The 56,005-nt window shown below is 63.4% G+C and carries 57 protein-coding genes, 1 tRNA gene and 1 riboswitch (1 of these 59 cut by a window edge); of the genes, 29 read left to right on the top strand and 29 right to left on the bottom strand.

Annotation, left to right across the window (positions count from 1 at the left end):
* From ACTIMF_RS06525 to mnhG, 6 genes are all read left to right on the top strand, one after another.
* A partial coding sequence (locus tag ACTIMF_RS06525; protein WP_442349475.1) for an MnhB domain-containing protein occupies positions 1 to 606 on the top strand: 606 nt, incomplete at its 5' end.
* Entirely contained in the window at positions 603 to 1,301 is a 699-nt protein-coding gene (locus ACTIMF_RS06530) for a Na(+)/H(+) antiporter subunit C (RefSeq protein WP_442349476.1), read from the top strand. The genes ACTIMF_RS06525 and ACTIMF_RS06530, both read left to right, overlap by 4 nt.
* The gene (locus ACTIMF_RS06535) at positions 1,298 to 2,911 is read left to right on the top strand and encodes a Na+/H+ antiporter subunit D (RefSeq protein ID WP_442349477.1); all 1,614 of its coding nucleotides are present in this window, start codon (positions 1,298 to 1,300) and stop codon (positions 2,909 to 2,911) included. Before ACTIMF_RS06530 ends, ACTIMF_RS06535 begins: the two co-directional genes overlap by 4 nt.
* Positions 2,908 to 3,735: a Na+/H+ antiporter subunit E gene (locus ACTIMF_RS06540; protein WP_442349478.1), complete on the top strand. Its 828-nt coding sequence runs from the start codon at positions 2,908 to 2,910 to the stop codon at positions 3,733 to 3,735. The genes ACTIMF_RS06535 and ACTIMF_RS06540 overlap by 4 nt, the downstream gene beginning before the upstream one ends.
* Complete coding sequence (locus tag ACTIMF_RS06545; protein WP_442349479.1) at positions 3,732 to 4,028, top strand: monovalent cation/H+ antiporter complex subunit F; 297 nt, start codon at positions 3,732 to 3,734, stop codon at positions 4,026 to 4,028. Before ACTIMF_RS06540 ends, ACTIMF_RS06545 begins: the two co-directional genes overlap by 4 nt.
* A 13-nt stretch (positions 4,029 to 4,041) precedes the next feature.
* Complete coding sequence (gene mnhG / locus ACTIMF_RS06550; RefSeq protein ID WP_442349480.1) at positions 4,042 to 4,377, top strand: monovalent cation/H(+) antiporter subunit G; 336 nt, start codon at positions 4,042 to 4,044, stop codon at positions 4,375 to 4,377.
* Positions 4,378 to 4,380: 3 nt separating this feature from the next.
* On the opposite strand, the gene ACTIMF_RS06555 is transcribed toward mnhG, so the two are convergent.
* The 4 genes from ACTIMF_RS06555 to ACTIMF_RS06570 form a co-directional block, all read right to left on the bottom strand.
* On the bottom strand, positions 4,381 to 5,514 hold the full coding sequence (locus ACTIMF_RS06555; RefSeq protein ID WP_442349481.1) for a glutamate--cysteine ligase: 1,134 nt from the start codon (positions 5,512 to 5,514) through the stop codon (positions 4,381 to 4,383).
* Between the two features lie 12 nt (positions 5,515 to 5,526).
* Positions 5,527 to 6,138 carry a superoxide dismutase family protein gene (locus ACTIMF_RS06560; protein ID WP_442349482.1) on the bottom strand — a complete coding sequence of 204 codons (612 nt, stop codon included), beginning with the start codon at positions 6,136 to 6,138 and terminating at the stop codon, positions 5,527 to 5,529.
* Between the two features lie 113 nt (positions 6,139 to 6,251).
* Positions 6,252 to 6,767 carry a LytR C-terminal domain-containing protein gene (locus tag ACTIMF_RS06565; protein WP_442349483.1) on the bottom strand — a complete coding sequence of 172 codons (516 nt, stop codon included), beginning with the start codon at positions 6,765 to 6,767 and terminating at the stop codon, positions 6,252 to 6,254.
* A 69-nt stretch (positions 6,768 to 6,836) separates the two neighbouring features.
* Entirely contained in the window at positions 6,837 to 7,181 is a 345-nt protein-coding gene (locus ACTIMF_RS06570) for a DUF3263 domain-containing protein (protein ID WP_442349484.1), read from the bottom strand.
* 183 nt (positions 7,182 to 7,364) lie between these two features.
* On the opposite strand from ACTIMF_RS06570, the gene ACTIMF_RS06575 reads away from it, so the two are divergent.
* From ACTIMF_RS06575 to ACTIMF_RS06595, 5 genes are read left to right on the top strand one after another with little or no spacing between them, the layout of a single operon-like run.
* On the top strand, positions 7,365 to 7,958 hold the full coding sequence (locus ACTIMF_RS06575; RefSeq protein ID WP_442349485.1) for a peptide deformylase: 594 nt from the start codon (positions 7,365 to 7,367) through the stop codon (positions 7,956 to 7,958).
* A gap of 7 nt (positions 7,959 to 7,965) precedes the next feature.
* A complete protein-coding gene (locus tag ACTIMF_RS06580; RefSeq protein ID WP_442349486.1) occupies positions 7,966 to 8,655 on the top strand; it encodes a GNAT family N-acetyltransferase, cg3035/Rv0428c family in 690 nt (229 codons plus the stop codon).
* 42 nt (positions 8,656 to 8,697) lie between these two features.
* Positions 8,698 to 9,213: a ribonuclease domain-containing protein gene (locus ACTIMF_RS06585; RefSeq protein ID WP_442349487.1), complete on the top strand. Its 516-nt coding sequence runs from the start codon at positions 8,698 to 8,700 to the stop codon at positions 9,211 to 9,213.
* A complete protein-coding gene (locus tag ACTIMF_RS06590) occupies positions 9,210 to 9,650 on the top strand; it encodes a barstar family protein (RefSeq protein ID WP_442349488.1) in 441 nt (146 codons plus the stop codon). The genes ACTIMF_RS06585 and ACTIMF_RS06590 overlap by 4 nt, the downstream gene beginning before the upstream one ends.
* Before the next feature lie 5 nt (positions 9,651 to 9,655).
* Positions 9,656 to 10,444: an exodeoxyribonuclease III gene (locus tag ACTIMF_RS06595; RefSeq protein WP_442349489.1), complete on the top strand. Its 789-nt coding sequence runs from the start codon at positions 9,656 to 9,658 to the stop codon at positions 10,442 to 10,444.
* A gap of 19 nt (positions 10,445 to 10,463) precedes the next feature.
* On the opposite strand, the gene ACTIMF_RS06600 is transcribed toward ACTIMF_RS06595, so the two are convergent.
* A complete protein-coding gene (locus ACTIMF_RS06600; RefSeq protein ID WP_442349490.1) occupies positions 10,464 to 10,817 on the bottom strand; it encodes a GNAT family N-acetyltransferase in 354 nt (117 codons plus the stop codon).
* A gap of 182 nt (positions 10,818 to 10,999) precedes the next feature.
* Positions 11,000 to 11,113: riboswitch (TPP riboswitch) on the top strand.
* Here ACTIMF_RS06600 and thiC point away from each other — a divergent pair.
* On the top strand, positions 11,106 to 12,785 hold the full coding sequence (thiC, locus tag ACTIMF_RS06605; protein WP_442349491.1) for a phosphomethylpyrimidine synthase ThiC: 1,680 nt from the start codon (positions 11,106 to 11,108) through the stop codon (positions 12,783 to 12,785). (Overlaps the previous riboswitch by 8 nt.)
* Positions 12,782 to 13,639: a bifunctional hydroxymethylpyrimidine kinase/phosphomethylpyrimidine kinase gene (gene thiD, locus ACTIMF_RS06610; RefSeq protein WP_442349492.1), complete on the top strand. Its 858-nt coding sequence runs from the start codon at positions 12,782 to 12,784 to the stop codon at positions 13,637 to 13,639. The genes thiC and thiD overlap by 4 nt, the downstream gene beginning before the upstream one ends.
* Here thiD and ACTIMF_RS06615 read toward each other — a convergent pair.
* From ACTIMF_RS06615 to ACTIMF_RS06655, 9 genes are all read right to left on the bottom strand, one after another.
* The gene (locus ACTIMF_RS06615) at positions 13,628 to 14,320 is read right to left on the bottom strand and encodes a hypothetical protein (protein WP_442349493.1); all 693 of its coding nucleotides are present in this window, start codon (positions 14,318 to 14,320) and stop codon (positions 13,628 to 13,630) included. The genes thiD and ACTIMF_RS06615 overlap by 12 nt on opposite strands.
* A 63-nt stretch (positions 14,321 to 14,383) precedes the next feature.
* Complete coding sequence (locus tag ACTIMF_RS06620; protein ID WP_442349494.1) at positions 14,384 to 15,763, bottom strand: glutamate decarboxylase; 1,380 nt, start codon at positions 15,761 to 15,763, stop codon at positions 14,384 to 14,386.
* A gap of 109 nt (positions 15,764 to 15,872) precedes the next feature.
* Positions 15,873 to 17,747: a YhgE/Pip family protein gene (locus ACTIMF_RS06625; protein WP_442349559.1), complete on the bottom strand. Its 1,875-nt coding sequence runs from the start codon at positions 17,745 to 17,747 to the stop codon at positions 15,873 to 15,875.
* A 2-nt stretch (positions 17,748 to 17,749) separates the two neighbouring features.
* Complete coding sequence (locus tag ACTIMF_RS06630; RefSeq protein WP_442349495.1) at positions 17,750 to 18,529, bottom strand: ATP-binding cassette domain-containing protein; 780 nt, start codon at positions 18,527 to 18,529, stop codon at positions 17,750 to 17,752.
* 280 nt (positions 18,530 to 18,809) lie between these two features.
* Entirely contained in the window at positions 18,810 to 20,033 is a 1,224-nt protein-coding gene (locus ACTIMF_RS06635; RefSeq protein ID WP_442349496.1) for an acyl-CoA dehydrogenase family protein, read from the bottom strand.
* A gap of 1 nt (position 20,034) precedes the next feature.
* Positions 20,035 to 21,051, bottom strand: a complete 1,017-nt coding sequence (locus ACTIMF_RS06640) for a phosphotransferase family protein (RefSeq protein ID WP_442349497.1) — start codon at positions 21,049 to 21,051, stop codon at positions 20,035 to 20,037.
* Positions 21,051 to 21,503: a MaoC family dehydratase gene (locus ACTIMF_RS06645; protein WP_442349498.1), complete on the bottom strand. Its 453-nt coding sequence runs from the start codon at positions 21,501 to 21,503 to the stop codon at positions 21,051 to 21,053. Before ACTIMF_RS06645 ends, ACTIMF_RS06640 begins: the two co-directional genes overlap by 1 nt.
* A 37-nt stretch (positions 21,504 to 21,540) precedes the next feature.
* On the bottom strand, positions 21,541 to 22,296 hold the full coding sequence (locus ACTIMF_RS06650) for an SDR family oxidoreductase (RefSeq protein ID WP_442349499.1): 756 nt from the start codon (positions 22,294 to 22,296) through the stop codon (positions 21,541 to 21,543).
* A gap of 106 nt (positions 22,297 to 22,402) precedes the next feature.
* Positions 22,403 to 23,479: a helix-turn-helix domain-containing protein gene (locus tag ACTIMF_RS06655; protein WP_442349500.1), complete on the bottom strand. Its 1,077-nt coding sequence runs from the start codon at positions 23,477 to 23,479 to the stop codon at positions 22,403 to 22,405.
* 289 nt (positions 23,480 to 23,768) lie between these two features.
* Here ACTIMF_RS06655 and ACTIMF_RS06660 point away from each other — a divergent pair, with 289 nt between their 5' ends.
* On the top strand, positions 23,769 to 24,218 hold the full coding sequence (locus tag ACTIMF_RS06660; RefSeq protein ID WP_442349501.1) for a hypothetical protein: 450 nt from the start codon (positions 23,769 to 23,771) through the stop codon (positions 24,216 to 24,218).
* 3 nt (positions 24,219 to 24,221) lie between these two features.
* Here the strand turns inward: ACTIMF_RS06660 and fgd are convergent, their stop codons facing one another.
* Together fgd and ACTIMF_RS06670 are read right to left on the bottom strand one after the other, a co-directional pair.
* Complete coding sequence (fgd, locus tag ACTIMF_RS06665; RefSeq protein WP_442349560.1) at positions 24,222 to 25,235, bottom strand: glucose-6-phosphate dehydrogenase (coenzyme-F420); 1,014 nt, start codon at positions 25,233 to 25,235, stop codon at positions 24,222 to 24,224.
* 30 nt (positions 25,236 to 25,265) lie between these two features.
* The gene (locus ACTIMF_RS06670) at positions 25,266 to 26,450 is read right to left on the bottom strand and encodes an acyl-CoA dehydrogenase family protein (protein WP_442349502.1); all 1,185 of its coding nucleotides are present in this window, start codon (positions 26,448 to 26,450) and stop codon (positions 25,266 to 25,268) included.
* A gap of 176 nt (positions 26,451 to 26,626) precedes the next feature.
* Here ACTIMF_RS06670 and ACTIMF_RS06675 point away from each other — a divergent pair, with 176 nt between their 5' ends.
* Together ACTIMF_RS06675 and ACTIMF_RS06680 are read left to right on the top strand one after the other, a co-directional pair.
* Positions 26,627 to 30,535 (top strand): Pls/PosA family non-ribosomal peptide synthetase, encoded by a 3,909-nt coding sequence (locus tag ACTIMF_RS06675; protein ID WP_442349503.1) that lies wholly within the window; start codon positions 26,627 to 26,629, stop codon positions 30,533 to 30,535.
* A gap of 170 nt (positions 30,536 to 30,705) precedes the next feature.
* Positions 30,706 to 31,986, top strand: a complete 1,281-nt coding sequence (locus ACTIMF_RS06680; RefSeq protein WP_442349561.1) for a M1 family metallopeptidase — start codon at positions 30,706 to 30,708, stop codon at positions 31,984 to 31,986.
* On the opposite strand, the gene ACTIMF_RS06685 is transcribed toward ACTIMF_RS06680, so the two are convergent.
* Entirely contained in the window at positions 31,952 to 32,563 is a 612-nt protein-coding gene (locus ACTIMF_RS06685) for a dTDP-4-dehydrorhamnose 3,5-epimerase family protein (protein ID WP_442349504.1), read from the bottom strand. The two genes, ACTIMF_RS06680 and ACTIMF_RS06685, sit on opposite strands and share 35 nt — an antisense overlap.
* Positions 32,564 to 32,568: 5 nt before the next feature.
* Positions 32,569 to 33,444, bottom strand: a complete 876-nt coding sequence (rfbA, locus tag ACTIMF_RS06690; RefSeq protein ID WP_442349505.1) for a glucose-1-phosphate thymidylyltransferase RfbA — start codon at positions 33,442 to 33,444, stop codon at positions 32,569 to 32,571.
* Positions 33,445 to 33,579: 135 nt separating this feature from the next.
* Here rfbA and rfbB point away from each other — a divergent pair, with 135 nt between their 5' ends.
* Positions 33,580 to 34,602, top strand: a complete 1,023-nt coding sequence (rfbB, locus tag ACTIMF_RS06695; RefSeq protein WP_442349506.1) for a dTDP-glucose 4,6-dehydratase — start codon at positions 33,580 to 33,582, stop codon at positions 34,600 to 34,602.
* A complete protein-coding gene (gene galE / locus ACTIMF_RS06700) occupies positions 34,602 to 35,627 on the top strand; it encodes a UDP-glucose 4-epimerase GalE (protein WP_442349507.1) in 1,026 nt (341 codons plus the stop codon). The genes rfbB and galE overlap by 1 nt, the downstream gene beginning before the upstream one ends.
* Positions 35,628 to 35,647: 20 nt before the next feature.
* Here the strand turns inward: galE and ACTIMF_RS06705 are convergent, their stop codons facing one another.
* Positions 35,648 to 36,913, bottom strand: coding sequence for an MFS transporter (locus ACTIMF_RS06705; protein ID WP_442349508.1), 1,266 nt, complete (start codon positions 36,911 to 36,913; stop codon positions 35,648 to 35,650).
* A complete protein-coding gene (locus tag ACTIMF_RS06710) occupies positions 36,910 to 37,599 on the bottom strand; it encodes a GntR family transcriptional regulator (RefSeq protein ID WP_442349509.1) in 690 nt (229 codons plus the stop codon). The genes ACTIMF_RS06705 and ACTIMF_RS06710 overlap by 4 nt, the downstream gene beginning before the upstream one ends.
* A 144-nt stretch (positions 37,600 to 37,743) precedes the next feature.
* On the opposite strand from ACTIMF_RS06710, the gene ACTIMF_RS06715 reads away from it, so the two are divergent.
* The 4 genes from ACTIMF_RS06715 (at position 37,744) to ACTIMF_RS06730 (ending at position 40,883) form a co-directional block, all read left to right on the top strand.
* Entirely contained in the window at positions 37,744 to 38,952 is a 1,209-nt protein-coding gene (locus ACTIMF_RS06715; protein WP_442349510.1) for an NAD(P)-dependent malic enzyme, read from the top strand.
* A gap of 242 nt (positions 38,953 to 39,194) precedes the next feature.
* Entirely contained in the window at positions 39,195 to 40,046 is an 852-nt protein-coding gene (locus ACTIMF_RS06720; protein WP_442349511.1) for an arylamine N-acetyltransferase family protein, read from the top strand.
* Positions 40,047 to 40,139: 93 nt separating this feature from the next.
* Positions 40,140 to 40,215: transfer RNA gene (locus ACTIMF_RS06725), tRNA-Thr, on the top strand.
* 119 nt (positions 40,216 to 40,334) lie between these two features.
* Positions 40,335 to 40,883 (top strand): helix-turn-helix domain-containing protein, encoded by a 549-nt coding sequence (locus tag ACTIMF_RS06730; protein ID WP_442349512.1) that lies wholly within the window; start codon positions 40,335 to 40,337, stop codon positions 40,881 to 40,883.
* Positions 40,884 to 41,851: 968 nt separating this feature from the next.
* On the opposite strand, the gene ACTIMF_RS06735 is transcribed toward ACTIMF_RS06730, so the two are convergent.
* The 7 genes from ACTIMF_RS06735 to ACTIMF_RS06765 all read right to left on the bottom strand — a co-directional run bounded on the left by ACTIMF_RS06735 (position 41,852) and on the right by ACTIMF_RS06765 (position 46,506).
* Complete coding sequence (locus tag ACTIMF_RS06735) at positions 41,852 to 42,529, bottom strand: hypothetical protein (RefSeq protein ID WP_442349513.1); 678 nt, start codon at positions 42,527 to 42,529, stop codon at positions 41,852 to 41,854.
* Between the two features lie 82 nt (positions 42,530 to 42,611).
* The gene (locus tag ACTIMF_RS06740) at positions 42,612 to 42,740 is read right to left on the bottom strand and encodes a hypothetical protein (protein ID WP_442349514.1); all 129 of its coding nucleotides are present in this window, start codon (positions 42,738 to 42,740) and stop codon (positions 42,612 to 42,614) included.
* Between the two features lie 77 nt (positions 42,741 to 42,817).
* Positions 42,818 to 43,024 (bottom strand): hypothetical protein, encoded by a 207-nt coding sequence (locus ACTIMF_RS06745; RefSeq protein WP_442349515.1) that lies wholly within the window; start codon positions 43,022 to 43,024, stop codon positions 42,818 to 42,820.
* Positions 43,021 to 43,404 carry a hypothetical protein gene (locus ACTIMF_RS06750; RefSeq protein ID WP_442349516.1) on the bottom strand — a complete coding sequence of 128 codons (384 nt, stop codon included), beginning with the start codon at positions 43,402 to 43,404 and terminating at the stop codon, positions 43,021 to 43,023. The genes ACTIMF_RS06745 and ACTIMF_RS06750 overlap by 4 nt, the downstream gene beginning before the upstream one ends.
* A 139-nt stretch (positions 43,405 to 43,543) precedes the next feature.
* A complete protein-coding gene (locus tag ACTIMF_RS06755; protein WP_442349517.1) occupies positions 43,544 to 43,921 on the bottom strand; it encodes a hypothetical protein in 378 nt (125 codons plus the stop codon).
* On the bottom strand, positions 43,918 to 44,340 hold the full coding sequence (locus ACTIMF_RS06760) for a hypothetical protein (RefSeq protein ID WP_442349518.1): 423 nt from the start codon (positions 44,338 to 44,340) through the stop codon (positions 43,918 to 43,920). The genes ACTIMF_RS06755 and ACTIMF_RS06760 overlap by 4 nt, the downstream gene beginning before the upstream one ends.
* Before the next feature lie 345 nt (positions 44,341 to 44,685).
* Complete coding sequence (locus tag ACTIMF_RS06765) at positions 44,686 to 46,506, bottom strand: type IV secretory system conjugative DNA transfer family protein (protein WP_442349519.1); 1,821 nt, start codon at positions 46,504 to 46,506, stop codon at positions 44,686 to 44,688.
* A gap of 1,263 nt (positions 46,507 to 47,769) precedes the next feature.
* Between ACTIMF_RS06765 and mobF the strand changes: the two genes are divergently transcribed.
* From mobF to ACTIMF_RS06790, 5 genes are all read left to right on the top strand, one after another.
* Positions 47,770 to 51,270, top strand: a complete 3,501-nt coding sequence (gene mobF, locus ACTIMF_RS06770) for a MobF family relaxase (protein ID WP_442349520.1) — start codon at positions 47,770 to 47,772, stop codon at positions 51,268 to 51,270.
* A 63-nt stretch (positions 51,271 to 51,333) separates the two neighbouring features.
* Positions 51,334 to 51,576 (top strand): hypothetical protein, encoded by a 243-nt coding sequence (locus ACTIMF_RS06775; protein WP_442349521.1) that lies wholly within the window; start codon positions 51,334 to 51,336, stop codon positions 51,574 to 51,576.
* Positions 51,577 to 51,597: 21 nt separating this feature from the next.
* Complete coding sequence (locus tag ACTIMF_RS06780; protein ID WP_442349522.1) at positions 51,598 to 51,843, top strand: hypothetical protein; 246 nt, start codon at positions 51,598 to 51,600, stop codon at positions 51,841 to 51,843.
* On the top strand, positions 51,840 to 52,361 hold the full coding sequence (locus ACTIMF_RS06785; RefSeq protein WP_442349523.1) for a hypothetical protein: 522 nt from the start codon (positions 51,840 to 51,842) through the stop codon (positions 52,359 to 52,361). The genes ACTIMF_RS06780 and ACTIMF_RS06785 overlap by 4 nt, the downstream gene beginning before the upstream one ends.
* The gene (locus ACTIMF_RS06790) at positions 52,358 to 52,597 is read left to right on the top strand and encodes a hypothetical protein (protein WP_442349524.1); all 240 of its coding nucleotides are present in this window, start codon (positions 52,358 to 52,360) and stop codon (positions 52,595 to 52,597) included. Before ACTIMF_RS06785 ends, ACTIMF_RS06790 begins: the two co-directional genes overlap by 4 nt.
* 65 nt (positions 52,598 to 52,662) lie before the next feature.
* Here the strand turns inward: ACTIMF_RS06790 and ACTIMF_RS06795 are convergent, their stop codons facing one another.
* The gene (locus tag ACTIMF_RS06795; RefSeq protein WP_442349525.1) at positions 52,663 to 53,328 is read right to left on the bottom strand and encodes a hypothetical protein; all 666 of its coding nucleotides are present in this window, start codon (positions 53,326 to 53,328) and stop codon (positions 52,663 to 52,665) included.
* 148 nt (positions 53,329 to 53,476) lie between these two features.
* Here ACTIMF_RS06795 and ACTIMF_RS06800 point away from each other — a divergent pair, with 148 nt between their 5' ends.
* Positions 53,477 to 54,637, top strand: coding sequence for a tyrosine-type recombinase/integrase (locus tag ACTIMF_RS06800; RefSeq protein WP_442349526.1), 1,161 nt, complete (start codon positions 53,477 to 53,479; stop codon positions 54,635 to 54,637).
* Between the two features lie 222 nt (positions 54,638 to 54,859).
* Here ACTIMF_RS06800 and ACTIMF_RS06805 read toward each other — a convergent pair whose 3' ends face one another.
* Entirely contained in the window at positions 54,860 to 55,747 is an 888-nt protein-coding gene (locus tag ACTIMF_RS06805) for a siderophore-interacting protein (protein WP_442349527.1), read from the bottom strand.
* Positions 55,748 to 55,843: 96 nt separating this feature from the next.
* Here ACTIMF_RS06805 and ACTIMF_RS06810 point away from each other — a divergent pair, with 96 nt between their 5' ends.
* A protein-coding gene (locus tag ACTIMF_RS06810) for a cytochrome P450 (RefSeq protein WP_442349528.1) crosses the window boundary here: on the top strand, positions 55,844 to 56,005 show its beginning. The gene runs 1,065 nt beyond the window's last position; 162 of the gene's 1,227 nt are visible here — the first part of the coding sequence; its start codon is at positions 55,844 to 55,846; its stop codon lies off the right edge, out of view.

A 56,005-nucleotide genomic window follows, 5' to 3' on the forward strand; every position in this document is an offset into this window, starting at 1 on the left:
CGCCGATTCGGCGCCGTGCCGCGCATCACCGACGCCGCGCGGCTGCAGGCGGGCCTCGACGAAGACGACTTCATCGCCGAACGCACCACCTGGCTGGCCGGCAGCGAGCTGCGCGACCCGCGTCACCGCACGATGGTGCTCGAAGCCACCACTCGTGTCGTGTTCCCCACCCTGGTGGTCTTGTCCGCGTACCTGTTCTTCGCCGGGCACAACGCACCGGGCGGCGGTTTCGCAGGCGGCCTCGTCATGGGTCTGGCCCTCGTGTTGCGCTATCTCGCGGGCGGCCGTTACGAACTCGGCGAAGCGCTACCCGTCGAAGCCGGGACCATTCTGGGCGCAGGCCTGCTCGTCTCGGCGACGACAGCCGTCACCTCGCTGTTCGTCGGCGCACCCGTCCTGTCCTCGGCGGTCATCGACCTGCACCTGCCGGTGTTCGGCGATATCCACATCGTCACCGCGATGTTCTTCGACCTCGGGATCTATCTGATCGTCGTCGGACTGGTCCTCGACATCCTGCGCAGCCTCGGCGCACGCCTGGAGGTCGCCGACGACGCTCCGCTGACCGGCGGCATCCCCGCGCAGCCGCGGCGGGAGGTGCGCAAGTGAGCGTCGACCTCGGCCTGCTGATCGTCGCGGGCGCCCTCGCCGCGTGCGGCGTCTATCTGCTGATGGACCGCAGCCTCATCCGCATGCTGTTCGGCCTCATGCTGGTCGGCAACGCGGTCAACCTGCTGATAATCACGCTCGCCGGACCACCGGGTCACCCACCGGTCCGCGGTCGCGAGTCCTCGGGCCAGTCTGCAGACGCCGACCCACTCGCCCAAGGCATGGTGCTCACCGCCATCGTCATCACCATGGGTGTGGCCGCCTTCGTACTCGCCCTCGTGTACCGGCTGTTCGTCATCAACCGGCGCAGTCGCGAGGCTCCGCCGCCGGACGCCGAACCGACCTCTCTCGAGTCGGCAGGCGACGACGATCTCGGCGACGACCCGGAGGACGTCAAGATCGCGAGCAGTTCCTTGCAGACGTTCGGCGACCGCGACCGAAGCGACGACCCGCTGACCGGGGCAGACACCGTCGCAGGCGACTTCTTCGATGACCACGGCAATCCGCTCACGGCCGAAGAGTTCGAGGCCGTCCACCAGGGCGTCATCGAGACCGACCTGATGCCCGAGGACGCCGACCTGATCGCCCATCTGCCGGAGGACTCCGACGACATGCCGGGCGACCCAGAAGAGGATGTCCCAGAACAGGACAGCACAGTAAAGGACAGCGCAGAAGAGCAGGGAGGTGATCGATGATCCCGCAACCGTCTTGGATCACCGTATTGATCGCTCTCCCGACCCTCGTCCCACTACTCGGCGCGGCTCTCACTCTGCTGCGGGGACGCAGCCCGACCTTCCAGCGCGCGGTCAGCGTCTCCGCGATCGGCGTGGCACTGATCGCGTCGGCGATGATGCTGTACCTGACGAGCGTCCACGGACCGTTCGCCGTCCACGTCGGCGGGTGGGGCGACCGGGACGACGGCGGCTCGCCTCTCGGCATCACTCTCGTCGTCGACCGGTTGGCGGCTCTCATGCTGGTCGTGTCGACGACGGTGTTGTTGTGCGTCGTCGTCTACGCGATCGGTCAGGGCATCCGAGACGGCACGACCGAACAACCTGTGTCGATCTTCTTGCCGACCTATCTGATCCTCACCGCGGGCGTGTGCAACGCCTTCCTGGCGGGCGATCTGTTCAATCTGTACGTCTCGTTCGAGGTGCTGCTCGCCGCGAGCTTCGTGCTGCTGACGCTGGGCGCCAGCGCCGAACGCGTACGCGCGGGCGCGTCGTACGTGATGGTCTCGATGGTCTCCTCGTTGATCTTCCTGGCAGGCATCGCCTTCGCGTACGCCGCGACCGGGACACTCAACCTGGCCGAGATGGCAGTCCGCCTCGACGACGTCCCAGACGGGACCCGCAACGCCCTGTACGCGGTGCTCCTCGTCGCCTTCGGTATCAAGGCCGCGGTCTTCCCGCTGTCGACCTGGCTGCCCGACTCCTATCCGACGGCTCCCGCCCCGGTCACCGCCGTGTTCGCGGGCCTGCTCACCAAGGTCGGTGTGTACGCGATCATCCGCGCGCACTCGCTCCTGTTCCCCGGTGGAGCGATGGATACCGTGCTGATGGTCGCCGGACTGTTGACGATGCTGGTCGGCATCTTCGGCGCGATAGCCCAGACCGACGTGAAACGACTCCTGTCGTTCACCCTCGTCAGCCATATCGGCTACATGATCTTCGGTATCGCCGTCGGATCGCTGGAGTCGACGAGTGCCGCGATCTACTACGTCGCCCACCACATCCTGGTGCAGACCACCCTGTTCCTCGTCGTCGGATTGATCGAACGTCAGGCGGGATCGTCGTCGCTGCGTCGCCTGGGCGGGCTCATCGCGAGCCCGCTGCTGGCGGTGCTGTTCCTGATCCCCGCGCTCAACCTCGGCGGAATCCCACCGTTCTCCGGCTTCATCGGCAAGGTCGCCCTCCTGCAGTCCGGCGCCGCCGACGGCTCGGTCCTGTCGTGGATCCTCGTCGCAGGTGGTGTCATCACCAGTCTGTTGACTCTGTATGTGATGGCCCGGATCTGGACGAAGGGATTCTGGCGCGCCCGCGCCGACGCTCCCGAAGGCGATATGGCGTCGAGCACGCCCTCGGCACTCGTCGAAGAAGGAACCGACGTGCTTCTCGACGAGCGTGAGGACGTCGGCCGTATGCCCGTCACCATGGTGTTGCCGACAGCCGCGATGGTCGCCGTCGGCCTGGCCCTCACCGTGTGGGCCGGGCCGATCTTCGAGTTCACCGACAGCGGAGCCCACGGCGTTCTGGACCGCGACGTGTATATCGGTACCGTGCTCGGCCCCGGAGGCGGCCGATGAGCAACACACCGTTCCCGGACCGCCCGCATGTGCGTCCCGCCGGCAAGAAGACGATCCCGGCGTTCTTCGGCAACCTGTGGCGGCTCGCCGTCGTCTGGTTCGCCTGGCCGTTGACCAATGCGATCGTGTGGCTGCAGGAGCACCTGAAGTTCCCGAAGTGGGCCGGCGGTGATCTGCGCGAGTTCACGATGCGCCTGTGGGGCGTGGCGTGGTTGGCATTCGTCTGGGTTCTGCTGTGGGGCGAGGTCACGTGGGGCAACATCGTCGTCGGCGTCGTGATCGCGATCCTCGTGATGACTCTGCTCCCACTGCCTCGGGTCCCCGTCGAAGGCCGCATCCACCCGTTGGCCGCGTTGAAGCTCGTGTTCACCCTGATCGGTAACTTCGTCGTGTCGTCGGCGCAGGTAGCGTGGGCGGCGATCAAGCCGGGTCCGCCGCCGCTCGGCGCGGTGGTCCGCGTGCATGTCGCGATCAAGTCCGACCTGGTGCTGACGCTGGCCATCGACTACATCAACCTCGTTCCCGGCACGATGGTCGTCGAGATCGACCATCTGCGCCGCATGCTGTACGTGCACATCTTCGACGTCCGCAAGCAGTCGCAGGTCGATTCCTTCTTCCGTCAGATGGCGTATGTGGAACGGCAGTTCATCAAGGCTTTCGAGCGCGACTCCGAATGGCAGCCAAGCCCGTTCCACGGCATCGACGACGACTACCACCACGTTCCGTTCAGTGATCGTCAGCGCGTCGCCGACGAAGAGCGTCGCGTACGCCGCGCGTCCCGCCGCCGCATCCTGCGGCGACGGAAGGAGGACACAGACACATGACCTACGTGTGGGCGATCGCTGCCGCGATGCTGCTCGTCGCCGTCGTCCTGACCACTTACCGGACTCTGCGCGGCCCGAGCACACTCGACCGACTCGTCGGTGTCGACGCGATCGTCGCCATCATGATCTCCGGTCTCGCCATCTGGGTCGCGGCGTCCGGTGACACGACAATCGCCGCCGCCATCGTCGTGCTGAGCCTCGTCAGCTTCATCGGATCCATCGCAGTGGCCCGATTCCGGGTGAGGGACGACGAGCTCAGCAGGGACAAGAAGATGAGCGGGGACACGAAGTGATCGGGGACACGAAGTGATCAGGGATATTCTCACCGCCTTCTTCGTGCTATTCGGCTCGTCGGTCGCGTTGACCGCAGCGATCGGCATCGTCCGCTTCCCGGACACCTTGAGCCGTATGCACGCGGCGACCAAACCGCAGACGTTCGGCATGATCCTCGTGCTGATCGGCGCGCTCATCCAGCTCGACGGGCATGTCGACAGCGGCATGCTCGTGTTGACCGGGCTGTTCACGTTGATCACCGCGCCCGTCATCGCGCAGCGCGTCGGCCGCCTCGTCTACCGCGAGCAACGTATCGACGAGCATCTGCTCGACGAGAGTCAGCTACGAGCACGCGAGCGGGGCGACTGAGCGCTACCCGAGTTCGTCGACCACCGATGCGACCACGTCGCGCATGTCGCCGGTTCGCGCGAACACGTCGTGTTGGCGTTTGTAACTGACGCCGCGGGCGACGATGTCGCCGATCGAGGCCAGTTCGTCGGCGCAGCCCAACGAGGCGGCGACCGGCTCGAGTCGCACGAGGAGTTCAGCGAGGTCGTCGGTGACGAGTCGCTCGGAGCAATCGGCGTCTTGGATGACGATCGCATCGATGCCGTAGCGGGCGGCCCGCCACTTGTTCTCCTGCACGAGCCACGGCGCCATCTGCGGCAGGGTCTCCCCCGCGGTGAGACGACGATCCAGGTCGACGATCAGGCAGTGGATCAGTGCGACGATGCCTGCGAGCTCACGACGATTCGAGACGCCGTCGCACACCCGTACTTCGATGGTGCCCAGGTGTGGCGAAGGCCGGATGTCCCACCGGATCTCGTTGAGATGATCGATGATCCCGGTGGTCTCCTGGTCGGAGACGAACCGTTCGAACTCGCTCCACCGCTCGAACTGGAACGGCAGTCCCGCGGTCGGCAACTGCTGGAACATCATCGCCCGGTTGCTCGCGTACCCGGTCTCCCGCCCGCCCCACATCGGCGACGACGCCGACAGCGCCAGCAGGTGCGGGTAGTACTTGAGCAGCGACGACAGAATCGGGAGTACTTTGTCGCGGCGGCTGATCCCGACGTGCACGTGCACACCCCAGATCAGCATCTGGCGGCCCCACCATTGGGTCCGAGCGATCAGCTCCGCGTAGCGCGGCCCCTCGGTCAGCTGCTGCGTCGACCATTCCGCGAACGGGTGCGTGCCCGCGCCGTACAGGTCGACGCCCACCTCTCGGGTGAGCTCACGCACCACGTCGAGGGTCTCGCCGAGATCGGCCATCGCCTCGGGGACCGTATGACAGATATCGGTGACGAGTTCGACGGTGTTGCGCAGGAGCTCTTTGTGAATCCGCTCCGACCGGTCCACTCCGCGCGCTTGGATCAGATCGAACAGTTCGGGCGCCGAGTTCGATAGGTCGCGGGTCACGCGATCGACGAGGGCGAGCTCCCACTCCACCCCGAGCGTCGGCTCAGTCGATCCGTGGAACTCGATCTCGCGGATACGGCCCCCCACCGGTGATGCGTCCTATCGTTTCTGGGCGATGACGCCGCACGCCAGGCGGTGTGTGCCGTCGGTGTCGCCTACCTCGTGGACGACGAGGGCCTTGCCGCCGATCTGATCGAGTTTGAACGCGTCCGTCGAGCTCGTGACCGTCCCCGTACCGTTCGCCAGGACGGTGACACTGGTCAGATCGCCGCTCTCGGGCTTACCGGTGTGGCCGTCGACCTGAAGGTGGTCGCCCGCCGATGCGAAACCGGTGGACGCCTCACACTTGCCGACGGAGTGGATGTGGACGCCGTGTGATCCCGCATCCATGCCGGTGACTCGGAGGGTGACGGTGACGGCTTCGCCTTCGGTGGTGAAGTTCGCGACACCGACGCTCGCACCCTCGGTGTTGCGGAGCGTCGCGGACATCTCTTCAGCGCCGCCGGAGCTGGTACCGGCGTTGACCTCGTCGCCCGGCTGCGCCTGGTCACCGGTGATGACCGGCGGCGTCGTGCCCTTCTCGTCCGTCGGGTACTGGTCGGGCGTGCATCCCGCGAGCACCGCTCCAGCGGCGCCTGCCGCGGCGAGGACCGCCAGGACACGAGTGGTCGAGGTTCCGGTAGCGGCACCACTGTGGTTACGGGCGAACATGACGCTCCTTATATGTTCCGTACGAGCAAGGCTTGCGGGCTTGTGGGCTGGACGGGGTTCGGTGTCAACCGATGTTCGGGGTTAGCGGGTCTGGGGCTTAACGGCTTTCGGGCTCATTCGGTGACGACGATGACGACGATCTCACCTTCGCACCGCGTGAACACCGCGGGCCTCGGGTCTGCGGAGGCACCGCCGGGGACCACATCGGCGACCTTCTGCGCGGCAGCCTCGTCGCCTTCGTCGTAGAAGACGGTGTTCTCACTGATGCTGCCCGTCGACAGATTCTCGGCACCGCTGACGTCGAAACCCGACTGCTTGAGTGAGTCGGACACCTTGCCCGCGAGTCCGGTGACGGTTCCCGCGTTGAGCACGCAGACCGACCCGACATCAGCGGCATCGGCCACCTTGGAGGACGATGCAGGCGTCGACGTCTCATCGCCGCCCGCGGCGCTCGACTCCGTCGGCGTGGCCGTCGTGCTCTCCGCGACGGAGGTCGAGGCGGTGTCACCCTCGTCTCCACTGGTGGCGGCACGATGCCAGCCGAGGCCGATGAAGACCACGGCAACCGCCAGCAGCAGCATGGCACCTGCCCGAAGGGGCAGTCGGTTGGTTTCTCGGTCAGCTTTCATCACGGCAACTTTAGCTCACGACGCCGCGTAGGAGGCGAGGCGTGTGCACGACGCGCCCCAGGACGCCTGTCAGATCTCGAATCCAAGGCGTCGAGCGGCCCGCGCCTTCTGGCGTGAGGCTCGCAGACGACGGAGTCGTTTGACCAGCATGGGATCGGCCGCAAGCGCTTCGGGACGATCGACCAACGCGTTCAGAATCTGGTAATAACGGGTCGCGGACAGGCTGAACAGTTCTTTGATGGCCTCTTCTTTCGAGCCGGCGTATTTCCACCACTGGCGCTCGAACGAGAGGATGTCGTGTTCGCGACGGGTGAGGCCGTCGGGCCCGACCTCATGCGGGTCGCCTTGCTGCCCAGCCTGCGCAGCACCGACCGAATCGTCGTCGCCTGGTGTATGCGCGGTTGCGCCGTCCATCTCGCTCCCTTGCAAAGCGTGCCGTTTCGTCCTGTTCACTCGTCCGGTCCGCGCCCCGCGCACGAGCCGTCCGGAGGCGAATCACAAACGTGTGGTTCGCTTCAAGAGTGTAACCACCCGACGGCGACCCTTCACGACGACTCACCGCGAACACGCCGCATTGCCCGAGTAATGTATGGCTACATGGCAATTCTTCCGATCTGCATCGTCGGCGAGCCGGTGCTGCACCACCCGACGACGCCTGTCGAACTCGACGACCAGGGGCGTCCGTCCACCGAGATCATCGCGCTGCTCGACGACATGTACGAGACGATGGACGCCGCGAACGGTGTCGGTCTGGCTGCCAACCAGGTCGGTCACGGACTTCGGATGTTCGTCTACGACTGCCCGGACGGCCCGACGCGCCGCCGCGGCGAGGTGATCAACCCGACTCTGGAGACCTCGGAGATTCCCGAGACGATGCCGGACCCCGACGACAACGACGAGGGCTGCCTGTCGGTGCCCGGCGAAGGCTTCCCCACCGGGCGCGCCGACTGGGCGAAGGTCGTCGGCACCGACCGCGACGGGGCTCGCGTCGAGATCGAGTCCGACGGGTTCTTCGCCCGCATGCTGCAGCACGAGACGGGTCACCTCGACGGTTACCTGTACATCGACGTGCTGGTCGGCCGGAATGCGCGCGCCGCGAAGAAGGCCGTCAAACGCAACGGCTGGGGATCTCCCGGCCTGACGTGGCTACCCGGAGCCGACCGCGACCCCTTCGGGCACGACGACGACTGAGGCCGCCGTGATCGATCCGACCGTCGGCGACCGCATTGTCGTCCGCTACCGACTCGGACGGGCCGACGTCCCGGCCGATTGGCGTGCCGAACCGAACCCGACCGTGGTCGGCGGCGGCCCGTCACAGTCGGATGTGACCGGTGTTCTCCAGATGTCCGACGAGCAGTATCTGAAGGTCGATCGGGACGGTGAGATCGTCGCGATCAACCGCGATGCGATCACTTCGATCCGGCTCCTGTCTCGACACGTCGTCCGAAACTCGGAGATCCGCGACGTCGAACGTGCACTCTGCACGGGATGCGATGCGACGCACCGCGAGGAGATCGACGGTTGGGTCGTGTCGGCGGGCGGCTCGTCGCCGCGCGGCCGTTCGGCGGTGCCCGTCGAGTTCAACGCTCCGTCGGCCGCGGTCGCCGAGATCATCGACTGGTACGACGACCTCGACCTCCCCGCATTTGCCCTCCTCCCCGACCGCATCGTGCGACCCGGGCGAGTCGCCGTCGACGACGCTCAGGCGATGGAGGTGCTCGTCGCCTCGGCCGCCGTGCCCGTCGACGGACTCACCCCAATCGAGGTCGGCGAGGGGATGTGGGCGGTGGACGTCGAGGCCTCGAACGACGCTCTCCGGGCGGCGGCCAGACGGGCCGGATACGCGCTGCACCACACCGCCGTGGTCGGCGAACTCATCGAGCCGTAGGCGAATTCGATTCCGGGGCCCCACCGGTTACCGTGGAACGTGATGTCTCCTCCCAACCGCGACCCTGAGCAGTCCCGTCGCCGCATGCTCGCATCCGTGCTCGGTGTGATCGTGCTGTTGGCGGTCGTCGCGTTGACCTGGTGGGTCGACGGGCGCAACACCACAGACGCCGAACCGTCGGCAGCCGCCCCGTCGGGGGTGAGTGCGGCCGCAGCCGATTCGGGTTCGTCCGAACGGTCCCGGACTGCGGGAAGGCCGTCGAACGACGTTCCCGCCCGCGTCCAACAGACCCTCAGCTACATCGATGCAGGCGACTGGCCGGATGCAGCGAACGCGCCGGGGACACACGGCGGCGACGCGTTCCGCAATTCGGAGGGGCGCCTGCCGAAGAAGACGTCGAACGGCAAGAAGATCAGCTATCAGGAGTGGGACGTGAATCCGAAGCAGCGCGGGAGGGGACGCGACGCGGAGCGGATCGTGACGGGTAGCAACGGGTCGGCCTATTTCACCTTGGATCATTACGAGACGTTCACCGCGATCCGGGGCCCGGGCGCATGACCGCCGTCGCCGCCACCGCGCCGTCCCTGTTCGGGACCGGTTTCACCGCTCGCCGAGTCGATGCCGCCCGGATGCGGACAGTCGGCGGGGTACTGGACGCATTGGCGCAGACCTGGGACTTCCCCGCACACTTCGGCCGCAATCGGGACGCCCTCGACGACTGCATGCGTGACCTGCCGACCGGCTTGCACACGCCCGAAGGCGCTCCGTCGAGCGGCTGGTTGACGATCATCGAGAACGCATCGCAGTTGCTCGCGGACGAGCCGGACGCGCTGAAGTGGTTCGCCGAGTCGATCGACTTCTGGCGCGACTCCTACCGCAATTCCCACGATGACGCACGGTTCGCAGTGCTGCTGCTCGACGACGCCCCCGCCGTCGTCCGCGAGCGGTGGGCCGAACTCGGCGTCCGGGTGACCGATCCTACCGAGGAGATCTGAGCACCGTGCGCCTGGCGACCTGGAACGTCAACTCGATCCGTGCTCGCTCGGAGGACGTCGTGGCCTGGATGACGCGACACGCGATCGACGTGCTCGCACTCCAAGAGACCAAGTGTTCCAACGACCAGTTCCCCGTGATGAGCTTCGCCGCTCACGGCTACGACGTGGCGCTGCACGGAGACGGCGGTTACAACGGCGTCGCGATCGCGTCCCGTGTCGGCCTGGACGACGTCCACCTCGGGTTCGACGGCCAGCCGACGTACGACGGCAAGGCGGAGGCTCGAGCGATCTCGGCGACGTGCGACGGTGTGCGCGTGTGGAGCCTCTACGTTCCGAACGGCCGCGCGCCGGGCCACCCGCACATGAGTTACAAACTCGACTGGCTGGCCGCTCTCGCGGGGGTGACCCGACTGGAGTTGGCTCACGACCCGGCGGCACAGATCGCGTTGGCCGGGGACTGGAACGTCGCTCCGACGGACGCCGACGTCTGGGACCTGGCCTACTTCGCCGACCGCACGCATACCTCGGACGCCGAGCGCGCAGCCTTCACCGAGTTCGTCGACGCGGGATTCGCCGACAGCGCGGATCCCTTCGCCCCAGGCCCGGACACGTACACGTTCTGGGACTATCAGGCAGGCCGCTTCGACAAGAACGAAGGCATGCGCATCGATTTCGCGCTCTGCTCTCCGGCCTTGAACGATCGCGTCTTCGACGCCTTCGTCGACGCCGCAGCCCGCCAACTCAAGGGCGCGAGCGATCACGCACCGCTCGTACTCGACGTCTCGTCGACCTGAGCAGAGGCGGAACCCGGCGTCAGACGGGAGCCAGCGGGACCATTCCCGGGTGCGCTTCGAGGAACTTGCGGGTGAACGTGCAGACCGGCCGCACCCTCAGCGAGTCCTCGCGCATACACGCCATCGCGGTCCCGGTCAGTCGAGTCGCCAGGCCGTGACCGGCGTACTCGTCGTACATGACGGTGTGCAGAATGGTCGCGATGCGACCGTCGTCGGTGTCGTCGATGCGGTAACCGAGGACGCCGACGAGATCGCCTGCGACCCACAATTCGAATCGCTCGCGGTCGGGATTGTGCACGACCTCCGAGATCTGCTGGAGCAGCGATCGCGCACTGTGCTGCCGCGCCTGGTGATGACGGTTCCTCAGTTGCATGACACCTCCCTGTGACAACAGTCACAACACTACGGTGCGCAAGTGATGTGCGGCAAGTCACATCAGTCACATCTGCATCACGGTTGGGTGTGGCTCCCACAACGGGCGCAGTCGGCGCTAGGGTGGCTGGCGTAGGTCCGCGAGCTCAGCGGCTGGCGTTGCCTGGGCGCGGCCTACACGACAATTACACACGCGGGGGCTCTCACGATCCGAGGGCTGAGATGGCGACCGGCGGTCGTCGACCGCTCGAACCTGTCCGGGTAATGCCGGCGTAGGGAGGAGTCTTCCATGGGCACACCTGTGTCTATCCAAAGCGTCACCACTGGTCCGATCGAGGGCAGCGCGAAGCACTACATGCAGATCAACGGCATGCAGGTCCCGGCTCGCCGGGTGAATCTGACCAACGGTGAACACCTCGACCTGTATGACACGTCGGGTCCGTACACCGACGTGAACGCGGTGATCGACATCGAGCGCGGCCTGCCCGCGACCCGCGACTCGTGGGCCAGGCCCGAGCCGGTCGACGGCACGGCGACACAGCTCGCGTGGGCCCGAGCCGGGATCGTGACACCGGAGATGGCGTACATCGCCGCCCGCGAGGGCGTCGACGTGGAGTTGGTCCGCAGCGAGGTCGCCGCGGGACGCGCCGTCATCCCAGCCAATCATCGTCATCCCGAGTCCGAGCCGATGATCATCGGCAAGGCGTTCGCGGTGAAGGTCAACGCCAACATCGGCAACTCGGCGGTCACGTCGTCGATCGGCGAAGAGGTCGAGAAGATGGTGTGGGCGGCGCGGTGGGGTGCCGACACGATCATGGACCTGTCGACCGGCAAGGACATCCACGTCACGCGCGAATGGATCATGCGGAACTCGCCGGTCCCGGTCGGCACCGTCCCGATCTATCAGGCATTGGAGAAGGTCAAGGGCGATCCGACGGCGTTGACCTGGGAGATCTACCGCGACACCGTGATCGAGCAGGCCGAGCAGGGCGTCGATTACATGACGGTCCACGCGGGCGTGCTCCTACGCTATGTGCCGCTGACCGCACGACGTGTCACCGGAATCGTCTCGCGTGGCGGCTCGATCATGGCCGCCTGGTGCCTGGCTCACCACGAGGAGTCGTTTCTGTACACGCGCTTCGACGAACTGTGTGAGATCCTCGCCCGCTACGACATCACCTTCTCCCTGGGTGACGGTCTGCGGCCGGGATCGATCGCCGACGCGAACGACGAGGCGCAGTTCGCCGAACTGCGTACTCTCGGTGAGTTGACCACGCGTGCAAAGGCATTCGGAGTCCAGGTGATGATCGAGGGGCCCGGTCACGTCCCGATGCACAAGATCGTCGAGAACGTGAAGCTCGAAGAACAGTGGTGCGAGGAGGCACCGTTCTACACGCTCGGTCCGTTGGCCACCGACATCGCACCCGCCTACGACCACATCACCTCGGCGATCGGCGCGGCGATGATCGCGCAGGCGGGCACCGCGATGCTCTGCTATGTCACTCCGAAGGAACATCTGGGCCTACCGAACCGCGACGACGTGAAAGTCGGCGTGATCACGTACAAGATCGCGGCACACGCGGCCGATCTGGCCAAAGAGCATCCGAGGGCTCAAGAACGCGACGACGCGCTCAGCCGGGCCCGATTCGAGTTCCGGTGGACCGACCAGTTCAATCTGGCGCTCGACCCGGACACCGCCCGCGAGTACCACGACGAGACGATGCCCGCGGAGCCCGCGAAGACCGCGCACTTCTGCTCGATGTGCGGCCCCAAGTTCTGCTCGATGCGTATCTCGGCGGATGTCCGCGCCTACGCCGAGGAGAACGACCTGGTCACCGCGGAGGACATCGACCGCAAGATCGCGCAGGAGATGGCGGCCAAATCCGACGAGTTCGCCGCGGCAGGCAACCAGGTGTACCTCCCCATCTCCGAGGTCGAGTCCGTCTCGCAGGCGAGCGCACCCCGGTGACCGAACCGCGTCTGCTGCCGACAGTCGATCCCGGCCAGAGTCCTGCGCGTGTCATGACGATCGCCGGGTCCGACTCCGGCGGCGGCGCGGGCATCCAAGCGGATATGCGCACTTTCGCGCTTCTCGGTTTACACGCCTGTGTCGCGGTCACTGCGGTGACCGTGCAGAACACGCTCGGCGTCACCGGGATCGAGCGCATCTCGCCGGAGATCGTCGCCGCCCAGATGCGGTCGGTGGTCTCGGACATCGGAGTCGACGCGGCCAAGACGGGGATGCTCGCGTCGGCGCCGATCATCGATGCGATCGCCGACACCTGCGAAGAACTCGGCATCGGCGGCGGGCGCGAAGTCCCGCTCGTCGTCGACCCGGTCTGCGCCTCCATGCACGGTGATCCACTGCTCGCCGCCGACGCCCTCGACACGCTGATTCACCGGATGATCCCGTTGGCGGACGTGCTCACCCCGAACCTGGACGAGGTCCGGTTGATCACCGGGATCGACGTCGTCGACGCGGCGACCCAACGCGACGCAGCCCGCGCTCTCCGCGACCTCGGGGCGCGATGGGCGCTGGTGAAGGGCGGACATCTACGCGACAGCGAGGTGAGCCCGGATCTGCTGTTCGACGGAGACCAGTTCATCTCGGTGGACACACCCCGCATCCACACACCCCACGACCACGGTGCGGGCGACACCCTCGCCGCCGCGATCTGTGGGGCCCTCGCCCACGGCTACCCGGTGCCCGATGCGCTCGAGTTCGCCAAGGGCTGGGTCACGAAGGGTCTGCAGTCCGCGTATCCGCTGGGGGCCGGCCATGGCCCGGTGAACCCGTTGTGGCGGGTGCACTCACCGGACTGAGCCGACTCGATCGGCGGTCCTTTCCTGCACTCTCATCGCGACGAGCACGATGAACGACGCGAAGAAGAAGCAGAGGGCTCCGACGAAGGTGCCGACGGTGGCGAGAACCGCGTCGACCGTGGTCCCGGTGCGGCTCACGAACGATCCGACTGCGGACACGCCGAAGGCGATGCACCCGGCCATGTTGATCACCCCGGACCACCAGTCGGTACTGCGGGGCGCCCAGACGCGCCCGTCCGCACGGGTGAAGGCTAGGAGGACGAACACTCCGCTGATGAGGAACGCGACGGACCCGCCTGCGTCCGGGTTCCACACCAGGTGCTGTTGGCCGTGAACCGTTTTGACTTCGAGCGCCGAGGCGGTGCTCACGTTGAACAGGAGGGTGCCGAAGAACTGGGTGGACGCCGCCAGCCACTCGGCGCGCAGCATCACGCCGTTGCCGTACGACACCGTGGTCGCCATGGCACCGCTGCGCACCAACTGGATCAGTGCGGCCCCGGTGAAGAACCAGGCACCGATGAAGTAGGAGATGTTCGACGCGTTGGCCCCCGCCCAGTTGCCGAAGCCGGGAGCAGATCCCAGCGCGAACAGCGCCGAGCCGATCATGAAGCCGACGCACTGCTTTGTCGTGGTCGCCGTCAGGACGTCGGCGAAACGGTGACGATCAGCGGTCACGCGCATAACCTTTCCGGTGAACGCCGGGACGCCTCGGGCGTGTTCGCCCCGAGGCGTCCGGCGGAACGGTCAGTGGTGGAAGCCCGCGGTCTGTCCCTCGCTCGGCATCGGGCCGCTCAGTCGCTCAAGGAACTCGACTTCGGTGACGATGTCGGCGAGCAGCGAATCGGCGAGGTCTTCGCTCAACCCGGCGCGCACGACGATGCGCTGCACTGTGACGTCGGCGAGGTCATCGGCCAGCGGGTAGGCCGGGACCTGCCACCCCTTCATCCGCAGTCGGTCCTGGAGATCGTAGAGCGTCCAGTTGTCGGTATATCCGGTCTTCAGCCGCCAGGCGAAGACGGGAATGGTGTCGCCCTTGCTGACCAGTTCGAACGGCGCCATCTCAGCGATGGCCGTCGACAGTCGCTGCGCGACGTCCAGCGAATTCTGCTGAACGGCCCGGTAGCCTTCCCGACCGAGGCGAAGGAACTGGTAGTACTGCAGCAGAACCTGCGCGCCGGGCCGTGAGAAGTTCAATGCGAGGGTCGGCATGTCACCGCCGAGGTACGCGCAGTGGAAGACCATGCTCTCCGGAAGCGCATCGGCGGCGCGCCACACGATCCACCCCACACCCGGGTAGACGAGACCGTACTTGTGCCCGGAGGTGCTGATCGACGCAACGCGTTCCACTCGGAAGTCCCACTCGAGATCCGGTTGGCAGAACGGCGCGATCATCGCACCGGAGGCGCCGTCGACGTGAATGTGCACGTCGAACCCGGAGTCGGCCTGGATCTGGTCGAGTTTCGCGGCGATCTCGGCGACCGGCTCGTACGCGCCGGTGTAGGTCTGCCCCATGATCGCAACGACGCCGATAGTGTTCTCATCGACGTACTTCTGCAAGTCATGCCCGTCGAGGTACAGATGGTCCTCGGTGATCGGCACCCACCGCGGCTCCACCTCGAAGTAGTTGCAGAACTTCTCCCAGCACACCTGCACCGCGGTCGACAAGACAATGTTCGGGCTCTCGGTCGACTCGCCCGCGGCCTTGCGACGATGCTGCCACCGGCGCTTGAGCGCCAGACCGCCGAGCATGCACGCCTCCGACGATCCGATCGTCGACGTGCCGATCGCGCTCTCGACATCCGGGTTGTGCCACAGGTTGCCGAGGATCCGCCAGCACCGGTCCTCGATCTGGGCGGTCGCCGGATACTCGTCCTTGTCGATCATATTCTTGTCGACGGTCTGCGCGTAGAGGAGCTGGGCTTCTTTGTCCATGTAGGTGGACACGAAGGTCGCCAAGTTCAATCGTGAGTTGCCGTCGAGCATCGCCTGGTCGTGGACGATCTGGTAGGCCGTGCTCGGAAGGAGCATGTCGTCGGCCAGTTCATACCTCGGGAGTCGAGTCTGCTCGCCCAACCGGTTGAACACCGGGCTGAGGGCCATGTCTTCGTCGTTTCGCGCTGCCATGTCTGCTCCTCTATTTCAATCAGCCTGAAATTTCGCTGTCGGTCTGGTCGCGTTGGCGGTCAGGGTCGGCCGGTGTCGGGGTCGGCCGCCGGTGTCGGGCGCCGGCCGATCACACTTCGACAGGCGGATACAGCCTGTCCATCGTGTATTGCCGGTTTCTTCGGGCCGCGAGCGTCGACACGGCCAGGCACACCAGGGCGATACCGATGAGGACCGACATCGCGACCCAGAATCGGTAGTCGACGCCACCCATGATCATCTGTCTCAACCCATTGACGGTGTACGTCATCGGGTCCACCCAGTGGATGTATTGGAACGGCTTCGTCGTCGTCTCGACCGGATAGATTCCGCCCGCGGACGTCAACTGGATCATCAGGAACGCCAGTGTCACGACGCGGCCGACAGCTGGACCGAACAAGGCGTTGAACATCTGGATGATCGCCAGGAACGCCGCGACGACGAGCACCATGAATCCGAAGGTGCCGACCATGTGAACCGGGCGCATGCCGACGGCGAGCACGGTGACCAGGTACAGGATCAGCGCCTGCAGGATGCCGACCGCCAGGGTCGGAGCGAACGACGCCAGCACCGCGCGCAGAGAGTTCAGTCCCTGCGCGACCGGCCGCGACTGCAACGGTGTGAACAGCATCCACGCGATGATGCCGCCGACGAACAGCGCCAACGAGAAGAAGAACGGCGCGAAACCGGTGCCGAACGTCTTGGCCTCGTTCTCGTACTTCTCCGACAGCTGCACCGGTTGGGCCAGGGTCTTGGCGAGCGCATCCTGTTGGGCCTTGTTCCACTTCGGGATCGCCTTGCCCGCCTCGTCGAGGCCGCCGGCCAATTCGGCCGACCCCGACTTCAGTTCGCCGAGCCCGGACGACAGTTCGTTCGCACCGTCGCTCAACTTCGTCATATCCGACCGGACAGTGAGGATGTCGTTGTGCAACGCCCCGGTCTCCGCCAATCCGAGGAAGGTGTTCAACGGGCTGCCCTGCGTATCGAACTGGGAAGTCAGCAGCGACGAGTCGTTCCTCAGCTGGGCCAGCGGACCGTCTGCGTCCGGGCCGACTCCCTGTGTCTGCAGGAATTGCTTCGTGGGAGCAAGTGTCGTGGCGAGTGCACGCATCGCCGGGTCCGAACTCTTCGACAGTCTCCCGACGGCGGCGTCCACCGCATCCGACGCCCGTGACTGTGCGACGGCGGCGTCACCGAGCACGGTGTCGAGCTCGGTCACGTTGCTGTCGATCCGGGTGGCCACCGACCGAACCTCGGTGGGACTGAGTCCACCGGTGGCACTGGTCAATCCGACGAGCGGCTCGGTGGCTTTCAAGACGGCCGAGGACATCTCGTCGACGCCCGACGCGAGTTGTTTGCCCCCGGAGTCGGCGGTGACCAGCCCGGAGGCGAGCTCGTTCGCTCCGTCGGCTGCCTTCGTGACCTGCGGCAGCATCCCGTCGACCTGCTTGAACACGATATCGAACGTCTGGGTGCCCACCTGTGCCGACACAGTGGACACCACCTGCTGCGCGGCGTCCCCGCCGAGCACGGACGCGAGATAGTTGTTGGCGTCGTTGTAGGTGAAGATCAACTGCGCCGACCGAGCGTGACCGCTCGTCGGCGAGACCACCGCTTCGCTGAAGTCCTTCGGCAGAGTGATGGAGAAGTAGTACTCGCCGTGGTCGACACCGTCGGACGCCTCCCCCTCCGACACCACCGACAGGTCCAACTGTTTGGAGTCCAACAGGCCCTGGACCACCTGTTCACCGGCCTTGAGCGGCTTGCCCTCCATCGTCGCGCCGGCGTCGAGGTTCACCAGTGCGATCGGCATCCGATCGACCTCGTTGAACGGATTCCAGAATGCCCACAGGTAGAGGGCACCGTACATCAACGGCATCAGGATGATGACGGCGAAAGCCAGGCGAGGCATCCGGCCCCGGTAGTAGCGCTTGAAGTCGCTACCCGGCGAGAGCGCGGCGAGCATCTTCATAGAATTCGATCTCCCTGTTCGAGACGAACGAACTCGTTATCGGTCAGATTGGGCACCTCGATGACATCGGTGATGCCCGGCACCAGTTCCTCGCCGTTGACGTTCGCGGTAATGACGGTCTGGTCCGAACCGAGATCGACGAGGCGTTCCAGAAGGAGCCGCGCGTTCTCGTATCCGTGGAGGTTGTCGACTCCCCCGACGACGAGCAGCTCCGGTCGCCGAATGTTGGCCATCGCGATCCGAAACAGTGTGGCGGTCAGTTCGGGAAGCTCTTCGACGTACGCGTCGAGAGTCGGCAGGGTGAGCGGGCCGAACACCGGACGGCACAAACGCTCAAGGTCGTCGGCGTTCGCCTGTCCGACGAATTTGTACCAAGGCTGCGCCCACCGGCACTGTTCGGTGAGTACGTCGTGGACGCGGATCGTCTGCTCGATCTCGTCGACCTCGTCGACGAAGCCGAGCGCGGACTTGTTGAACAATTGATGGGCGCGGTTGCTCTGACCGAACGAGTGAAGGCTTCCCGACGTCGGCTTCATACGTCCGGCGATCGTCAGCAGCAGCGCCGTACGACCACGTCCCGGCGCACCGACCAGGACGGTGACCCCACCGCGCCGTATCCGGAACTCGACCGGCCCGTAGATATGCCCCCAGGAAGCCTTGACGCCCATCCCCTTGGCTTCGATGATCACTTCGCCGAGTGCGCCGCCGTGCTGGGAAGCATCCAGGTAGTGCGATGCCCAGTTCTCCGCTGACACGGAGTCGAAGGGCGCCGTCATTGCGCAGTCTGCGTGGGCAACGGTGTCGACCACGCGAGAATCACGCGCGCGTCGCACCGACCAAGGTTCTTCATGGGTCGAATCCTATGTGCGACTCAGAGGACGAAACCGCTGTTCGGCGGGCGCCAAAGTGCAAGCGGGCAGCCGGATTCGAGCGGGCGGGCACGGCGAATCGGTCGCACCTGCGGATATGGCGATCCCCCGTTGGTCACGCGCGTGAACGAGCGCCCCGAGCTCGACATTTCTGGCACGCTTTTGCCACCTAATGGCGCATATTTGACTATCCGCGAGAAGCGTTTCTCCGCAGCTCAGCCTTGGCGAGCGAGTTCTTGTGAACTTCGTCGGGACCGTCCGCGAAGCGCAGCGTGCGGATGCCCGCGTAGGCCGCGGCAAGCGGGAAGTCCTGCGAGAGGCCGCCGGCGCCGTGCACCTGGATGGCCTTGTCGAGGATCCACTGGACTGTCTTCGGCGTCGCGATCTTGATCGCCTGGATCTCGCCGTGCGCACCCTTGTTGCCGACGGTGTCCATCAGCCACGCAGTCTTGAGCACCAGTAGACGCAGTTGTTCGATGCGCACTCGAGACTCGGCGATCCAGTCACGGATCACGCCCTGCTCGGCGAGCGGACGTCCGAATGCGACGCGATCGGACGCACGGTCGCACATCGCCTCGATCGCCCGCTCGGCGAGACCGATCGCCCGCATACAGTGATGGATGCGACCCGGCCCGAGCCGGGCCTGCGCGATGGCGAAACCGTCTCCCTCGTTCGCGATCACATTCGTGGCCGGGACCCGAACGTCGGTGAAGGTCAGTTCTGCGTGGCCGCCGTGACTGTGATCGTCATACCCGAACACCTCCATGCCGCGGACCACCTCGAGGCCGGGGGTCTCGCGCGGGACGAGGATCTGTGACTGCTGCCGGTGGCGCGGCGCGTCCGGGTCGGTCTTACCCATCACGATGAGGATCTTCGCGTTGGGGTTCATCGCCCCGGTGATCCACCATTTGCGACCGTTGATCACGTACTCGTCGCCGTCACGCCGGATGGACAGCTCGATGTTCGTGGCATCCGAACTCGCGACGTCGGGCTCGGTCATAGCGAACGCCGACCTGATGTCGCCGTCGAGTAGCGGCTGCAGCCACTGTCCCTTCTGCGCGGACGTGCCGAACTCACTGAGCACCTCCATGTTGCCGGTGTCCGGGGCCGCGCAGTTGAACACGGCAGGCGCGAGATTCGAACTGCGGCCGGTGATCTCGGCGATCGGCGCATACTGCAGGTTGGTCAGTCCCGCACCGCCGCCACCCGGCAGGAAGAAGTTCCAGTAGCCGCGAGCCTTCGCTTCAGCGCGCAGCTGCGTCAGGATCGGCACACTGTCCCACGCCCACTTGTCGTCAAGTTCGGCGAGTTGCTCGTCGAAAACCTTCTCAGCCGGGTAGACATGGGACTCCATGAACTCGGTGACACCGTCGATCAGTTCGCGAGTCGATTCGTCGAAAGCGAAATCCACGTCAGTTCTCCTTCAATGCCGCGATACCGGCGTCCAATAGTCCGAACACTCCGTCGCCGAGTTGAGAGAACCCGTCCCCGACGGTCTGCCCGTTCACGTACCGGTAGTGGATGCCCTCGACGATGCCCGCCAGTTTGAAGCAGCCGAGAGCGATGTAGAAGCCGAGTTCGTCGAGATCACGGTCGCTGCCCGCGGCATACCGCTCGATGATCTCGCGCTCGGTCAGGTAGCCGGGGGCTGCGGTCGCATCGGTGACCGCGCCGGGCGTGATCTGGGCCAGGCGCCCGTAGATGAGCATGAGCGCGAGGTCGGTGAGTGAGTCGCCGATCGTCGACAGCTCCCAGTCGACGACGGCCCCAATCTCATCACGCGGAGTGACGAGGACGTTGTCGAGACGGTAGTCGCCGTGGACGATCCCGGGTGCGGTGTCGGCAGGCACCCGTTCGGTGAGCATCGCGTACAGCGTCTGGATCGCCGGGATGTCTCGGGTGTGCGCGGCGGCGAACTGTTTACGCCACCGCTGCACCTGCCGTCCGAGGAATCCCTCGGGCCGTCCCGCGTCCGCCAGTCCGACGTCGGAGGGGTCCACCCGGTGTAACTCGACGAGGGTGTCGACGAGCCTCTCGGCGATCACCCGAGTCCGCTGCGGCCCGAGCGCTTCGAGCTCTTGTTTCGAACGGTATGGCACGCCGTCGATCTCGGACATCACGTAGAACGGAGCGCCGAGAACGTCAGCGTCGTCGCACATCGCGTACATGGTCGGTACCGGGACCTCGGTCTGTTCGAGCGCCGCCATCATCCGGTATTCGCGACCCATGTCGTGAGCGGTGGCCAGGAGGTGACCGACGGGTGGACGACGCAGGATCCACGACGACGAGCCGTCGGAGATCCGGTACGTCAGGTTCGATTTGCCGCCCGCGATCAGCGTCGCGGTCAGGTCCGATCCCGCACCGTCGACGTGTTCGGGCAGCCAGTCGCCGAGGACCGCCAGATCGAGCCCGGGGTGTTCGGAGCCCATCAGAAGGCGACGACCGACACGGTCTCGGCCACGCAGGCGGGTTTGTCGCCGCCTTCGCGTTCGACCGTCACCCGGTTGACCACCTGAACACCGGCTCCGGTCCTGGTCGCGGAGATGATCTCGACGCCCGCGCGCACACGCGACCCGACCGGCACCGGCGACGGGAACCGCACCTTGTTGCTGCCGTAGTTGACCCCCATCGTGGAGCCCTCGATCTTGTAGACCTGCCACGACAGCATCGGGATCAGGGACAGCGTGAGATATCCGTGCGCGATGGTCGACCCGAACGGCCCGGCGGCCGCTCGTTCCGGATCGACGTGGATCCATTGGTCGTCACCGGTCGCCTCGGCGAACCGATCGATACGTTCCTGGTCGATCTCGACCCAGTCGGAGTATCCGAGATGGGTGCCGACTGCGGCTTCGAGCGCGTCCGGTCCGTTGAGAATCTTCATCTACGTCTCCCTGCTGTCGCTCGCTGTGGTAGGCCGTTCAGTCCTTGGGTCCGCCCGCGACGTACAGCACCTGTCCGGAGACGAAGCCCGCTCCTTCGCTCGCGTAGAAGCTGACGGCGTGCGCGATGTCGGCTGGCTCGCCGACGCGCTGCACCGGGATCTCCTTGGCCATCGCCGTCTTGAAGTCATCGAAGGCCATTCCGATCCGGTCGGCGGTCGCGGCCGTCATGTCAGTCGCGATGAAGCCGGGGGCGATCGCGTTCGCGGTGACCCCGAAACGACCGAGTTCGAGCGCCAGAGTCTTGGTCAGGCCCTGCATTCCGGCCTTCGCCGCGGAGTAGTTCGCCTGGCCGCGGTTGCCGAGCGCCGACGTCGACGAGAGGTTGACGATGCGACCCCAGCCCTCCTTCGTCTGATAGTTCTGCACCTCACGCGACATCAGGAAGGCACCGCGCAGGTGGACGCTCATGACCGCGTCCCAGTCGGACACGGTCATCCTGAACAAGAGGTTGTCGCGAATGATGCCGGCATTGTTGACGAGGATGGTCGGTGCGCCGAGCTCGGCGGCGACGCGGCTGACCGCGGACTCCACCGCGACCTCGTCGGACACGTCGGCTCCGACGGCCAGTGCCCGACCCCCGGATGCCGTGATCTCATCGACGACTTCCTGGCAGGCGGTCTCGTCGAGGTCGAGCACCGCGACGGCGTGACCGTCGGACGCGAGTCGACGAGCGACTTCGGCGCCGATCCCGCGAGCTGCGCCGGTGACGATGGCTGTCCGCTGAGTGGTCATGAAACTCTCCTTATGGACCGATTACCGAATGGACAGATCCCGAGTAAGCGATCGCTTACTTTTCCGCGGTTCACTATGCCCCAGGATGCGACCGCCGTCAACGGCGCTAGGAAACAGACCCCACCACGATGCGTTGGCGGTACTCGACTGGCCCGAGCCCGAAGCGAGCCTTGAACCGATTACGGAAGGTCGCGACGGAACGGAACCCCGACGCCGCCGCGACGTTCCCGACCGGCAGCCACGGGTTCGCGACCAGTATCTCGCAGGCGGTCTGGACTCGAGCGTCGGCGATCGTCGTCGCCAACGACTGGTCGGCATCCTCGAACAGCCGATACAGTTGCCGACGCGACAGGTGAAGTTCGGCCGCGATGGCGTCCGGAGTGAAGCCCGCGTCGCGGTGTCGTCGCGCAATGAGGTCGAGCGCGGCCTGCTGGTTGAACAACACGTCATCCTGCAGTCGATAGGTGTCGCCGGATATCAGTTCCGACAGCGCGGCGGTGACGAGGTCGATCGCAGCCAACTCGGCGTCCGAGGACGGCGGCGGAGCGTCGGACGCCGCAGCGTCTGCAGCGAAACGTCGGACGAATCCGGCCGCCGCCCGCGCCAGCGGCGTCCTTTTCGTTATGGGTCGACGCGGCTGCTCGGCGAGACACCGGTGTTTACCGAGCAAGGCGAGTGGGATCGCCAGACCCGACGGATCCGAGACCGCCGAGACAGTCTGGACGAACGGGCGCGTCGCCGCGATGAACGCCAAATCACTAGCCGCATACTCGTACTCGCGACCGCACTGGTGAATTGCTGTGCGTCCACGCATCGAGGTGACGGTCACCAATAGCGTCTCGAACGGGACTGCGTTCACGAGTTCGGTCGTCCGCTCGGCCCGCACCGCCGAGTGCACGGAACAGAACGCTGACGTCATCGACAACTCTCGATCGAAACGGACTGCCCGAAACGAGTCGGGATCGTTTGCGATGATGTCGACCCCACCCCACCATTCGCGCATTCCCGACGCGCCTGCGAAGTGCGAAGGACGCACTCGTCGCTGCCGGTCGACGCCGAGACGCGCCTCCCACGCCGCAACGATGCGCGGCGTGAGGTGGGGCCCAGCGTCGACGTCCCGAGCCACTTCGCTCGAAGGGCGGTTCATCGGATGGCGGTTGAGAACATGATTCAACGGCGTCATGTATGACCTCGATCAGTCGTCACGATCCAAGTCGGCTGGGAGGGAGCCGAGGCAAAAGATGCCAAGGCGGACATTACCGCCACTCGGGCCATCCAGGAAGGATTCGCAAAAACCAGATCGATCGATCAGGAACGCCGCACGGTAAAGTGAACCCGCGCACGGCCCACCGCACCGATTTCCGCCTCATCCGAGGAGCAGACTGTTGACTCGACCGCCACCCCCGAACAGCCCGGAAGACCCCGGGACCAGCGGTGATGACGTCTACCCCGAACAGCCTGCTCCATCGGACATGACGCAGACGCCGTACGGAGCGATCCCGAACGATCTGTACAGCGGCTCCCCCGCCGCCGCGACGGCGTCCGCCGGCGCGCACGCCGCAGTCCGCCGCATGCAGATCATCGCGACGGTCGCCTGCGTCGCGGCGGCACTCGTGATCATCGCCTTCTTCATCGTCGGCAATAAGGGCGGCGACGACCAGCCCGCCCAAACCGTCACCGAGGCCGTCACCGAGACCGCGGCGGGCGACGGCAGCACCGCCACCCGCACGGAGACGACTACCGCCACCCAGACCCGAGACAACACTCAGACAGAGCGCCAGACGGGGACGCGCACAGTCACCGACACCAAAACGATCACCCGGACGGCGACCGAGACGGTGACCGAGACCGAGTCGGTTCCTGCCGAAGACGAGGGCGGCACCGGAGGCGAAGCCAGCGAATCGGTCACCATCGGCGAATAAGTCCTACCCGAGGGCTCGCAGCTGCGGGACCACGTCTTCGGTGAACGCCTCGAGGAATCGACGCTGGTCAGCACCCGGGTTGTGGAAGACCAGGTGGTTCAGGCCGGCATCGAGGTACGGCTTGATCTGCGCGACGGCGTCGTCCGGATCCGACGCGACGATCCACCGCTTGGCGACCTGCTCGATGGGCAGTTCGTCGGCCAGACGTTCCATCTCGACCGACGAGTTGACGCTGTGCTTCTGTTCCGGGGTCAACGACAGCGGGGCCCAGAACCGCGTCTGCTCGAGTGCTCGATCGGGGTCCCGGTCGTACGAGATCTTGATCTCGATCATCCGGTCGATTGCTTCGAAGTCGCGTTCCTTCTTCGCCGCGCCCTCTTTGACCGCCGGGATCAGTTTGTCGGTGTAGAGATCCATGCCCTTGCCCGAGGTGCAGATGAATCCGTCGCCCGCACGACCGGCGTACCGCGCTACCACGGGGCCACCTGCCGCGATGTAGACGGGGATCGGGGTGTCCGGGACGTCGTACATGTAGGCGCCCTGCGTGGAGTAGTAGTCGCCGTCGAAGTCGACCTTCTCGCCGGTCCACAGATCCCGCATCAGTCGGACCGATTCGCGTAGCCGAGCGAACCGCTCTTTGAACTCGGGCCATTCGCCGCGGAACCCGGTCGCGTATTCGTTCAGCGCCTCACCGGTACCGACACCGAGCATCACCCGGTCGGGGAACAGGCAGCCCATCGTCGCGAACGCCTGCGCGATCACTGCCGGGTTGTAGCGGAACGTCGGGGTGAGCACCGACGTGCCCATTTGCAGCCGCTCCGTGCGTTCGCCGACCGCCGCCATCCACGCGAGCGAGAAGGGCGCGTGACCACCGTTGTGCCGCCACGGTTGGAAGTGATCGCTGACGGTGACCGAGTCCAGCCCGAATTCTTCGGCGGCGACCCCGAGTTCGACGAGCTCACGCGGACCGAATTGTTCGGCCGAAGCCTTCAAACCGAGTTTGAGCGATGGCATGATTCTCCTTCGAGAGTGGTTGTGGTGGCCCGGTCAGCGGAACGCGTCGAATCCGGTGAGGGCCTTGCCGATCATCAGTTGGTGCATCTCGCTGGTGCCCTCATAGGTGAGGACCGATTCCAGGTTGTTCGCATGCCGGATCACCGGATACTCGAGGGTGATCCCGTTGGCGCCCAGTATCGTCCGACATTCGCGGGCGACCGCGATCGCCTCTCGGACGTTGTTGAGCTTGCCGAGGCTGATCTGCTCGGAACGGATCGCCCCCGCGTCCTTCAGTCGGCCGAGGTGGACGGCGAGCAGGAACGCCTTTCCGACTTCGAGTGCCATGTCGGCGAGCTTCGCCTGGGTGAGCTGGAAACCGCCGAGCGGCTTGTCGAACACTTCGCGTTCGTCGGCGTATCGCAGCGCCGTCTCGAGGCTGTCGCGCGCGGCGCCGACGGCTCCGAACACAATGCCGAAACGCGCTTCGTTGAGACAACTGAGCGGGCCGCGGAGACCCTCGACGCCGGGCAGGACCGCGTCGGCGGGCAGCCGGACGTCCTGCAGGACGAGTTCGCCGGTCACCGACGCGCGCAACGACATCTTGTGTTTGATCTCGTTCGCCGAGAACCCGGGCGTATCGGTCGGAACGACGAAACCGCGGATGCCCCGGCCGGCCCGGTCCGGGTCGGTCTGGGCCCAGACGATGGCGACGTCCGCCACGGGGCCGTTGGTGATCCACATCTTGGTGCCGTTGAGGACCCAGTCGTCACCGTCGCGACGCGCCGCGGTGCGCATTCCCGCCGGGTTGGAGCCGAAGTCGGGTTCGGTGAGCCCGAAGCAGCCGATCGCTTCGCCCTTCGCCATCGCGGGCAACCACTGATCCTTCTGGTCGCTGCTGCCGAAGGCGTGGATCGCGAACATCGAGAGTGAGCCCTGCACAGAGATGAAGCTGCGCAGTCCGCTGTCGACGGCTTCTGCCTCCATGCACGCCAGGCCGTACGCGGTGGCCGAGGTCCCCGCGCAGCCGTATCCGTCCAGATGCATGCCGAACAGGCCGAGCTCGCCGAGTTCACGCGCGAGCTCGGCGACCGGGAGGGTTCCGTCCTCGAACCAGCCGGCGATGTTCGGGCGAAGGCTCTTGGCTCCGTATGCGGCGACCGTGTCGACGATCGCCCGCTCCTCGTCGTCGAGTAGTCCCGCGAATCCGAACAGCTCGTCCACACTGCTGCGCGCCATAGGCTTGCCTGCCTCCTGTTCCGGCGAATCCGCCGTCGACCAAGTGTCGACTCTCACCTTACGACCGGCCCGAGACTCTCTGCGCTGCGCGGGGCCCGACGGTGAGGCATTATTACTCTGTCGCGCCGGACCGCGCGGCGTGTCACTGCCTCGAACAGCTCTCCGGAGGACTCCCCGTGCCGATTCCCGCGGCTTATCTTCTCGCCGACCGGGCACCGCGACCTCGCACCCTCTGCGACGTTCTCGCGGAGACCGCGCACGCCCATCCGGACAGTCCCGCCATCGACGACGGCGACCGCCTCGTCACCTATTCAGAACTCATCGCTCTGGTCCGCCGCGTTGGCGGCCGACTGTCGGCGATCGGCGTCGGCCGCGGCCATCGCGTCGGGATCCGTATGCCGTCGGGCAACCGTGACCTGTACATCGCGATCCTTGCGACGCTGTGGGTCGGGGCCGCCTACGTCCCCGTGGACGCGGACGACCCGGACGAGCGCGCCCACCTGGTCTTCGGCGAGGCCGATGTCGACGCGATCATCGACGCCGACGGTATCCACCGGCAGACCGGTCGCGAAGCGACTGCGCAGTGGGACGGTCCGGCAACACCCGGCAGTGTGTCACCCGTGGGGACCTCACCCGCGACGACGGCGGACGACGCGTGGATCATCTTCACGTCCGGCTCGACGGGTAAGCCGAAGGGCGTCGCGGTCACTCACCGCAATGCCGCAGCCTTCGTCGACGCCGAGGCCGCCCTGTTCCTGCAGGACGCACCGTTGGGTCCCGGCGACCGGGTGCTGGCCGGCCTGTCGGTCGCGTTCGACGCGTCGTGCGAAGAGATGTGGTTGGCGTGGCGCAGCGGTGCCTGTCTGGTACCGGCGCCGCGAGCCCTCGTCCGCTCGGGTATGGACTTGGGTCCGTGGCTGGTCAAACGCGATATCAACGTCGTGTCGACGGTCCCGACCCTCGCATCGATGTGGCCTGCCGAAGCGCTGGAGATGGTCCGGCTGCTGATCTTCGGCGGCGAAGCGTGCCCGCCGGAGTTGGCCGATCGGCTGGCCACCGACGACCGCGAGGTGTGGAACACGTACGGCCCCACGGAAGCCACCGTGGTCGCCTGCGCCGCCCCGCTGCGCCGCGGCGAACCTGTCCGGATCGGACTCCCGTTGATCGGGTGGGATCTGGCCGTCGTAGACGCCGAGGGCCGACCGGTCGCCGAGGGCGAGTCCGGGGAACTCGTGATCGGCGGCGTCGGGTTGGCTCGTTACCTGGACCCCGTCAAGGACGCCGAGAAGTACGCTCCCGCAACGACACTCGGTTGGGATCGAGCTTACCGCAGCGGCGATATCGTCAGGCTCGACAGCGCGGGCCTGCTGTTCGTCGGTCGAGCCGACGACCAGGTGAAGATCGGTGGGCGACGCATCGAGCTCGGGGAGATCGACAACGCCCTGCAGAACCTCGCGGGTGTCTCGGGCGCGGCGGTCGCAGTCCGCAAGACACCGTCGGGCAACGCGTTCCTGGTCGGCTATCTCGCCTCGACCCACCCCGACTTCGACGTCGCCGCCGCACAGTCGACGCTGCGCGAGGAGCTGCCCGCGGCCCTGGTACCACGTCTGGTCCTGATGGAGGAACTGCCGACCCGGACCTCCGGCAAGGTCGACCGCGACGCACTCCCGTGGCCGATCGCAGGAGCCGATTCCGGCGACGAGCCGTCCGACCTGTCGGGCACCGAGAAATGGGTCGCCCGACAATGGTCTGCGGTGTTGGGTGTCGACGTATCGAACTCGAGCGCCGACTTCTTCGCCGAGGGCGGGGGTTCGCTCTCGGCGGCGCAGCTGGTGACGGCGCTGCGCGCCCGCTATCCCGAGGTCACCGTCGCCGACCTGTACGACCATCCGCGCCTGGGCTCGTTGGCCGAGATGCTCGATGCGCTCGACCCGTCGGCCGCCGTCGTGCCGCGCGAGGTGGCGCCGGTCCCGTTCTCGACCGGTCTCGCGCAAACCGTCGCATCGATTCCGCTCGCGACCCTGACCGGCGCCCAATGGGTCACGTGGCTGGGTGTGGCGAACAATGTCGGTGCCCGTGTCGCCGACTGGCTCGGCTATGACGCTCCGTGGCTCACCGACGTCAACTGGTGGGCTCTGCTCGCCGCATTCCTCGTGTTCGTGACCCCGCTCGGCCGCATGGTGATCGCCGCTGTCGGCGCGCGACTGCTGCTGTCGAAGGTCACCGCTGGGCGGTATCCGCGCGGCGGCGCCGTGCACCTGCGACTGTGGGGCGCCGAGCGGTTGATGGCGGCCAGTGGCGCCCACAACCTGTCGGGCGCACCGTGGATGCCGACCCTCGCGCGAGCGCTGGGCGCGCAGATCGGCGACGGCGTCGACCTGCATTCGCTGCCTCCGGTGACCGGACTGCTGCGTATCGGCGACGGCGCGGCGATCGAACCCGAAGTCGATCTCGCAGGCTGGTGGCTCGACGGCGACGTGCTGGTGATCGGCGAGATCACGGTGAAGCCGGGTGCCACCGTCGGCAGACGTTCGACGCTGCTTCCGGGCGCGGTCATCGGACGTGACGCGATCGTCGATCCCGGGTCCGCGGTCCTCGGAAAGGTGAAGGCTCGCCAACGCTGGGGCGGATCACCGGCGCAGAAGCTCGGCAAGGCGAAACCGGACTGGCCGTCGCAGCGCCCGAAGTCCCGTCCGTGGTGGGTCGGGGTGTACGGCCTCACCGCGTTCGCGATCTCCGCCGTCCCCCTCGTGTCGCTGGCGGCCGGTCTCGCTGTCGCCGGCAGTTGGGCGATCTCGGCCGACCGGCTGCGCACCGCGACCTGGCGGATGCTCGCGCTCGCTCCCGTCGGCGCGCTCGCCGCAATGGCCGCATTCGCCGTTCTCACCCTGATCGGCGTTCGGCTGGCGTCGATCAAGATGGCGCCGGGAACCCACCCCGTCCGATCTCGGATCGGCTGGCAGGTGTGGGCGACCGAACGGATGATGGACGCGGCCCGCACCTATCTGTTCCCGCTGTACGCAAGTCTGTTGACCCCGTGGTGGTTCCGCGCGTTGGGCGCATCGATCGGCAAGAGCGCCGAGATATCGACGGCGCTGGTGATCCCGAAGTTCACCACTGTCGGCGACTACTCGTTCCTCGCCGACGACACGCTCGTCGCGTCGTACGAGTTGGGCGGTGGCTGGATGCGGATCGGCGAGGCGAAGATCGGCAAGCGAGCGTTCCTCGGGAACTCCGGCATGATCGGCCCGGACCGGAAGCTTCCGAAGAATGGGCTCGTCGCCGTGCTGTCCGCGGCGCCGCGTAAGGCCAAGAGCGGGTCGAGTTGGCTGGGCAGCCCACCGGTCCGGTTGCGCCGTACCGCCGCAGAGACCGACTCGGCGCGCACCTTCGCTCCGGGGTTGGGCGTCAAGGCGGCACGCGCGACGGTCGAGACGTTGCGGGTGGCCGCGGTGATGGTGTCCTTCCTGATCGGTGTCAGCGTGCTGTTCGCGATGCAGATCGCCGCCGACAAGTGGGGCGTGATCGTGGCAATGCTTCTGAGCGGTCTGATCCTGTTGGCGGCGGGCGGCGTCGCGGGCCTCGTGGCGTGCGTCGCCAAGTGGGTCGTCGTCGGACCGATCCGTCCGTCCGAGCACCCGCTCTGGAGTTCGTTCGTGTGGCGCAACGAGTTGTCGGACGCGTTCGTCGAGACAGTCGCCGCGCCGTGGTTCGCGAACGCCGCGACCGGCACCCCGGCGCTCACCGTGTGGCTGCGGTCGTTGGGCGCGAACATCGGCAAGGGCGTCTGGTGCGAGTCGTACTGGCTTCCCGAAGCCGACCTCGTCGAACTCGGCGACGGTGCCAACGTGCAGCGCGGATGCGTCGTCCAGACGCACCTGTTCCACGACCGGGTGATGGCGATCGACCACGTGCGGATCGGCGACGGAGCCTCTCTGGGACCGCACTGCGTCGCGCTGCCTGCATCGGGTGTCGGCGAGTCGGCGACCGTCGGCCCCGCCTCGCTGATCATGCGCGGCGACGTCGTCCCCGCCCACACCACGTGGCAGGGAAACCCGATCGCGCCCTGGACACCCCGCATCTGAGGTCCTCGATTCACGGAAGACCGCGTAGCGACGGTGTTCGCCGAGCCGTCGCGGACGCCCACCGGTAAGGTTATCGACGTACGCGAGCGACAGACGGAGAGGTAGTGCCGAGCAAATCGAAACCGCAGGAGCCGACCCTGCCGGGCGGTCACCACGAGCTCGACCCGTACATGCCTCGCAGCGGAAATCTCGGCTACCGAATCTCGCGGTACGACCTCGCCCTCGGCTATCGCGTCTCGAGCAACCGACTGTCCGGTACGGCGACGATCACCGCGACGTCGTACCAGCAGTTGACACGCTTCGCGCTCGATCTCGCCACCTCGATGCGTGTGGACCGAGTGACGGTCAACGGCTCTCGGGTCCGCTACTCCCATCGCGGTGGAAAGCTGACCATCACACCCAGCTCGCCGATCCCGCCCGGCGGTGTGGTCTCGACGGTCGTCCGATACGGCGGCACGCCGCGTCCCGTTCGCAGCCCGTTCGGCGACGTCGGCTGGGAGGAGCTCGACAACGGCGCCTTGTGCGCGAACCAGCCGAACGGCGCGCCGTCGTGGTTCCCGTGCGACGATCACCCCGAAGCGAAGGCGTCGTTCCGCTTCGAGATCAGCACCGACAGCCCGTACTACGCGCTCGCGAACGGGCGGCTCGCGTCCACACAGCGCAGTGCGGGGCAGACGACGTGGACGTACGACCAGGTCGAGCCGATGTCGACCTATCTCGCCTCCATTCAGATCGGACAATACGAGCACCGCACGTTGGCGACGCGCCCGGTGCCCGTACATGCGCTGGTTCCGTCGGCGCTGATGACGAACTTCGACGTGAGCTTTGCTCGACAGGTCGCGATGGTCACCGCCTTCACCGAGATGTTCGGCCCGTACCCGTTTCCCCAGTACACCGCCGTCGTCACCGAAGATGAGCTCGAGATCCCGCTGGAGGCACAGGGGTTCTCCACGTTCGGAGCCAATCATTGCGACGGAACCCTCGGTCACGAGCGTTTGATCGCGCACGAGCTTGCTCATCAGTGGTTCGGCAATGCGGTGACCGGTGCGCGCTGGCGGGACATCTGGTTGCACGAGGGGTTCGCTTGCTACGCCGAGTGGTTGTGGAGCCAGCACGGCGGTGGGCGATCGGCCGACGAGTGGAGTCACCATTACTACGAGAAGCTGCAGCAGACGCGCTTCTCCACACCGCTGGCCGACCCGGGCACCCGCACGATGTTCGACGACTGGGTCTACAAGCGCGGAGCCCTCACCCTGCACGCCCTGCGTCTGCGTCTCGGCGACGGCGACTTCTTCGCCCTGCTACGCCGATGGACCGACAAGTATCGCTACCAGTGTGCGACCACCGAGGACTTCATCGCTCTCGCATCGACCTTCACCTCGGAGCCCCTACAGGACCTCTGGCGCGACTGGTTGTTCACACCGGAGCTTCCCCCGTACCCGAGCCTGTAAAACTCGGCAGCAGTCCGTCCGCCAGGGCCTGCACGAGCGACGGCGCCGCCGTGTCTTTAACGGAGAGTTCGTACTCGAGCGGTGTGCCGTCGCGGGCGAGCGTCGGCCACTCGATGCCCAGATCGTCGTCCAACGGGTTCACTCCGTGCTCGGCGCTCGGACGGTACCCCGTCGAGCAGAGATAGGTGACTGTCGAGCCGTCCTGCAGCGAGCAGAATCCATGGCCGAGGCCTTCGGCGAGATAGACGGCCCTGCGGTCGCGGTCGTCGAGGAGGACGGTGTCCCACTGTCCGAAGGTCGGCGAGCCTTCTCGGATGTCGACGATCACGTCGACGATGGCTCCCACCGTGCACGTCACATACTTCGCCTGCCCCGGCGGGACGTCGGCGAAATGGATGCCGCGCACCACCCCCGCAGCGGAGACCGACGTGTTCACCTGCGCCAGCTCGAAGCGGTCTCCGATTGCCTCCGCGAGGACGTCGGCCTTGAACGCTTCGAGAAAGACACCACGGTCGTCGCCGTGCTGGACGGGCGTGAACTCCCACGCACCCTCGATACTCAGAGGTCGTGCCTTCATGGCGTTTACAGCTCCCGTCCGCGGTCGAGAAGATCGAAAAGGTATGCCCCGTAACCGGATTTGACCAGCGGCTGCGCGAGGTCGCGTAGCCTCGCGTCATCGATGTAGCCCAAACGCCAGGCGATCTCCTCGGGTACGGCGATCTTGAGGCCTTGCCGTTGTTCGACGGTCCGAACGAAGTTGCTCGCGTCCAGAAGGGAGTCGAACGTACCGGTGTCGAGCCAGGCCGTGCCGCGCTGCAGCACTGTGACATGGAGTCTGTCGCGTCGCAGATACTCGGCGTTGACGTCGGTGATCTCGTACTCGCCGCGCGCCGACGGCGCTAAGTTCCGAGCGATCTCGACGACGTCGTTGTCGTAGAAGTAAAGGCCGGGCACGGCGTACCGCGACGCTGGGCGCGCAGGCTTCTCCTCCAGCGAGATCGCACGTCCCTCCTCGTCGAATTCGACGACACCGTATGCCGACGGGTCGGCGACCCGGTAGGCGAAGATCGCGCCGCCGTCGACCTCGCCGAAGCCGCGCAACTGATTACCGAGACCGGGTCCGTAGAAGATGTTGTCGCCGAGGACAAGCGCCGCGGTGTCGTCGCCGATATGGTCGGCACCGAGCACGAACGCCTGCGCCAGCCCCTCCGGTTCGGGCTGGACGGTGTAGGTGATGTCGATGCCGAACTGTGAGCCGTCGCCGAGCAGATGCTCGAACGACGACCGGTCCTGTGGAGCCGTGACCACCAGGACGTCGCGGACTCCCGCCAACATCAAGGTCGACAGCGGGTAGTAGATCATCGGCTTGTCGTACACGGGCACCAACTGTTTGCTCACGCCCTGCGTGATCGGGTGCAGCCGCGAGCCCGTACCGCCCGCGAGGATGATTCCGCGCATATGACGACCCTATCGGTAGAGTGGACCCGCCCACTGATCACCGCTGGTCGAGCCCCTCCGCCGGTCGAGCCGTCCCCGCCGGTCGAGCCGTCCCCGCCGGTCGAGCGAAGTCGAGACCCGACAGAAGGAGTGCCCATGCGAGTCCTCGTGACCGGTGGCGCCGGATTCATCGGCGCGAACTTCGTGCTCCGCACTCTCGCGACTCGCCTCGACACGACGATCACGGTGCTCGACAAGTTCACGTATGCGGCGAACGCGGCGACGTTGGAGCCCGTGTCCGACCGAGTCCGTGTGGTCCGCGGCGACATCGCCGACCCCGCCGACGTCGACCCATTGGTCGCCGCATCGAACCTGGTGGTGAACTTCGCGGCGGAGTCGCACAACGACAATTCTCTCGCCGATCCGTCGTCGTTCGTGCAGACGAACCTCGTCGGCACGTACACCCTGCTCGAATCCGTGCGCAGGCACGGTGTTCGGCTCCATCATGTGAGCACCGACGAGGTGTACGGCGACCTCGATCTCGACGACCCGGCACGGTTCACCGAGCAGACCGCGTACAACCCCTCGAGCCCTTACAGTTCGACGAAGGCGGGCAGCGACCTGCTCGTACGTGCGTGGGTCCGCTCATTCGGGGTAGTCGCGACCATCTCGAACTGCAGCAACAACTACGGGCCATACCAGCACGTCGAGAAGTTCATTCCCCGACAGATCACCAATGTGTTGACCGGTGTCCGACCGAAGCTCTACGGCGACGGCCGCAACGTCCGCGACTGGATTCACGTCGACGACCACAACGACGCCGTGTGGACGATCATCGACCGCGGCCTGCCGGGCGAGACGTACTTGATCGGGGCCGACGGCGAGGTCGACAACCGGACGGTCGTCGAGTCCATCCTCGAGTGCCTCGGGCAGCCGCGCGACGCGTTCGACTTCGTCACCGACCGGGCCGGGCACGACCGCCGGTACGCGATCGACTCGTCGCGGCTGCGCACTGAACTCGGGTGGACGCCCCGCTACACGGATTTCGCGTCCGGTCTGGCCGCGACCGTCGACTGGTACCGAACGCACAGCGACTGGTGGGTGCCCGTCAAGGACGGTGTGGAAGCGTCGTATGCACAGACCCAGACCGTCATCGACCGAGAAGGATCGGAGATCTGATGCGAGTTCTCGTCACCGGCGGAGCCGGCTACATCGGCTCTCACACCGTCCTGCAGCTTCAGGCTGCCGGGCACGAGGTCGTGATCGCCGACGATTTCAGCAACGCCAAGCCGAGCATCGTGAAGCGCTTGGTGGCGCTCTCCGGCGAGCCCGTCACCGTGTACACGGTGGACTTGACCGACCCACTGGCGACCGAGCGAGTCTTCGCTGAGGAGCAGATCGACGCCGTCATCCATTTCGCCGGGTTCAAGGCCGTCGGCGAATCAGTCGCTGAGCCACTCGCCTACTACCGGAACAACCTCGACACGGCCTTCTCGGTGCTCAATGCCATGAACCAGCACGGCGTGCGCACCTTCGTGTTCTCGTCGTCGGCAACGGTGTACGGCGAGAACCCGGTCCGCGAACGCACCGAGGACATGCCGACGTCTGCGACCAACCCGTACGGCTGGACCAAGGTGATGATCGAGCAGGTGCTGCGCGATCTGGCAGCCGCCGACGACTCCTGGCGCATCGCGATCCTGCGCTATTTCAACCCGGTCGGCGCGCATGCGAGCGGCGAGATCGGGGAGGACCCGAGCGGCAAGCCCAACAACCTGATGCCGTTCGTCGCGCAGGTCGCCGTCGGGCGCCGCGAGAAGCTGTCGGTGTTCGGCGACGACTACGACACTCCTGACGGCACCGGCGTCCGCGACTACATCCATGTCGAAGATCTCGCGGCCGGGCACCTCGCCGCACTCGAGAAGATCACGGCGAGCGACGACGCGCTGTCGGTGTGGAATCTCGGTAGCGGCCACGCATCGTCAGTACTCGAGGTGGTCGCCTCGTTCGCGCAAGCCAGCGGCCGCGACATCCCGTACGAGGTGCTCCCGCGCCGCGCAGGCGACCTGCCCGCGTACTGGGCCGACCCGTCGAAGGCCAACGCCGAACTGGGTTGGCGCGCGACCCGCACCATCGACGACATGTGCGAGGACACGTGGCGCTGGCAGTCGAAGAACCCGAATGGCTTCCCCGACGTGGACGAGTAAGGCCGGGCGCGTTCTGACCGTCAGCGGTTCGCAGCCGCGTCGTCGTGCGTCAACTCGACGTCCGTGATCTGGCTCCGCATGGTGTGCGGCCCCGCGATCCGAGTGCGGTTGCCGACCACCATCACGACCACTGCGAGAAGCGCCATCGCGATGCCGAACCCGAACGCCTCGCCGTAGCCGACCGAATCGAAGCGCTCCATGACCGCAGCGATGATGGCCGGTGACGCGAACCCGAGGTAGGTGAGTCCGTAGAAGACCGCCGTCAGTCCGGCGAGCTCGTCCGGCCGAGCGATCCGCTGCACTTCGAGCAGACCGGAGATCAGGGCCATGCCGTATCCGCAGCCGAGGACGGCAGCCGAGATCAGCGCCAACGCCACCATGTGGGTGGACGCGGCCAGGATGGACGTGCCGAGTCCGACGGCGACGAACAGCAGCGCGAAGACACCGGTGCGGGGCGAACCCGGCTTGTCGAGTCGTTTGCCCAGCGTCTGGATCAGGAAGCCTGCGGCGAGGCCGACGACGCAGCACAGTCCAGCGAACGCGATCGACCAGCTCGACGTCTCGTCCGTCATGAATGCAGGGATCACCGCGTAGGCGACGGCGCACGCGCCGAACACCCAGGGCGCGACGGGCGCGACGAGCAGCCAGAAGCGCGGGTGCCGTGCCGACCGGATCCGCAGGTCCTGCCCCAGGCTGCGACCTGTGTCGCGCGGTGCATGCGACTCCGGCGCACGCACCAACGCTGCGAAGGCGACGCCGGACAGCACGATGTTGATCAGGTACGAGAGCTGCCCCGGCCACGGCGCCCACTGGGCCAGGATCGCGGCGACGCCCGCGCCGACACCGAAGCCTGCGGTGAGGCTCAATGCGGCGCGTCGTGCACCCGCTGTCGCGCTGGCGCCGTTCACATCGGAGAGCTCCTTGATCCAACTGCCGCCGACGGCCATCGCCAGACCCAACGCCACACCGCTGGCGACGCGTCCGACCACCAGCAGCGGTACGGAATCGGATCCGGCGGCGAGGAGCGCCGAGCCGACCGCGGCGATCACCGGGGACGGCAGCATCAGTGGCCGACGTCCATACCGGTCCGACAACGGACCGCCGATCAACAGAGCCGGGACGATGCCCAGAACGTAGGTGAACAGGAGAGCGTCGACGACGACCGGCGAGATGTCGGTGGTGGTGCGGTACATGACCAGCAGCGGGGTGAACTCGTTGCCGCCCCAGGCCGCGGCGAAGACGGCGAGGCAGACGGCAGGCCAGCCTGCTGTGCGGAGCGTGCTCATCGGTGTCCCCCGTTCTTCTCTGCCCGGTCAGCGTTGTCTCTGGTTCGGTACCGACTCGTTCGTTCGACGTCGTGGACGCCTGCGAGGTGGGTCGCGAGCAGATCGGTGAACCCGTCGGCGTCGCCGTCGCCGATCGCCGCTGCCAGTGCTGCGTGATCGGCGTGGATCCGGTCGGCGATCTCCGGTCCGAGATGCAGTCGCGCTGCGGTCATCCGGCGCTGCCGTTCGCCCAGCGACGTGTAGAAGTCGCCGAGGAGCGAGTTGCCGTCCGTGGCCACGATCAACTGGTGGAACTGCGCGTCGAGCCGGGCGAACTCGGCCGCTTCGGACGGGTCAGTGGCTCGATGCACCGTGCGGTTCGCGTCGAGTTGAGCGACGAGGTCGGCGAGCACCGTTGGTCGCGCTGCCACCGAGTGCACCGCGTGCGACTCGACGAGGATGCGCGCATCCACGACGTCGCGAGCCTCCTGGTCGCCGACGGGGATGATCAGTGCGCCGCGTTTGGGATACAGCCGCATCCACCCTTCGGCGGCGAGCCGGAGGAACGCTTCGCGTACCGGCGTCCTGCTCACCGCGCACCGCTGCGCGACCTCGCCCTCGCTGATGAGCTCTCCACCGGGGAGCTCGCAGGTGAGGATGAGTTCCTTCACGTCTGCGTACACCCGATCCGCCGCTGAATACGTCATAGACACAAGATGCATACTACTTCTGTCCTACTCTTCGGTAAAACTCTCACAGACCGGCGACCGGCCTGCGTGCGCTGCGTCACGCATGACAGAATCAGTGCACACCCCAGCAGTTCCGGCGACACCGGAGATCGAGGAGTAAGCGTGACGAGCACGGCAGACGACCACAACGCGACAAGCCAGAACCTCGCGAACGTACCCATCACTGATGAGGAGATCTTCCGTTCACACGAGGGCGGCAAGCTGTCGGTCGAACTGTGCTCGCCGATCGACACGCAGCGCGACCTGTCGATCGCCTACACGCCTGGAGTCGCCCAGGTGTCGCGCGCCATCGCCGCGGACCGCGATCTCGTCGACAAATACACGTGGACCGACCGCCTGGTCGCCGTCGTCTCCGACGGGACCGCCGTTCTCGGCCTCGGCGACATCGGACCCCGCGCGTCACTTCCGGTGATGGAGGGCAAGTCCGCGCTGTTCCGCACGTTCGCGGGCCTCAACTCGATCCCGATCGTGCTCGACACGACCGACCCCGACGAGATCGTCGAGACCTTGATCCGCCTGCGTCCGAGCTTCGGAGCCGTGAACCTCGAGGACATCTCGGCTCCGCGGTGCTTCGAGATCGAGCGGCGGGTGGCCGAAGCACTCGACTGCCCGGTGATGCACGACGACCAGCACGGCACCGCGATCGTCGTCCTCGCCGCTCTCAAGGGTGCGCTGACCCACCTCGACAAGGACATCTCCGGACTCAAGATCGTCATCTCGGGCGCGGGCGCGGCCGGCGTCGCATGCGCCAAGATCCTGCACGCGGCAGGCGTCCCCGACATCGTGATCCTCGATTCGAAGGGGATCATCGGCGGTCACCGCGAGGACCTCAACGAGTTCAAGTCATTTCTCGCGACATGGTCCAATCCGCGCGGGCTGACAGGTGGTGCGGCCGAGGCGCTCGCGGGCGCCGACGTCTTCCTCGGCGTCTCGGCGGGCACCGTTCCCGAAGAAGCAATCGCATCGATGAACGACGGTGCGATCGTCTTCGCACTGTCGAACCCGGATCCGGAGATCCACCCCGAGGTCGCAGCGAAGTACGCGTCGGTCGTAGCGACCGGTCGCAGCGACTTCCCGAACCAGATCAACAACGTCCTCGCGTTCCCCGGCGTGTTCGCCGGCGCGCTCGATGCGGACGCACGGCGCATCACCGAGGGCATGAAGCTCGCAGCGGCCGACGCCATCTTCGGCGTCGTCGGCGACGATCTGGCCGCCGACCACATCGTCCCCAGCCCTCTCGATCCGCGAGTGGCCCCCGCCGTCGCCGAGGCCGTTGCCGCCGCCGCCCGCATCGAGGGCGTCACGAAGTAATCGCGCTCGTTCCGAAGTAGTCGCGCTCGTTCCGCCGATCGAGCCCATTCTGCTGGTCGAGCCCATTTCTGCTGGTCGAGCGGAGTCGAGACCCACCTTCGCCGACCGAGCCCAATTCTGCTGGTCGAGCCCCATTCTGCTGGTCGAGCGGAGTCGAGACCCACCTTCGCCGATCGAGCCCCATTCTGCTGGTCGAGCGGAGTCGAGACCCTATCCCCGGTCGAGACCCCACAATGGACGTCATGACCCCGTGGCACAGCGACGACCTCGACCTCTCTGCGTATCTCGCCCGAATCGGCTTCACCGGGGAGCCGTCACCGACGCTCGACACTCTCGCGGCCTTGCATCGCGGCCATACGACGTCGATCCCGTTCGAGAACCTCGAGATCATGCTCGGGCGGAGCATCCCGCTCGCCTTGGAGTCCTTGCAGCGCAAGCTGATTGACTCGCGGCGCGGCGGCTACTGCTTCGAGCACGTCACCGTGTTCGCGGCGGCGCTGGAGCGAATCGGGTTCCGGTTCACTGCATTGAGTGGACGGGTCACCCTCGGCGGCGACTGGTCGTCGCGCCCACCGACGCACGCGGTGATCGTCGTGGAGTCGGGCGGACGCCGGTACGTGTGCGACGTCGGATTCGGACGCGGCCCGCTCGAGCCGATCGAGATGGTCGACGGCACCGAGGTCGACCAGGACGGCTGGCGACTCCGCTTGACCTCCGAACCGGTCGGCGATGTCTTCGGCACTGACCGGTGGACCCTGTGGCATCGCGTGGGCGACGAGTGGATCGACCGCCATACGTTCACCACGAACCCGCAGTTCCCGATCGACTACCGGGTCGGCAGCCACTTCGTGTCGACGTCGTCGCGGTCCCCGTTCGTAACTCGGCCCTTCGTCCAACGGTTCGGCGTCGACGTTCATCACACACTCGACGACTCGACGCTGACGACCGCAGCGCCCGACGGGACGCAGGCCTCGCGCGAGGTGTCGGTGGACGAGCTTCCGACACTGCTCCGGGATGTCTTCGGCGTCGGCCTGTCCGACGCGGACGGCCGGGCTCTCGTCGCGTCGGAGACCTCACGACGAAACACCGACTGATCCGATTCAGACGCCGATTCGAGCATCTGCGAGCCGTTTTGCTCCCACGACAGTCTGGTCTGTAACATAATCCAGGCTGCCGAGAGGCAGCACGCCGCCTTAGCTCAGTCGGTAGAGCGATTCACTCGTAATGAATAGGTCGGGAGTTCGATTCTCCCAGGCGGCTCCAACAAAATAGCAGGTCAGCCCCGGTTTCCGAGCCGAGGCTTTCTTGTTGTCAGGGCGGCAGATGGCCGTTTGACAACAGAATGACAACAACCGGCCTCGAAAAGGCCCTATCCTGACCACATGACGAACCTCAGCGCCGGTGTCCGAGTGCTGGGCAACCCACCGCCCGAAGACCTGGAACGCCTCGCCGCTGCCTTGGCCGACTGGGAGGCATACGGAATCGGCGCGCCCCTGAACCGCAACGCCGAGGGAGTGCCCCATATCCTCGCTGCCGCGCTGGAACGGCACGGCCTGCACCCAACCCTCATCTTCGGTGGTTCGCCAGCGAGTAGGCGCGTCAGGATGGAGCAATGGGCAGAGGAGCGAGGCGCAGGGTTGGCACTCGCAGAGGAGACCATAGTCTTCGACCCGTTGTGTGAGCAGGCACCGAGATACGCGCTCAGGGATTCCCCAAAGCCTCTACCACCATCGAAAAGCGTTGTCTCCGTTACCCTTCCGGCGCTGATGACCAGCAAAGAAGCAGCCGCCTACCTCGCCGTTCCCGAGCAGACCCTCAGGTCATGGAGGACGCGGGAAGAGCCGCCGCCCTGGGTCACTCTTGGACGGAGCATCCGATACCGCGCCACTGACATTGCCGAACACATCGAGAAGAACCTATTTCAGCCCTGACGCCAGCACTACCCTCTATTTGCCCCGTAGAGCGACTTTCTCGCCTCATCCGCCCCGATACACCGGGCGCACGCGAAACAGCGCCAGCGTCGCCGTGAGGCGCGAAACCTCTACGAGGTTAGGCACTTCGTGCCAGGGCCTTCGGCCAGGCTCCCTACGGTTCGCCAATTTCTCGGTGGTCAAGTTTGGAGTTACGCGACAGCAGGCACAGTAATAGGTAGTGGTATGAGATGAGCCTTGAAGTCTTCTCCTCCGGTGTTGGTACATCGGAAGTAGCCCTGTTAGAGAGGGCCTGAGAAGTCTGTCGAGAAGTTAAACACGAAGTATCAAGCGAGATACATTGCGAGTGGTTGCAGCCCTACCCAAGGGTGAGGTACTGGAAGAACTGTCTAACTAACCGAACGTCAATAATCCGAATTTCTGGGATACTCAGAAAGTTTTGCAGAGAAAAACAACTACTCGGCTCACCTGTGAAGGTGCTGCTTTCGAGGTGGGAAGGTTCCACAGAACCGAAAGCCGAGGCCACCGGCTTCTCCAACACCCTTCAAGACTTCCGCACTCAATCATCGGCTACTACCGATACATGGTTGTTCGACACTTCTACATCAACATCTACCTTCTCACCTGCACCTACTCCCTCAACTCTCCACAGGAGTAGACGGGAACGAGCGACAGCGAGGCTCCCAGGAGCGCCAGCGACCCCCGCCTTTCCAGCCACAGCGTTACCGCAGTTCAGACGAAAGAGACCACTACACGGGCACGGAGTGCCTGAACCTCGAAGAGGTTTGTCGTGCCGAAAAATTCTCGCGCCGTCAACTTGCCCTCGTAGTAGTGTGCGCCGATGGTATGCAGCAGCCGTCACAGGCTGCCTGAGCAGGTTGTTCCTCCTCCCCGCCAGGCGTACGAAGTCCATCACCTCCGGACAAGCAGAAACCCCCTACACATGGCGTGTAGGGGGTTTCTGTGGCTCACTCTCCCCAGATGGGCAGCGCGTCGCGCTCCTCCTGTGTCATTGTCTCAGTGGGCTTGGAAGCCTCCTCAGAACCGCTCTCATCAGCCTGAACAGCGGTGGAGCCGTCGAACTTCTCGCCTACAGCGCACTTCGGGAGCACACCGTGGATTTTCGGCAACCACGATTCGGCACTGTCGAATGGCAGGCTCACGAGTACCGAGTTCGGCCAGCCGCCAGACTGGACCTTTGCGCCTACAGCGCTCTCAACCTCATTCTTGAAGTTGGGTAGAGGAATGTCTTCGACCATCGGCGCAGGTCGCCAGACTTCGGAGGTCTCGCCGTCACTCTTTACAGTGACCACATGACCCGGCTCACCAGCGCAAATGGCCGTGACCAGTGTCATCCCCTCACGCCAGTGGGAAGCACGCACCTTCTGCTCAATCGGCTCTTTGAACATCAGTCCGCTCGTGCTGATGACCTTATCGGTGCTGGTCAGCAGTCCGCCGGACGCCTGCACATCGTCAGCCTTGCTCTGAACAAGCGAGGACACGGCGGTGTCGTCCTTCACCTTGAACTCTGAGCCCTCATCCGCGAACGCGGGACTGGTCGCAAGTCCAGTCGCAAAGAGCGCCGCGCTGACCAAACCGCCTGCTACCAGCGTCTTTCCTGTAATCTTAAAGTCGAACATCTCCATCACCTCGGGCAAATCGTTAGGTCTGAGGCTCTTCCTCGGACCAGGTATCCACTACCTTCGGCGCAAGGTGCAACTACCCAACTCAATCCTTCACAAGCGCAATCAGAACTCGGTACGCAGGCCAGAGTGCCAGGAGCAGGAGTACCACCCATCCGCTGAGTTGTCCGGTGGCGACCATCATCAGGAACAGCAGAATCCCCAAGAGTTTCATATGCCGCAGGGTATCCACTGGATACGACAAAGCCCCTGGTAGCGAGTACCAGGGGCCTCAATCGTGTTGCAGCACAGTCAATCCCATTGCGACAGCAACTCCTCCATCTGCCTCAGCAGGTGCGAACTCGCCAAGTCGTCGGCAATCTCGCGTTCTACCTGCGCTTTCTCCTCCGCGATAGCGTCCAGCGCCGCCAGCGTTGGCCGCTCCTCACCTCCTCGCGACCACCGAGCACGCCGCGCTGCCTGTGTGTTCTTATGCAGAACCCAATCCTTCCCGCTCATCGCACATCACCTCCTCTTTCGATAATCTTCTGCAATTCTTCTTGCACTGCGTCAATCTCCTCCTGTTCCGTGAACCCGGTGCCACTCAATAACTCCTTCTCGGACAACTTTCCGTGCAACTCCGCGTTGAATTTCGCCTCTTGGCTCATCTGCGCCTCCAACGCCGCAAACACATCTTCTTGCACTTCGGGGGTCTGCTCTACCTTCTCAACTTCGCTGATAGGTTCTTCCTTCTTCCCGCTGTCCTTTGCCTTCAACATCAACTCTTGTGCCTTCTCCTTTGCCGTCGTCACGAGAGCGTAGGCGAAGCCGTATAGCAAAGCCAGTACCACAATGAGTACAATGACCAGCAGCGTTGCTGCAAACAAGTTTATCGTCATATCCCCAATTCGTAGCATTCTCCTTTCACCTCGGATTTAGTAGTTCCGAATACTCTCTCAACAACCTTCATCGCAGACAAATAGCGTGCATACTCTTCCTCCAACACTGGTTGCTCAACAAATTCTAAAGTCTTCATCTCTACCTCCCTCGTCCTTTTCGCTTGTGTTCGGCCTTCTTCTCCGCACGATGTTGCTGGTACTTGTGCTCCGCCTCCTGTGCTGCGCGCTCCCGCTTAGCCTGCCTCTGCTCCTCGCGTTGCGCCATGCGCTCCAAGACAGACTGAGCAGTCTTCTGTTTATCGCTCATCCCGCCATCCCGCACAGCAGCAATCTTCGCTACTCGATTCACAATCTGAGACGGACTACGAGGCACACCACCTTTCAGAAACTCCTGGTGCAAGGTCATCTGTCCAGGATTGGGCTTAGCCTTCGTCATCCGCGCCTTCTGCGCAGGTGTGAGCCTTTCCAGTCCTTTCGGAACCATCAACCCACTCTTGTCTTCACTCCACTTACTCATCTACCTTCACCTCCTCCATACAGTTTTTCGTTCAAATAGCCTTCTACACGGCTCAGGTAGTGCTGCTTGCGCCGAAGGTACAGAGCCTGATTGGCGGAATTGTTGAAGAGGTTTTCAATAATTCCAACCTGGCTCAGGCATGCCCACTGCGGGTCAATCACAGGCGGAGGCACATATCCCAACTCATTCAGGATTTCCTCCAACATTCCGTCCTTGCCGAAGCCTTCGTAGTCAGTTGGAATGCTTTCTCTAACAATCTTCCTGACCGTTGACACCTTCTCACCACTAACCTTCGCGAGGTATGCAACGAACTCTTTCTCGGCCTTGCGGTATTCTCTCTCTGCGGCTGGAATGGTGAGCAGCAAATCCTTATATGCCTCAAGTTCAGTCATTCCGTTGTAACCTGCTGGAAGAATCATCCTCTCTTACCTCCGTAACTCTTTGGTCTTAGGCTTTCCCTCAACCTCTTAATATTCACTGTCGGCGCGCGAGTAGCGTTTTCCGCCAGCAAATGCCATCTTCTCGTGTGAGCCTCATCACATTTATGTGCCATCCGCCCGACCGGCCTCTGCCTGAACTCGTAATACGCCAGTATTGGCCCCTCATTGGCCTGTAGAGCGACTTTCAATCCATCGCCACCAACTACACCAACACAGCCGAGTTAGGCCCGCAGGCAGCAAAGGAGGCCCCGCACGCTTGGTGCTGGAGCCTCCTTGCGAGGTGCTGCCGCGAGAACCCCGTCTCCGCCGTGGACCTCTTGCCCTCTAATCCGTGTGGTCACCAAAGGCTTCGGCAAAGTTGTCTGTGTCATCGGTTCGACGCAAGTGTTCACTTGCGAAGTAGTCTTCGCGTTCCTTCCTCTTCTTCAACTGAACTCTTTCGCGTTCGGCAGCCAAAGCCCGAGCCTCCGCTTCTGACAAGGCTGACTCGACGCTCAACTTCGCTTCACGCCGCATAGTCCGCAATTCCTCGTCCGCATACGCGGGCAGGGTCTTCACCCGAGCAAAGCGCCTCGATGGGATGAGCACCACGGCCTCGTCGTTGTTCATCTGAAACAGACCGTAGGGAGTAGCGAGGCTCCTGTAGGAAGCAGACACATTCTCACTAATGCTCTCAGTGGTCTTTTCCTTCTTGTCGTCAGTGAAGACACCCTTCGGCTTGCTGACACTCTTGCTTTTCGTCTTAATCTCCTGTAGCCGCTCACCGGCAAACTTCGAGAAGTGCTCGACTGTTTTGTTGTCCTGCGAACCCGCGAGTCCCATCACGAACATATTGGAGTTATTGACGATGGTGTTATATCCATCTTCCGTGTATCGCTCCACCAACTGGGAGAAGCCCTGTAGTCCGAGCAAGAAGGCGATGTTCTGCGAACGCTTCGTGCTCAACCATGAGGGAAGGTCGGGAAGGGGACAAATGTTAGCCAACTCGTCCAGCACAAGAAGTGCCCTCTTTGGTAGAGTCCTGTCAGGCTGCGCCCAGGCTGCCGAGTCCAAAGCACTCATGCTCGCGTTGATAAAGGAACAGAAGTATCCCATGAAGTGCACTGCTGAGTCGGGAGAGACTATGAACAGGCTATCGCTGTCGCTTCGCGCCCAATCGTTTAGGTCCAAGTTTTCTGGGTCATCCCACTTTCGGTTGTAAGCGTGAGACGCATAGATGAGGCTGCTGTTCTTTATCGCGTTGAATGAGAAAATGACACCTGCTATGGTTTCCTCGGCCCCGGCGATACTCTCCATCGACAGCAACACATCGACGACCAGTCCCGCGTCTGCGCTATCCACCTTCTCATCCTTAGCCCATCTATCGACCGCAATCCTTCCGGCTTCCCAACCTGAACACACCCCGGAACTCAGATACACGATGAAGTCTTGGAAGGTATCACCGACCTTCGGCAACGCCTCCTCTTCCTTCTTAGCGTCCTTAGCCGTACGCAGAGCCTCAACGAGTATTGTCATATCCGCGAGGCTTGTTCCAGGGAAGCGGCGCAGCAACCAGAACACGGCAGTCATCAGCGCGGTAGCCTGCTCTTTCCAGACATCACCGCTCTCACTCATCGCGAGTTGCGCTACTGCCTTGGCAGTCTCCTGCCAGTCCGAGCAACCCTGTAGGGGTGTCCATACGGCCACGAGTGGCGTTAGCGAATCGTGGCTCACTACTCCCGCAGGGTCGAGTACGGACACGCGTCCCTTGGTGAGGCCGACATAGACCGCCTCCGCTGCCAGTTCATCCTTAGTGCTGGTAGTCAGAAGCGGCCCATCCTGCCGCAGTACAGCCGGAAGTAGAACCTTCTGAGTCTTTCCCGCGCCTGTCGGTCCTACGACAATGCCAGTCGTCCCCGTGGTCGCAACGACGCGATGACCTACTGCCTCCCCATTGAGCACGCGACCAAGAACAACCCCATCCTTCGGCAGGCTCTCCCTGTTCTTCACCGTAGGTAGGTCCTTGTGCTTCCCGGTCGCGTGCTCGACGCTATCGCTCAGCGGTGACGCACTCTTGGGCTTTCCATACCTGCTCCACAACCACACGACCAAGGCGAGTAGCCCCAGCAGCACGACCAACATCATCATCGTTTTCATCTCATTCATCCTCCGTATAGTTTTGTCCTTCCTTCTTCACGAACTTGTATCTCTTCCAGTTCTCGATGACCAAATCATCGGTGTAGTTTCTTTCTATGAAGCGCACCCGCTTCACAAGCCACCTAAGCCGCAGCACCTCTAACTTTGAAACTCTCATCTCCATCACCTCGTGTTTAGTTGACTTCTACCTTCTTCCGTCCCGCCGAGCCGGTTGCTCGACGCCATCCCCACGCCATCCCTTGCCCGATGACTTTGAATGCCATTCCCGCCGCGAGGACCAGTTCACCCAGAGCCTTCGTTGTGCTCCGTACGAGCCGCGTGCAGTTGCGAGCGAAAGCAACTCGGGTCCAACTCCTCTTGTGTCCGATGAGCGTCATCGGTGCCAGTACCACCAACGCGGACATTGCTACAACGGCCTTGCCTCCGTGCTTCACAAGTCTGTTGCTCCGACAATAGACAGCCGTCGCATAAGCCGAGAGGTACAGACACACTGCCAGCGCTATAAACCATTCAGTCATTTCACAACCTCCTGGCTCATCGCCGCCGAAGGGTTGACGCTCTCGAACAAATCCACAGCCGTGCAAGCGTTCAATGCGCGAGCCAACATAAACTTTCGATACTGTCGCTCAGACACTCGCACAACAACTTGCTTCCGTACATCGGTGCTTGGCTTTGTAATCGAATCCATCGGCTCTTGGGTGTCCAGCCCATCGAGCACGGTTCTCCACACTTGGGCTGAGGTCGTGTTGTGCGACTCGGCCGCGCTTCGCATTCTCTCCACAACATCGGGGGAAACCCGCACACTCAATAGTTTCTCGAAATACATTCTCCTTCCTCCACATGTCCAGTCGCTTTACGCGAACTCTGTTGCTTATACAAATAACCTTCGGCGCGAGTAGCATTTGCTACCTTCATTATCGGAACATCTTTATGTGATGTGCCTCACATACTCCAAGCACTTACGAAGTGCTCCAACTTCCAACTTTCAACTTTCTCTCCTTCACATCCTCTTCTCTCACTACCTCTCTCACCTCATTTCTCACCTACTTTTCCTTCTCTCACCTTCTCTTTCTCACCTCTTAATCTTCCTCATCTACCCCTAACATCTAAAAACCTATTTATCTTTAACACGCAGTTGCATTACCCATCCTTCGGAGGGTTCTGCGGCGTCCCGTATGGGGTAATGCAATGTAAATGCCAACCGCGCCCAGGGTTGTAAGTAATGCAATGGAGAATCCGTCTCCCTGCTTATTGACCCGGAGGTAACTTTCTATGCTTTCTGTATCCCCAATCAACACATCGAGCGCTAAAGGACTATCGGCCTACTACGCCGAGAAACTTGAGCGAGGCGAGATTTCCCGCGATGAAGCACTCGAACTTTCCGAAGGAGACTTCGACTTTGGCGACCTCCAAGAGGGCCGGACCAAGGGTGCCGCAAGGTACTACGCGAGCGAGAAACGCGACCGGCTGGTGAATGTTTCTACCGGAGAATCGGTCTCCCAGGATGACCTTTTGAACCATCTTTTGGGTAAGGATATTGAAGGAAACTCCCTCACGGACCCCGGTCTGTTAGCCACTCAAAAGTTGGCAAAGTCAGTCGGATACGACGGAGAATTGAACTCCTTCTCCCTCTCAGCGCTACGCTCAGGACTTCACCCCGAGACAGGACAAGACCTTGGAGATGAGTTCCGTCAACGGTGGGAGGAGAAGGCTTCTAAGACCTCCGAAGTCTCCTCCTACGACCTCACTTTTTCGGCTCCTAAGGGAGTCTCAGTCATCGCCGCATACTCGGATTCGGAGACCCGAGAACGCATTGTCCAACTCCATAATGAGGCCATCAGGGAGGCTCTTGGTTGGGCTGAGGAGGAAGGAATCTTCGTAGCCAGACGAGGCAAAGATGGAGTGGAAACGGTAGCCGCAAGTCCTGTACAAACCTTTGGCAAAACGGAGTTCAGTAGCCGTGCAGGCGACCCACACCTCCACGGCCACACTCTCATTTCGGCGGCTGCACAGACCGAAGATGGTAGGCGAACGACTCTCTCCGGCACCCACATTTTCAATGGTGCAGCCCTCGTTGGAACGACCTATGAGCAACGACTGGCCCACAAGTTGAACCGAGAGTTTGGGCTTGACTTTTACACTAAGGACAACGGCCTTCGTGAGGTCTGGGGATTTGACGAAGCCACGCTTCAGGCACACTCCCAGAGGTCTCAGCAGATAGCGGAGAGGCTTGATGAAATGACCGCTGCTGATGACCTTCTGCGGCGCAAAGTGGAGGGAAACCTTCACGAATATGAGCGTTCCTACGGCCTTGTATCTTCCGGTGAGACCGTTCCCCGAGTAGTCAAGCAGCAAGCAGCCGAATATGAAAAGTACCTACAAATCTTGCAGGGAAAGTCGAATGCGAAGGGCAACCGGAATGCTCGCCAGGCCGCTAATCTCGCCTCCCGCGTCGGCAAGGAAGAGAGCGAAGCCGAGTCTTTCGAGCGCTGGAAGCAGGAGAATCCGTACGGGAAGAAGAACGTCATTGATGAAGTTCAGAAGGAAGCCAAGGTGCAGCAGGAGTTGGCGGAGGCGAAGAGGAAGCGAGACAACATTGAGAAGTTAGAAGGCGTGGAAAAGATACTCAAAGATGTTGTCTCGGACCGCTCGTCTTTCACGATGAAGGAACTGTATAAGGCCACCATCGCCAACGCTGACCCCAATATGACACCGAAGCAAATCGAAGGCTTATTTGCCGCAGCACTTAATGATGACAGGGTTTTGGCACTGACTGATTATCAGGACCAGAAACTCGGAGACTGGGTTTTCACGAAGCAAAATCAAGTCTTGACAACCTCCGACGCCTTGGCTCAGGAACAGAACATTCGGGATATTTCTGAGCGACTGACAACGGAGAATCGTCATAATCCAATGAATCTAAAGAAGGTTCTGGACGCCGCTGAGCGCGCGAACCTCACGCCCGAACAGGAGGACATGCTGGCTGCTGCAACACTTTCAAAGAACAGTCTGACAGTGGTACAAGCCCCTGCCGGTGCGGGCAAGACATACTCTCTCGCCCCGGTCGTGGAACTGCACCAACGAGAGGGTTACGAGGTTGTGGGACTGGCGACCGCTGCCCGTACTGCGGACAGTTTGAAGGAAGCAAATGTCAATAGGTCGATGAGCCTGGCGCGCTTCGCATATGCGATGGAGAAAGGCTACTGGGAAGAGGGTCTGAGCAACGATGAAATTGCCGAGGTACGGAAGTTCCAAGCCCGAGTTCAGAACAAGGAACGGCACGCAGAGGAGGACTTGCAAAGTCTCCTAAAGTCCCTCGATGAAGCCCACCCGAACCTGTCCGATGAATTCGCAAAACTCAAGAGGGACCGGGCAGCAGCGAAGAAACTGAACCCTGGACCGAAGCGAGATGAGCGGTTCAAGGAACTCAGCGAGCGGGGTGACGGTCTCGCAAGACGAGCAAATGCTACCAAGGTCAAGAAGGATGAAAAGGTCTTGCTGGTGCTCGATGAAGCCGCTATGACCAACAACGATGACTTGGAGAATGTTCTGAGAAACGCCGATGAACGCGGCTGGAAGGTCATTCTCGTTGGCGATGAGCGACAACTTCAAGGTATCGGCAAGTCTACTGGATTTCAGGTTGTAGCGAAGCAAGCCGGAGCCGTGGAACTCACGACTACTTACCGAGCGAAGGACTCCAAGGAGCGCGATTTGCAGGAAGCCTGGTGGCGTTCAGATAACACTAAGCAGGGACAAGCCGCAGTCGATGAATACCTCGAATACCAGGATGAGAAGGACTGTCTACACATCATCGAGGATGAGCATGTCCAACAGTGGATGGAGGCCCACGAGGGAGAGGAACTACCCCGCGATGTAGGTAAGAAGATTGCTGTCGAGGCCATCGCTGAGCAGTATGTAGAGGCTATCAACGCAGGTCAAGAGCCGTCAGAACTACTGGCGATGGCTGCGACCCGCGCCGATAGCCGCGCACTCGGAGAAGCCATTCAGAAGCGGCTGGTAGAGGCTGGACACTTGGACGCCGACACTGCCCACGAGGTCATCTTGGACAAGAAGACGAACACTGTGGGAGTACTTCACCAGGGCGAACAAGTGCGTCTGACAAGGAATAATCAGCCTAAGATTGGCGAGAGCGAGAAGTTCCAAAATGGCTGGACAGGCACAATGGTTGGCTGGAACCGCGACGGCTCAGCGAGGGTGCTATTACCCGCTGGCCCAGGAGGTGCGGAGAAGGTGGTCACCATTCCTACGACCGCAATTGAGGACGGAGTGCTGACCTACGGTGCCTCCACAGCACACGCGGCCCAGGGGCGCACAGTGGATAAGGCGTGGCTCCTCGCAGATGAACGCATGGAGCGCGAGGCGCTGTACCCCGGTATGACACGCGGAAAGACTGAGAACCATCTTGTCTATGTCCCCAGTGCCGGAGCGAGCAAGGAGGAAGCCCGTGAGGCAATCAGGGAGCAAGCCCTGACCAGCGGCAAGGACGCCCCGGCGCTTGACCGCGCAGCCACCCGCGTATCGCCTGCTGACGAGCGGAAGGCTCGTCGCATACTCCGCTTCGGAGTCTCAGATGAGGAGGTGAAAGCCGTTGCCTTGCAGGAGAAGCAGAGGCAGGCCGAGGCCCAAGAGCGTCAACGCTCTAAGTCGCGTGCCTCCACCGAACAAGCCCAGGAAGCGCTACGAGAAGAGAAGCAACGCCGCGTGGAGCAGCAGGAACGGAAGCGAGGTCGAGGTCGCGGACTGGCCGCGTAAGCCGTCCCCCTGCCCCCTCCCTGTGGTTCCATAGACTTGTGAGAGCCACAGGGAGGGGTCATCGTGAGTAAGCGCCAGGGGTCTATGACTGTTCGAAAGTCGCTGGTTGAGAACCTGAAAGCCGAAGATGTGGCGGTCGTTCCGGCCAAGTTTTGCTCCACTGGTGCTGACGACGTGCTTGTTGTTCAAGAGTTGAAGGTGGACACCGATAAGGGAATGTGCGAGGTGTATGGACTTCGATTTGGAGAACTCGTAATCGAGTACATCCCCGTTGGCACTGAATTGCCCTTGTGGCCTTCTTTCTAACATTCAGAGAAACGAGACTACATGATAGACCAGTCCGAAGCGATACCATTCAGTTCCGTTGTTATTGGCGACATAATCCTACTAAATGGTAAGGATTTTGGCCTGGGCAACGTGGAACTTGGTTTTGGAATCTCCGCAATCTTGGAGGCCGAGGACGAAGGCCGAAAGTACGAGGTTATGCACAATGGTGTCGCCTATGGCCTCTTCGCCAAGGACGACGATATCGTCGTTCGTTATATCCCTGCAGAATCGGGCATAGATTCATGAGCAAGCGACCACTCTTAGGCATGGAGTCAGTACCTCTGTCAGAGGTCGATGACGGAGACGTTATCGTTCTCGATGGAGGTTTCCTTGGCCTTGAGGACGAGCCATTGAGTTTTCAAGTTCTTGAAGTGAATGCCGGGAACGACTTTTCTGCTGCGCTTAACTCGTCGGCGGAGCGTATAACCAAGGTATCCCTCATCCGCCACGAGCAATCAGGTAGAGAGTTTCTGTTCAAGTCCCCTGGGACCAACCACGTCACTCGGTCCTTTCGGATGACTCCCGATGACGTGGTGGATTCCCCTGGGGAAGCATGTCCGAGGCTCGTCGAGGCCAATGAGGTATGGAATGCTTGGATGAGGCTCAGTACATTGACCGAGGTCGATAACCTGGACGACCTCAACGACGCAATCTCTGAATACAACAGGGAGAATGGAACCTCAGTCTCTTTGGTTCCAGCGAAAGAACTGCCGTCCTTAGAGACCGTAGAAACCCTTATCTCAATCCACGAGAAGAAGTCATGAGCCAGTCTGTTGACCGAGGGTCAATGTGTCAGTTTGGTGATGTGATTCAGGGCGACACTTTAGTACTCAACGGCAGCCAGTTCGGCCTGCAAAATGCTGACATGTACTTCACCGTCACAGGAGTATTCGGAGAGGATGGCAAGGGTCGCCATTACGAACTGATGCACATTGGAACGATGTATGGGCTGTATGCCGAGGACCATCAGCAGGTATTCAGGGCGTTTCCTGCGAAGTAGCGACCTATTCTCGCGCAATTAGCCCCCGGTATCACAACCGGGGGCTAATTCGTTTATGGTCCGAGTTAGAACAGCGGCAACTGACTTGGAACGGCGCTGATGGTCTTTGATTCGTTTGCCACGGAAAGTGGCACACACGCCTTGCTCGCGTCATCCCCGTTAAGCAGAGCAAGGCTGCTCAACTTGTCGCCTTCGTTGATAGAGATATACACTACCGCACGCGACATAGCGTCGGCCTTAGTGCTTGCGTCGGTAGAATTCCTTTCTGGGTCATCCGTAATGATGGCCGGACTCGCAGGATTCAGCATTGCTATTGCCTTCTCTGCACTGGCCTTTGTTTCCCCATTGCATGCGCGGTGGAAGTCGAGGGGCACTGTGACTGTATTTGTCGCGAGGAGTGTCTTCACTTCGTTCTCGTCAAGCGTTTTACCGCTCTTCTCACGTACGCCGACTCGCATACAGTATTCAGGCTTGCAATCTGTTTTGTGGGTATTGTTTGAAGCCTGCGAAAAACTTGTGAATATGTAGTTGCCCAATGTAAAGGGCTTATCATGCTCTTCGATTTTGCTCACATAGGTCTCATCCTCGTCTGCCTGGGTGGTCACCGTCGCGTCACTGGCCGTGGAGGCGGTCGTCTGCTTCTCCCCGTCACTGGACGTACTGCAGCCAGCGAGAACCAATCCAGCGCTCGCCACGCCAATGACCAGTGCGTTGCGTACATAGTTCTTCATGGTTCGGCAGGCTACCTGACTTTGCAGTCAGATACGCGCTGAACCTGTAACGTTCCCCTATCTGGACTACACCGGCACGGACAACCTGCACAATGGTTCTGTTGTCATATCGGCTGACAACGAGTTTTGAATCGGCTACTCTCGTGGCATGGCAAGAACGAAGCACCCTGGTATCTACTCCCGCGAAACAGCAGACGGTACTACCGTCTATGACCTGCGGTTTCGGAACGCCGAGGGTAAGCAGACCACCGACCGAGGCTATCGAACGATTACGCTTGCCAAGAAGGCCCTTGACCAGCATAAAGCCGATGTTTCGACCGGAAAGTACATCGCTCCCGCCGCTGGCCGTACGAAGGTGCGCGATGTTTGGGAGGAGGTTCTAACTCTTGATTGGTCCCAAAACGCAGCCCGAGGCGTAGCCGCCCGTAAGAGCGCGTGGAAGACCTGGGTAGAACCACGATGGGCTGATGTCCCTGTGAAGAAGGTGACCGCTAAGGCTTTGACCACTTGGTTTGTAGAACTGGGTGAAGAGCATGGAGCGAAACCGGCGACCCTAACGAACATCCGCGTGGTGCTGATGGCGATTTTCAAGCGCGCCGCAGCCGATGGCCGAATCGGTGCCAATCCGGCTGAGCGCCTGCCGATACCGAAGCAGGCGAGGTCAAGCAAGACCTACCTCTCTCACGCGCAGGTCAAGGCGCTTTTGGAGGCAGCCGGAGACGATGACGCCTGGCGGCTTCAACTCGAACTCCTGACCTTCAACGGCCTACGGGTCTCCGAGATGGCAGGGTTGAAAGTCGAAGACATCGACCTGAGCCGTAAGCGAATCTCAGTGGTGCGCAGCGTCGATGTGCTGGGTGGAAAGTTCCTGGTAAATCCGCCGAAGTCCGGGAAGCCTCGGCAGGTGCCTATCTTCCCGATGACGATTGACCTATTGAAAGCGCAGGTCAAAGGGAAATCGGGCGATGATTGGCTCTTTCCCGGTGAGGTCGAGGAGCGCCCTCTGAACACCGACGCCCTCGCTAAGCGGCTTGGTCGTCTCACCGCCCGTATTCGTCGTGAGCAAGAGCAAGCGAAGGCGGACGCCGCCGACCTGTTCCCGACCGTGACCCCGCACGAACTGCGCCACACCGCCGCGAGCCTCGCAATCGCCAGTGGCGCAACCGTTCTCGCTGTTCAGAGGATGTTGGGGCACTCCACGCCAACAATGACCCTGAACACCTACTCCGACCTCTTTGAGGATGACCTCGACACCCTGACCGAGGCTGTCAGCAAGGCGCACGCAGCCGCGAGTGTGACAACAAAATGACAACAACAGCCTTCAACTTGGCTCAACAACCATCAACAACCCTGGGCGGATATTCGCAGGTAGTGTAGGGTTTTGGGGAGTTGGCGCAGGTCAGTTCCAGCGTCGAATATCTCTCGTAATGAATAGGTCAGGAGTTCGATTCTCCTAGGCGGCTCGCGTCACATAGGCGCGGATCGAGCACGTTCTCGATCCGCGCCTTTTGCGCGATCGGTGGTCAACCCTTCACTCGCCGAGGCTGATTCGCTCGGCGAGCGCCGGGTCGGAGATGTCGGCTCCAGCAGCGATCGCCTCCTGGTACTTGGCTAGGTCGGCCGCATCCGCCTGGGAACCATCGATGTCACGGGTCCAGTAGGCGCGCGCCAGCATATCGGTGGGCGCGACGCCGAGGTCGTTCCTGAGCACCAGACGCAGATGCCGAACAGCGGACGTCTCGGCCGCGATCCACCCCATGAGGCGTCCGTCGGCGCCGAGATGAGGCAGCGTATCGGCACTGACTTCGCGAAGATCGTCGACGACGTGCACATGCACCGCGTCACGCGGCGGAAGCAGCGCTATGTCGGCTCCGTCTTCGACACTGACCACCGCGACCGCCGGAAACTCAGCAGGCAGCGATTCGAGGATCGCCGCCAGTGCAGGCAGGCCTGCCGGGTCCGCGAAGAGCACCGCCCTTTCAACATCGTCGGGCAGATGCCATTCGGTGCGCATGCCGCTGAAGGTCACCGAGTCTCCCGGCCCGATCCTCGACAGCCAGTCCGCCAGAACACCGCGCTCATGACGGGCCACGTCGACGATCATCGCGTGCGTCTCCGGATCAAAACTGCGGACGCTCAGCGCGCGCAACACGGGCGGGAGACCTTCCCAACGCGGCAATCCGTCGCCACCGCGAGTGGGCGCCTCGACTGCCACACCGGCCGGCTGCGTCGGATCGGGAAGCATCGCTTTGAAGGCGTCAGCCGGGCGCGGATCGGCGTACTCGGCAAAGTCCTCACCGGTCAGCACCAGACGGATGAAGCCGGGCGAGACGTCGACGACCTCGGCAACCGTAGCGGTCAGGGTAAGAAGCGAGCGCGCCCCACTGAGTTCACGGATCGCCGATTTGATGGAGTCCATGACTACCAGTGGTACACAAGTTAGCCCACCCTTAGCAAGGGAGCTCTTCCCAGATTGTATGTTGACACTTTTTACATAGTGTCTCACTATCGATACATGAATGACTATCAGTCTCCATGCTTCACGCTCCGTTCCGGAGAGTCCTGGCGGGACCCGTTCACGATGTACGCGGCACTGCGCGAGCACGATCCCGTCCACCACGTTCACCCGCGCTCGGCCCCGAACGATGACTACTGGGTGTTGACCCGTCACGACGAT

Source organism: Gordonia sp. (in: high G+C Gram-positive bacteria), from assembly GCF_052106715.1.
Lineage (GTDB): Bacteria > Actinomycetota > Actinomycetes > Mycobacteriales > Mycobacteriaceae > Gordonia.

Bases quoted from the DNA above. Each gene is read 5' to 3' on its own strand.
- ACTIMF_RS06535 (WP_442349477.1), top strand. From the start codon at position 1,298: ATGATCCCGCAACCGTCTTGGATCACCGTATTGATCGCTCTCCCGACC.
- ACTIMF_RS06540 (WP_442349478.1), top strand. From the start codon at position 2,908: ATGAGCAACACACCGTTCCCGGACCGCCCGCATGTGCGTCCCGCCGGC.
- ACTIMF_RS06545 (WP_442349479.1), top strand. From the start codon at position 3,732: ATGACCTACGTGTGGGCGATCGCTGCCGCGATGCTGCTCGTCGCCGTC.
- ACTIMF_RS06560 (WP_442349482.1), bottom strand. From the start codon at position 6,138: ATGTTCGCCCGTAACCACAGTGGTGCCGCTACCGGAACCTCGACCACT.
- ACTIMF_RS06565 (WP_442349483.1), bottom strand. From the start codon at position 6,767: ATGAAAGCTGACCGAGAAACCAACCGACTGCCCCTTCGGGCAGGTGCC.
- ACTIMF_RS06570 (WP_442349484.1), bottom strand. From the start codon at position 7,181: ATGGACGGCGCAACCGCGCATACACCAGGCGACGACGATTCGGTCGGT.
- ACTIMF_RS06575 (WP_442349485.1), top strand. From the start codon at position 7,365: ATGGCAATTCTTCCGATCTGCATCGTCGGCGAGCCGGTGCTGCACCAC.
- ACTIMF_RS06585 (WP_442349487.1), top strand. From the start codon at position 8,698: ATGTCTCCTCCCAACCGCGACCCTGAGCAGTCCCGTCGCCGCATGCTC.
- ACTIMF_RS06590 (WP_442349488.1), top strand. From the start codon at position 9,210: ATGACCGCCGTCGCCGCCACCGCGCCGTCCCTGTTCGGGACCGGTTTC.
- ACTIMF_RS06600 (WP_442349490.1), bottom strand. From the start codon at position 10,817: ATGCAACTGAGGAACCGTCATCACCAGGCGCGGCAGCACAGTGCGCGA.
- thiC (WP_442349491.1), top strand. From the start codon at position 11,106: ATGGGCACACCTGTGTCTATCCAAAGCGTCACCACTGGTCCGATCGAG.
- ACTIMF_RS06615 (WP_442349493.1), bottom strand. From the start codon at position 14,320: ATGCGCGTGACCGCTGATCGTCACCGTTTCGCCGACGTCCTGACGGCG.
- ACTIMF_RS06620 (WP_442349494.1), bottom strand. From the start codon at position 15,763: ATGGCAGCGCGAAACGACGAAGACATGGCCCTCAGCCCGGTGTTCAAC.
- ACTIMF_RS06625 (WP_442349559.1), bottom strand. From the start codon at position 17,747: ATGCTCGCCGCGCTCTCGCCGGGTAGCGACTTCAAGCGCTACTACCGG.
- ACTIMF_RS06630 (WP_442349495.1), bottom strand. From the start codon at position 18,529: ATGACGGCGCCCTTCGACTCCGTGTCAGCGGAGAACTGGGCATCGCAC.
- ACTIMF_RS06640 (WP_442349497.1), bottom strand. From the start codon at position 21,051: ATGGGCTCCGAACACCCCGGGCTCGATCTGGCGGTCCTCGGCGACTGG.
- ACTIMF_RS06645 (WP_442349498.1), bottom strand. From the start codon at position 21,503: ATGAAGATTCTCAACGGACCGGACGCGCTCGAAGCCGCAGTCGGCACC.
- ACTIMF_RS06650 (WP_442349499.1), bottom strand. From the start codon at position 22,296: ATGACCACTCAGCGGACAGCCATCGTCACCGGCGCAGCTCGCGGGATC.
- ACTIMF_RS06655 (WP_442349500.1), bottom strand. From the start codon at position 23,479: ATGACGCCGTTGAATCATGTTCTCAACCGCCATCCGATGAACCGCCCT.
- ACTIMF_RS06660 (WP_442349501.1), top strand. From the start codon at position 23,769: ATGACGCAGACGCCGTACGGAGCGATCCCGAACGATCTGTACAGCGGC.
- ACTIMF_RS06670 (WP_442349502.1), bottom strand. From the start codon at position 26,450: ATGGCGCGCAGCAGTGTGGACGAGCTGTTCGGATTCGCGGGACTACTC.
- ACTIMF_RS06680 (WP_442349561.1), top strand. From the start codon at position 30,706: ATGCCTCGCAGCGGAAATCTCGGCTACCGAATCTCGCGGTACGACCTC.
- ACTIMF_RS06685 (WP_442349504.1), bottom strand. From the start codon at position 32,563: ATGAAGGCACGACCTCTGAGTATCGAGGGTGCGTGGGAGTTCACGCCC.
- rfbA (WP_442349505.1), bottom strand. From the start codon at position 33,444: ATGCGCGGAATCATCCTCGCGGGCGGTACGGGCTCGCGGCTGCACCCG.
- rfbB (WP_442349506.1), top strand. From the start codon at position 33,580: ATGCGAGTCCTCGTGACCGGTGGCGCCGGATTCATCGGCGCGAACTTC.
- galE (WP_442349507.1), top strand. From the start codon at position 34,602: ATGCGAGTTCTCGTCACCGGCGGAGCCGGCTACATCGGCTCTCACACC.
- ACTIMF_RS06705 (WP_442349508.1), bottom strand. From the start codon at position 36,913: ATGAGCACGCTCCGCACAGCAGGCTGGCCTGCCGTCTGCCTCGCCGTC.
- ACTIMF_RS06710 (WP_442349509.1), bottom strand. From the start codon at position 37,599: ATGACGTATTCAGCGGCGGATCGGGTGTACGCAGACGTGAAGGAACTC.
- ACTIMF_RS06720 (WP_442349511.1), top strand. From the start codon at position 39,195: ATGACCCCGTGGCACAGCGACGACCTCGACCTCTCTGCGTATCTCGCC.
- ACTIMF_RS06730 (WP_442349512.1), top strand. From the start codon at position 40,335: ATGACGAACCTCAGCGCCGGTGTCCGAGTGCTGGGCAACCCACCGCCC.
- ACTIMF_RS06735 (WP_442349513.1), bottom strand. From the start codon at position 42,529: ATGGAGATGTTCGACTTTAAGATTACAGGAAAGACGCTGGTAGCAGGC.
- ACTIMF_RS06740 (WP_442349514.1), bottom strand. From the start codon at position 42,740: ATGAAACTCTTGGGGATTCTGCTGTTCCTGATGATGGTCGCCACCGGA.
- ACTIMF_RS06745 (WP_442349515.1), bottom strand. From the start codon at position 43,024: ATGAGCGGGAAGGATTGGGTTCTGCATAAGAACACACAGGCAGCGCGG.
- ACTIMF_RS06750 (WP_442349516.1), bottom strand. From the start codon at position 43,404: ATGACGATAAACTTGTTTGCAGCAACGCTGCTGGTCATTGTACTCATT.
- ACTIMF_RS06755 (WP_442349517.1), bottom strand. From the start codon at position 43,921: ATGAGTAAGTGGAGTGAAGACAAGAGTGGGTTGATGGTTCCGAAAGGA.
- ACTIMF_RS06760 (WP_442349518.1), bottom strand. From the start codon at position 44,340: ATGATTCTTCCAGCAGGTTACAACGGAATGACTGAACTTGAGGCATAT.
- ACTIMF_RS06765 (WP_442349519.1), bottom strand. From the start codon at position 46,506: ATGAATGAGATGAAAACGATGATGATGTTGGTCGTGCTGCTGGGGCTA.
- mobF (WP_442349520.1), top strand. From the start codon at position 47,770: ATGCTTTCTGTATCCCCAATCAACACATCGAGCGCTAAAGGACTATCG.
- ACTIMF_RS06780 (WP_442349522.1), top strand. From the start codon at position 51,598: ATGATAGACCAGTCCGAAGCGATACCATTCAGTTCCGTTGTTATTGGC.
- ACTIMF_RS06785 (WP_442349523.1), top strand. From the start codon at position 51,840: ATGAGCAAGCGACCACTCTTAGGCATGGAGTCAGTACCTCTGTCAGAG.
- ACTIMF_RS06790 (WP_442349524.1), top strand. From the start codon at position 52,358: ATGAGCCAGTCTGTTGACCGAGGGTCAATGTGTCAGTTTGGTGATGTG.
- ACTIMF_RS06795 (WP_442349525.1), bottom strand. From the start codon at position 53,328: ATGAAGAACTATGTACGCAACGCACTGGTCATTGGCGTGGCGAGCGCT.
- ACTIMF_RS06800 (WP_442349526.1), top strand. From the start codon at position 53,477: ATGGCAAGAACGAAGCACCCTGGTATCTACTCCCGCGAAACAGCAGAC.
- ACTIMF_RS06805 (WP_442349527.1), bottom strand. From the start codon at position 55,747: ATGGACTCCATCAAATCGGCGATCCGTGAACTCAGTGGGGCGCGCTCG.